This is a genomic window from Tateyamaria omphalii (genome assembly GCF_014651375.1).
In the GTDB taxonomy this organism is placed as follows: domain Bacteria; phylum Pseudomonadota; class Alphaproteobacteria; order Rhodobacterales; family Rhodobacteraceae; genus Tateyamaria; species Tateyamaria omphalii.
The window spans coordinates 1-56,127 of the sequence record NZ_BMWT01000005.1; the positions used below are offsets into that span (position 1 = coordinate 1).

Below are 56,127 nucleotides of genomic sequence, written 5' to 3' on the forward strand. Positions count from 1 at the left end.
ACCGAGTTGCATTTGCCTGATCTGCCGATGCCCGAGTTGCCGGAGATCAAGGGCCCGTGGAACGTGGTGATTACGGGTGTTGGTGGCACCGGTGTTGTGACCATTGGTGCAGTTATGGCGCAGGCGGCGCATATCGACGGCAAGGGTGCCGGGATGATGGAGATGGCGGGGCTGGCCCAAAAGGGTGGTGCGGTGCATATCCACTGCCGTTTGGCGAATGATCCGGCCGATATCAGTGCCATTCGTGTGGCGACTGGTGAGTGTGATGCGCTGATTGGCGGTGATCTGGTGGTGAGTGCGGGGGCCAAGACACTTGGCCTGACAAGCGCTGGGCGCACGGGGGCTGTGGTGAACAGTCACGAGATCATCACGGGCGATTTTACGCGGGACACAGAGTTTGCCTTGCCCTCGGACCGGTTGAGCCTTGCCCTTGAGGCGCGGCTGCGGGATCGGGTGGATATGTTTGATGCCTCGGACCTGGCCAAGGCCACGATGGGCGACAGCATCTTTTCCAACATGATGATCTTTGGCGCTGCTTGGCAGCGGGGCCTGGTGCCGTTGACGCATGACGCCATCGTGGCGGCCATTGATCTGAACGGTGCGGCGGTGGAGCGCAACAAACGCGCCTTTGATATCGGGCGCTGGGCGGTGCTGCATGCCGAAGAAGCGGCGCGCATTGCCGAGCCGAAGGTGATCCAGTTGCCGAAGTCGCTGGAGGAGAAGATCGCCTTCCGTGCGGAGCATTTGGTGAAGTATCAGTCCAAGCGCTTGGCCAAGCGCTATCGCAAGTTGGTCGACGGTATTGAGGAGGTCGCTGTGAAAGAGGCGGTGGCCAAGGGCTATCACAAGCTGCTGGCCTACAAGGACGAATACGAGGTGGCCCGCCTGCATCTGGAAACAGAAGCCAAGGCACGGGAGCAGTTTGAGGGCGACTTCACCATGAAATTCCACCTGGCCCCACCGATGCTTTCGAAGGATGGCCCGGATGGGCGGCCTGTGAAGAAGGAATACGGGCCGGGCATGATGCGCAACTTCCGTCTGCTGGCCAAGTTGAAAGGTCTGCGGGGGACACCGCTTGACATCTTTGGGCGGACCGAGGAGCGGCGGATGGAGCGCGCGCTGGTCAAGCAGTATGAGGCCGATATAAAGGCCGTGCTGCCCAAGCTGGATGATGGCACCCGCGATGCAATTGTAGCGCTGGCTGCGCTTCCGCTCGACATTCGGGGCTTTGGTCCGGTCAAGCAGACGAACGAAGCAAAAGCAGCTAAGCGGCGCGAGGAGTTGTTGTCTGTCATCCGGACAGGGGGACCCAGTCAGGCCAAAGCCGCTGAGTGATCGCGTCACACCTGCGTCATATGGGCTAGGCAGGATTGCGCTCAGCCCGTAAAACGGGTTGCTAGAACCGTCATCAGGCAAAGCACTATGCCCAACCGTCAGCAACGCGAGATCACGCGCGAGATCAGCTATTCCCACTCGGCCGAGACCAAGGGTGGGCGCGCCTTGATCCGTATCCTTGAGAACACGACCGGGCGTCTGCGGTTGATCAAGCGGGCGCAGGGCTACGAACACGAGGTCGCGGCGGGCCGTGATTTCTGGGCCGTCATGGTCGAGCGTTATGGGCTGACGCTGAATGTGGTTGCGGGCAGTTTGAACAACATCCCACGGGACAAGCCGCTGATCCTGATTGCGAACCACCCCTATGGCATTCTGGATGGGCTAATGATGGGCCATATCCTGTCGACCATCCGGGGTGATTTTCGCATCATGGCAAACTCGGTCTTCAAGAAGGCCGAGGAGCTGAACAAGGTTCTGCTGCCCATCAGCTTTGATGACACGCGGGAGGCGATGGCGCTGAACGTGGCGACCCGCAAGGAAGCGTTGCGCTATCTTGGCGATGGCGGTGCCATTGGCATCTTTCCCGGCGGGACTGTCAGCACGGCGGCCAAGCCGTTCTCAAGACCTATGGACCCCGGTTGGCGCAGTTTCACCGCCCGCATGGTGGCGAAATCTGATGCGACTGTTGTACCGCTGTACTTCGATGGTCACACAAGTCGGTTGTTCCAGATCGCAAGCCACCTGCACAACACGCTGCGCCTTGGCCTGCTGATCAAAGAGTTCAAGAAGCGGGTGGATACGCCCGTGGATGTGGTGATTGGGGACCCCATCGGCAGGGATGTGCTCAACCCCATGGCGGGGGAGCCGAAACAGATGATGGAATTCCTGCGCAAAGCCACGTATGAGCTGAACCCGAACCCGGTGAAGGTGTTTGACCTGGGATATGAGTTCGAAGAGCGGCACCGCACGTAAGGCCGCAAGAGGCGTAAGATGGCAGTTGGTATTTTCGATTCCGGTTTGGGCGGTTTGACCGTGCTGGACGCTGCGCAAAAGCGGCTTCCGGATGTTGATTTCATCTATCTGGCCGACAGCGCCAACGCGCCTTATGGCGTGCGGACTGCCGATGACATCTTTGGCCTGACTTGTGCCGCTGTGCAGCGCCTGTTTGATGCGGGATGCAATCTTGTCATTCTGGCGTGCAACACGGCCTCTGCAGCGGCCCTGCGGCGGATGCAGGAGGGGTGGGTGCCCGAGGACAAGCGCGTCCTTGGCGTGTTCGTCCCCATGATCGAGGCGCTGACGGAGCGGCAATGGGGCGACAACTCGCCCCCGCGCGAGGTCGGTGTGCAGCATGTGGCGCTCTTTGCGACGCCTGCGACCGTGGCGAGCCGTGCGTTTCAAAGGGAGCTGGCGTTTCGCGCCATTGGCGTTGATGTCGAAGCGCAAGCATGTGGCGGTGTTGTCGATGCGATTGAAGACGGTGATATGATCCTTGCCGATGCGCTGGTGCGATCCCACGTCGATGCGCTGAAGCGCAAAATGCCCCACCCGCAGGCGGCCATTCTGGGATGCACACACTATCCGCTGATGCAGGATGAGTTTCAGGATGCGCTGGGCGCGGATGTGGCCGTGTATTCGCAAGCCGGTCTGGTGGGCGAAAGCCTCGCCGACTATCTGCAGCGCCACCCTGACAAGATGGGCAGCGGGACGCCGGGATATCTGACCACGGGCAATCCCAAGACTGTCAGCCAGCGTGCCACGCAGTTCTTGCGACGACAGATCACGTTTGAAGCCGCTTGATCTGACCCTTTATCCAAGAAGACCGACATGACCTATAACATCGCTATTCTGGGCGCTTCCGGCTATACGGGCGCTGAATTGATCCGGCTGATTGCCGGGCACTCCTCTATTGAAATCAAGGCTTTGGGCGCGTTCTCTAAAGCGGGGCAAACCGTTGCGCAGGTGTATCCGCATCTGCGCCATCTGGACCTGCCCACCATGGTGGCCTTTGACCAGATTGACTGGATGGGCATTGATCTGTGTTTTTGCGCGTTGCCGCACAAGACCAGCCAGGAGGTGATCTCGGGCCTGCCACGGGACTTGCGGATTGTGGACCTGAGTGCTGATTTCCGGCTGCGGGATCCCGAGGAATACCAGAAATGGTATGGAAATCCGCACAGCGCAGTCGAGATGCAGGGTGAGGCAGTCTATGGCCTGACCGAGTTTTATCGGGATGAGATTGCGGGTGCGCGTCTGGTGGCTGGCACCGGCTGCAACGCGGCCACAGGGCAGTTTGCGTTGCGGCCATTGATCGCGGCTGGCGTGATCGATCTGGATGACATCATTCTCGATTTGAAAGCAGCCGTGTCTGGCGCCGGGCGGGCGCTGAAGGAAAACCTGCTGCATGCTGAGCTGAGCGAAGGGTATCATGCCTATGCCACGGGCGGGTCACACCGGCATCTTGGGGAGTTTGATCAGGAGTTTTCCAAGGTCGCGGGGCGGGACGTTCACATCCAGTTCCAGCCGCATTTGATCCCTGCAAACCGGGGCATTCTGGGCACGGCCTATGTCAAAGGCGAGGCGCAGGCCGTTTATGACACGCTGGCAGCGGCTTATGAGGCGGAACCGTTCATCGAAGTGTTGCCTATGGGCGAGGTGCCCAGCACCCGGCATGTGCGCGGATCGAACTTTTGTCATATAGGCGTCGCGGCGGATCGGTTGCCCGGGCGGACCGTGGTTGTGGCTGCCCTCGATAATTTGACCAAGGGATCGTCAGGGCAGGCGTTGCAAAATGCCAATCTGATGTTAGGTATTTCGGAGGTCGAGGGGCTGTTGATGGCCCCGCTGTTTCCGTAGCGGGCTGAGATTTTTCGTACGAAAAATCTGGGCTGGAGTCGCAAAGATGAAGAGCCTGAAAAAGCAGCGCCGAATCCAGATCATCGCCCTTGCGGCGGTGGCTCTGACAGTGTCGACGGTACTGATCGGCTACGCCATGCGCGATGGGATCAACTTCTTCCGCGCACCCAGCCAGATCATTGCGGAGCCTCCCGGTCCGACCGAGGTGTTCCGCATTGGTGGACTGGTGGCCGAGGGGTCACTGGTGCGCGGTCAGGGCGAGTCGATTCGCTTTGAGGTGACGGATGGCGGCGCAACAGTGCCCGTCGTGTTCACCGGCGTGCTACCCGATCTTTTCGAAGAGAACCAGGGCATGGTTGGCACCGGCTCATACATCAACGGTGTTTTTGAAGCCTCTGAAATTCTTGCCAAACATGACGAGACATATATGCCTGCTGAGGTGGTGGACGCGCTTAAGGAGCAGGGCGTCTACAAGGAGCCCGACACCTAGCGTGCGCTCAGGTTAAAGCCCATTAACCAGCATCACAGCAGTCTTCCCATCACATCTTGTGGGAAAGGCTGACTGATGCAGAATGTCCGAGACATTGCAGAAGAGATCGTGGGTCGCGAGGGCGGCTTTGTGAATGATCCGGATGATCCGGGTGGTGCGACGAAGTTTGGCGTGACGATCCACACGATGGAGCGGTTGGGTTTGGACCTCGACCGCGATGGCGATGTGGACGTGCGCGACGTGCGCCGTCTCAGCCGTGCGCAAGCGGTGGATATTTTCATCACGCACTACTTCGAGCGGCCAAGAATTGCGGCTTTGCCGGAACCGTTGCACGCCTCCGTCTTTGACATGTATGTCAACGCGGGTGCCAATGCGATCAAGATCCTGCAGCGTTTGCTGAACACCATGGGGCATACCGTTGTAGTCGATGGGGCGTTGGGACCACAAAGCATCGCGGCCACGCGCGCTGCATACGACGCGGCACCTGATCATCTGGTTGATGCCTACGGGATTGCGCGGCGCAACTATTACTTCCGCATCGCTGACAATCGGCCGGCCAGCCGCAAATACGCGCGCAGCCGTGCCGGTGGGAAGGGCGGCTGGATCAAGCGGGCCGAGGAGTTCATCACGCCGCGCTTTCATCTGACGGACACACAGTTTCGGGAAAGGGTCGCGGCATGGGGTTGATGCAAGGGCTGTTTGCACTGCTGTTCGGCGGTGATCGCAATGTGGTGAAGGACACGGTCGAGGTGTTCCGCGAGAATGCCGAGGCCGGATCGGCGCGGGCCCATGAGGTTCAAATTCAGGCGATGCGCGAGCTCGGGGCTGAGTTTGCCGTGCCGCGCGTGGCGTGGTTTGACCGCGTGATGGACGGGATCAATCGTTTGCCGCGTCCGGCGCTGGCTTTGGGGACCCTGGGCTTGTTCGTCTCGGCCATGGTGGCGCCTTTGTGGTTTGCGGAACGTATGCAGGGAATTGCGTTGGTGCCTGAACCGCTGTGGTGGCTGTTGGGTGTGATCGTGTCCTTTTACTTTGGCGCGCGCCATCAGGTGAAAGCGCAGCAGTTTCAGCGCGAGATCGTGCATACGATGGCACATGTGCCGCAGGTGATGGAGAATGTCGCTGCCCTGCGAAAGATGCGCCATTACGGAATTGGGGCGGCGGCCACGGATGGGGATGCGCGGTTGACTGTTGTGTCACTGGCCCAGGGAGAGAATGCGGCACTGGACGAGTGGCGTGCTGCGGCGTGATCCAAAGGCCGCTGCGCGACAACATTTTTCAGGGGCTCTGCCCCCGCCTTCGGCGTCCCCGTGGTACTTTTGATCAGAAGAAACCGCGTTTCTGGCGATGTCGTGATGCGACATAAACGGCAGGGGCATTGGCGGGGTGATCCGGGCGGCATATAACAGTGCCATGATTACAGAGCTCGGTCACTTCGCCCTCGTCCTCGCCTTTTTGATAGCCATTGTTCAGGCTGTTGTCCCGCTGCTTGGCGCATGGCGCCGGGATGCGCGCTGGATGGCCGTTGCGGAACCTGCGGCGTCGGCCCAGTTCCTGCTGATCGCCTTTTCCTTTGCGGCGCTGATGTGGGCGTTCATTGTCTCGGATTTCTCTTTACGGCTGGTGGTTTTGAACAGTCATTCGGCTAAGCCGATGCTCTATAAAATCTCGGGCACATGGGGCAACCACGAAGGGTCCATGCTGCTTTGGGTGCTGATCGTGGCGCTGTTCGGGGCCATGGCTGCGTGGTTCGGGGAAAATTTGCCACCCACATTGCGCGCACGGGTTCTGGCGGTGCAGGGGGCCATTGGCGTGGCCTTTCTGGCCTTTATCCTTTTCACATCGAACCCTTTTCTGCGCTTGGCTGTGCCACCCTTTGACGGCCAGGACTTGAACCCGCTGTTGCAGGACCCCGGTTTGGCGTTCCATCCGCCGTTCCTTTACCTGGGCTATGTTGGGCTGAGCATGGCCTTTTCCTTTGCCGTCGCAGCCCTGATCGAGGGCCGCGTGGATGCGGCGTGGGGCCGCTGGGTGCGGCCCTGGACGCTGGCGGCCTGGGTCTTCCTGACCATCGGAATCGCGTTGGGGTCTTGGTGGGCCTATTATGAGCTGGGCTGGGGCGGATTCTGGTTCTGGGACCCGGTCGAGAATGCGTCGTTCATGCCGTGGCTGCTGGCGGCAGCGCTGCTGCATTCGGCCATCGTGGTTGAGAAACGCGAGAGCCTGAAATCATGGACCATCTTGCTTGCCATCCTCGCCTTTGGGTTTTCGTTGATCGGCACATTTATCGTGCGGTCTGGTTTGCTGACCTCGGTGCACGCCTTTGCCAATGATCCTGAGCGTGGCGTGTTCATCCTGATGATCATGGGCTTTTTCATGGGCGGGGCGTTGCTGTTGTTTGCCTTGCGCGCAGGTGCGATGGAGGCGCGGGGCGTGTTTGGGATGGTCAGTCGCGAAAGTGCACTGATCGCCAACAACCTCTTGCTGGCCGTGAGTTGCTTTGTGGTCTTCGTGGGCACGATGTGGCCGTTGGTGGCCGAGATGTTCTTTGACCGGAAGTTGAGCGTCGGTCCGCCTTTCTTCAACATGGCCTTTACGCCGTTCATGGTGATCCTTGGTTTGATCCTGCCGATCGGGGCTATGATCCCGTGGAAGCGGGGGCAGATTTCGAAAGCGGTGCGACCGCTGCGCTATGTCTTTGTGTTGGCCTTGGCCTTTGGCGGATTGGCCTGGGCGATGAACACGGGCAAGCCGTTGACCGGCCCACTGGGTGCGTTCCTTGGCGCGTGGCTGGTGATGGGCGCGATGGTCGACGTTGCGTCCCGGACCGGGAAGACGTTTGACTTTGGTCGGCTCTGGCGCTTGCCGCGGGCGGATTGGGGCAAGACGGTGGCCCATGCTGGCCTGGGTGTCACGATGATTGGTGTTGCGGGGCTGACGGCTTGGCAAACCGAAGACATCCGCGTGGCCCAGATCGGCGAGCAATTCAATGTCGGCGGATATGACCTGACCCTTGACGCGGTCGAGGATGTGGAAGGGCCGAACTACCTGTCCACGATGGCTTCGATCACCTTGGCGCGCAATGGGAGCGAAATTGCGCAACTGCACCCGGAAAAACGTATCTATCCCGTGGCGCAGATGCCCACGACCGAGGCTGGGATCGACTATGATTTGGCCCGTGATGTCTATGTTGTGATTGGCGATGCGCAACAGGGCGGTGGCTGGGCTGTGCGGACCTATATCAAACCGTTGACCAACTGGATCTGGATCGGCTGTGCACTCATGTCCCTTGGCGGGCTCTTGTCACTGAGCGACCGGCGCTTCCGTGTGGCTGTTGGCGCGCGCAAGGTGCAAGCGGTGCCTGCAGAATGAAACGGCTTGTTGTTCTGTTCTGGGTGCTTTTGACCACCGCCGCTCTCGCACTTGATCCATCAGAAATGCTTGAAGACCCCGAGCAAGAGGCGCGTGCCCGTGCTTTAGATCATGCGTTGCGTTGCGTGGTGTGTCAGTCCGAGTCCGTTGCATGGTCGAATGCGCAATGGGCCGTTGATGCGCGGCAGGTCATTCGCGAGCAGGTGGCGGCAGGGCAAAGCAACGCACAGATCGTTGATTTCTTTGTCGAACGCTATGGAGAGTTCGTTTTGATGACGCCCCGCACATCGGGGTCCAACTGGATGTTGTGGGCCGCTGGGCCGCTGATGTTCCTGTTGGCGGCCGGCATTGGCTTTGGTTACTTGCGCGGGCGCAGTCGTGTACCTGTCACGACAGACGCCGGGTTGAACGATGAGGAAACCCGTCGCTTGCGCGAGATTATGGACGAGTAACGGCGCGTCGGGGCTTTTCTAAACTGATCGGTTTGATATTGAGGATCGGAACCTGAAGGGACACCGGCCATGAACTACGAGACGCTCACCTATGAAATGGAAGATGGCGCAGCGATCATCACGCTGAACCGGCCGGACGTGATGAATGCGTTGACGACGCAGATGCGGGCAGAGATCGAGGTGGCCGTGACCCATGCGGGCAAAACAGCACGCGTTGTCGTGTTGACCGGTGCAGGGCGTGCTTTCTGCTCGGGCCAGGATTTGGGGGATCGCGCCAATGCGTCCAACCTCGATCTGGAGCGCACATTGCGCGACGAATACACGCCGATGTTGAATGCGATTGTTGATTGCCCCGTGCCGACGGTCGCCGTGGTCAATGGTGCGGCTGCCGGGGCAGGGGCAAACCTTGCGTTGGCATGCGATGTGGTGATCGCGTCGGAGAGTGCGTATTTCCTGCAAGCCTTTACCCGGATTGGCCTGATCCCGGATGCCGGTGGAACCTATGTGCTACCGCGCACGATGGGCATGGCCAAGGCCATTGGCACCGCATTGTTTGCCGAAAAGATCACGGCCCGCCAAGCGGACGCTTGGGGCATGATCTGGGAAGCCGTTGCGGATGAGGGATTCGATGATCACTGGAAAGCGCGTGTCGCGCATCTGGCGAATGGTCCGACCAAAGCCTTTGCAGCCGCCAAGCGCGTGATACGTGAAAGCTGGAGCAACGACCTTGAGGCGCAGATGGCATCTGAGGCGTCCGAGCAGGGCGATTGTGGCCAAAGCCGCGACTTCCGCGAAGGCGTGCTCGCTTTTGTCGAGAAGCGGAAACCGAGCTTCGAAGGACGCTGATCCAGGCTGGATCAGCATCTTTCTTGGTCAGACTGTCGTATTGGGGTCCAAAACCGGGATCGGGATGCCGGAGATAAAGGCGATATCGTCTGTCGACAGCAATCCCGCCGCTCCGGATACAACAGTGACGGGCTGACCATTCAGGGCGACAATGGCGTCATCTCCGGCCGTAAGCACCGAAATATTCGCCGCTACCGGCGCTTCTGGATCAGCCAGCACAAAGATGAAGTCTTCTCCAGGGACGTAGTCTGTTATGGTGCTTGGACCCTGATCCCCTGACAGCGCGTCAGCGAAAATCCCAAATTCATCCTCGCCGGCACCGCCGGTTGCGATGTCTCCGCTCCCGAGGAGCAAGGCGTCATTTCCGTCGCCGCCGCTGAGGGTATCAGCGGCGTTGTCTTCGGCATTGGGTTCTTCGAGAATATTGTCGTCGATCCCTCCAAGCCCCGCGGCCTGGACGAAACTCAACGTGCCGTCCCGCAAGCCAGCCAAATCGGAGGGGGACAGGTCGATGAGTGACAAGTCACCACCCATAATCAAGTCATTGCCGCCGCCGCCTTCGAGAGAGTCCGCGCCTGCGCCCCCGACAAGGGTATCCTCTCCGAACCCGGCCAAGGCCGTGTCGGAGCCATCCCCACCTTCCAGCCAATCCCTGCCGAGACTACCGGTCAGCCGGTCATCGCCACCGCGTCCTTGGGCAAAGTCGTCGCCTTGACCACCGGCAATGGTGTCATCCCCTGCGCCGCCAACGATCACATCATCATCCGCCTGACCCAAGAGACGGTCGTCGCCAGCGTCGCCTTCGATCAGGTCGTTCCCAACGCCGCCTTCGATTGTGTCCGAGGAGTCTGCGCCGCTGATTGTGTCTTCGCCTTCGCCGCCGATCAGAAGGTCGGTGCCTTCTGTGCCGTCGATGGTTTCCCCATCTTCTGTACCGGCGACTTCCACGCCTTCGGGTTCTGCGACCGCGTCAGCTTCGTTTGTGTCGCCGTCATCATCATCGTCCACGATACTGACGATCAGCCCGATGCCCAGTAGAGTTAGAAGAGTTAAGCCAATTACCATAACAACACCCCCCAGTGTTTTAGGATAATTGGAACGTTCAAACGGTGTCTGTCAAGCAACCGGAGGTATTGTTGATCGCAGGGAAACGATTTCACCAAACCAGTTGAATTGAAAAGGAAAAGCCCCGCACTGGGCGGGGCTTTGGTCGGGTTAGCGGCTTTCGATATCGACGTAGTCGCGGGATGTTTCGCCCAGATACAACTGACGCGGGCGCCCGATCTTGTTTTGCGGATCGGCGATCATTTCCTTCCACTGCGAAATCCATCCCACGGTGCGGGACATCGCGAAAATCGGTGTGAACATGGAGGTCGGGAAGCCCATCGCTTCGAGGATGATTCCCGAATAGAAATCAACGTTCGGGAACAGTTTCTTCTCGGCGAAATACGGATCTTCCAGCGCCTGTTTTTCCAGTTCCTTGGCGACCTGAAGGATCGGGTTGTTGTCCACACCAAGCAGTTCCAGCACTTCGTCTGCGGATTGCTTCATCACCGTCGCGCGCGGATCGAAGTTCTTGTAGACGCGGTGGCCAAAGCCCATCAGGCGGAACGGATCATCCTTGTCCTTGGCACGGGCGATAAATTCGGGGATGTGGTCGACGCTGCCGATTTCCTTGAGCATTTCCAGACATGCCTGGTTTGCGCCACCGTGGGCAGGACCCCAGAGGCAGGCAATGCCCGCGGCGATACATGCGAACGGGTTCGCGCCCGAGGACGACGCCAGACGCACGGTCGAGGTCGACGCGTTCTGTTCGTGATCGGCATGCAGGGTAAAGATGCGATCCATCGCGCGGCTCAGGATCGGGTTCACCTCGTAATCCTCCGCCGGGACGGCAAAGCACATGCGCAGGAAGTTCGACGCATAGTCCAGATCGTTGCGCGGATAGATGAAGGGCTGCCCGATCGAGAATTTGTAAGCCCAAGCCGCAATCGTTGGCATCTTGGCGATCAGGCGGATCGAGGCGACCTCGCGCTGGTGTTCGTCGTGGATGTCTGTCGAGTCGTGGTAGAAGGCGGACATCGCGCCGACCACGCCGGTCATGATTGCCATCGGGTGCGCGTCACGACGGAAGCCACGATAGAAATACTGCATCTGTTCGTGCAGCATGGTGTGGTTTGTCACTAGGCTTTCGAATTCTTCCAATTGGGCGGCGGACGGCAGTTCACCGTAAAGCAGCAGGTAGCACACTTCGAGATAGTGGGATTTGCCTGCGAGTTGGTCGATTGGGTATCCGCGGTGCAGCAGAACGCCTTTGCCACCATCGATAAAGGTGATGGTGCTGTCGCAGCTGGCGGTCGAGGTAAAGCCAGGGTCGTATGTAAACACACCCGCCTGACCGTAGAGTTTGCGGATGTCCAACACATCGGGGCCGGCGGTGGGCGAGTGGATGGGCAGGTCGAAGCTGTCTTCACCAATTGTCAGGGTTGCGGATTTTTGGGTATCGGCCATCAGGGTCGTTCCTTTCGTCGCGTGGCGGGCACGCCCGCCTGGGGCCGCGGTCGACCCGCGTGCCCATCGTTAGACTGCGCACCATGAACGATTGATGAACCTCGTCAGGCGGCAGCATCCTCAAGCCTGGCAAGGGTTTCGTCACGCCCCAGCACCAGCATCATGTCAAAGACCGAAGGCGTTACGGCCCGACCCGCAAGGGCGGCCCGCAAGGGGCCTGCCAGCTTGCCGAATTTCGTGTCCTGCGACGCAGCAAAATCGTTCAGGACCGCCTCCAAACTGTCACGGGACCAAGTAACGGTTTGCAGCTGCGGCGTCAATTGCGACAGTATACTACGGGATACCGTATCAAGCGCTTTTGATGCCTTTTCATCCGGTGCGATTGGGCGATCTGTTAGAACAAAGTGCGCTTTTTCAAGCAGTTCTGGCAAGGTCTTGGCTCGTTCCTTGACGTAGGGCAATGCATTCAGAAGCCCATCTTTCTGTGATTGTTTCAGAGGTTTCTTGTCTGCGGCCTGCAAATAACTCTCAATTTCTTGCTGCAATGCAGCGTCTTGGGACTGCGCAATGTGCTGTCCGCTGAGGTTTTCCAGCTTCTTTACGTCAAAACGGGCAGGGCTTTTCCCGATGCCGCCAAGATCAAACCAGTCTTTTGCCTGCGCATCTGTAAAGAACTCGTCATCGCCGTGGCTCCACCCCAGACGCGCGAGGTAATTGCGCATACCGGCGGCAGGATAGCCCATAACCTGGTATTCCTGAGCCCCCAGCGCACCGTGCCGTTTCGACAGTTTTTTGCCGTCCGGTCCGTGGATGAGGGGGATGTGTGCCCACACCGGGACATCCCAACCCATGGCATTATAGATCATCATTTGTCGCGCAGCGTTGTTCAGATGATCGTCGCCGCGGATCACGTGTGTAACGCCCATGTCGTGGTCGTCCACCACAACGGCAAGCATGTAGACAGGTGTGCCGTCCCCGCGCAGCAGAACCATGTCGTCCAACTGGTCGTTCCGAATGGTCACATCGCCTTGCACTTCGTCATGGATCACGGTGGTGCCTTCCTGCGGCGCTTTGATCCGAACAACGAACGGTGCATCAGGGTGTGTGACAGGATCAGCGTCGCGCCAGGGTGAGCGGAAGAGGGTCGATTTGCCCTCGGCCCGCGCGGCATCGCGGAAGGCTGCAATCTCTTCCTGGGTCGAGAAGCATTTGTACGCTTTGCCTTCTGCCAGCAGCTGATGTGCGACCTCTGCATGGCGGTCAGCGCGTGCGAACTGGCTGATCACCTCGCCATCATGGTCCAAGCCCAGCCAAGCCATCCCATCGAGGATCGCCTGTGTCGCTTCGGGGGTCGAACGCGCGCGGTCGGTGTCTTCGATCCGGAGCAGGAAGGTGCCGCCACGCCCACGTGCGAACAGCCAGTTGAACAGCGCCGTGCGTGCCCCGCCGATGTGAAGGAACCCCGTGGGTGAAGGGGCAAAGCGGGTGACGACGGGTTGGGACATGGTGTGCGTTTACCTTTGTTTAACCACGGTGGGTCTACGGTTTGCGCTCCTGATACTCACCATGGGCGAGAGGGGCAAGCATGGGGCATGGCCTGGGATTTCGCCACGTGATGCTGATCCAGCGCGGCCACCTGTTTGGATGGTGCCCGGTTGGACTGGCCTGTGGGATCGCGCTGTTTTTCGGGCTGCGGTTTGAGCCATCGGTGGTGTTGATCCAGAGTGTCGGGGTGGCGGGGGCCGGTGCTGCGTTTCTGTCCCGGCGCATTGGCGAGGTGATGTCGCCTGCGTTCGTGTTCCTGACAATGATTGCTTTTGGCTTTGTCCTGGCCGGATGGCGGGCGCATTCGGTGGCGGGGCCGGTGCTGGACTGGCGCTATTACGGACCGGTGGAGGGGCGCATTGTCGGTATGGATCGCAGCGCATCCGATGCCGTGCGCCTGACCCTTGATCACGTCAAACTGGACCGCGTCGCGCCGTTCGAAACGCCAACGCGGGTGCGCATTTCATTGCATGACAAATCTGATCTGGGCGTGACTCCGGAACCGGGTTTGCGGATCATGACAACGGCGCATCTTGGGCTGCCGGGTGGCCCGGTGGAGCCGGGAGGTTTTGATTTCCAACGACATGCCTGGTTTGCCGAGTTGGGCGCTGTGGGCTACACCCGTGTGCCCATACTTGCCGTCAGCATGGCCGAGTTCGACCTGCGCCAGACCGTCTTCCGTCTCCGCATGAACGTTTCGACCCATGTTCGTGCGGTCCTGCCCGGGGATGTGGGTGGGTTTGCCGCGGCTGTGACCACGGGCGATCGCAGTGGGATCAGCCAGGATGCCTTGCAGGACCTGCGCGCGTCGAACACGGCTCATTTGCTGGCAATCTCGGGTCTGCATATGGGCCTGCTGTCGGGTTTTGTGTTCGGTCTGCTGCGCCTGCTGTTTGCCCTGATCCCCCGCATCGCACTGTATTGGCCGGCTCGAAAAATGGCGGCTGTGGGCGCCCTGATCGCGGCCTCTGTCTATCTTGCGTTGTCAGGAGGCAACGTCGCGACAGAGCGGGCCTTTGTCATGGTGGCCGTTGCTCTGTGCGCGGTCCTTGTCAACCGGCGTGCCCTGAGCCTGCGGGCGGTGGCCATGGCCGCCCTGATTGTTCTGACATTGCGGCCGGAGGCATTGATGGGCCCCGGATTCCAGATGTCATTTGCCGCCACCACCGCGCTTGTCGCCGTCTTTGGCTGGATCCGTGATCTTGATTGGTCGTTGGGGCCGAAATGGCTGCAGCCAGTTTTGGGGGTCGTGATCTCTTCAGCCGTTGCAGGGCTTGCAACCGCACCGATTGGTGCCGCGCATTTCAACACGATGGCGCATTATGGGCTGATCGCGAACCTCGCAAGTGTGCCGCTGATGGGGACACTTGTGATCCCGGCGGCGGTTCTGGCGCTGGTACTGGCACCTGTTGGCCTTGACGGCATTGGTTTGTGGCTGATGGGGCTGGGGTTGCGTTGGATTCTATGGGTTGCCGATGCCGTGTCCGGGTTGGACGGGGCGCAAGGCTATGTGGCCGGACCGGGTCCTGTCGTGTTGCCGCTGATGGCCTTGGGCATGCTCTTTGTGATCCTGTGGCAGGGGCGTGTGCGCTTTGCTGGGGTGGCTGCCGTCGCTGTGGCCTTTCTGCTGTGGCAAACGGGATCGCGCCCGCATGTGCTTGTGGCCGATACAGGCGGCATCGTGGGCCTCATGACCGATGAAGGGCGCGCCTTGAGCAAAGCCAAGGGGGCGGGCTTTATCGCGCGCAACTGGTTGGAAAACGATGGCGAAGGGATTGATCAGGCGGACGCTGCCGCACGCTGGACACAGGGGAGCGGCCCTCGGATCGTCCACCTGAGTGGCAAACGTGCAGCGGCGGGATTTTCAGGCTGCGTGAAAGGGGACATTGTCGTTAGCAACACGAAGCTGGCTGACGCTGCTAACCTTCCCTGTCTTGTGCTGTCCCCGCCTATTTTGCGGCGCACGGGCGCGATTGCCTTTGTGGAAACTGGGAACGGCCTGCGAATTAGGACAGCGCGTGACGTTGCTGGGGATCGGATGTGGTCGGGCTGGACGAAAACGCCACCACCTGAACTGACAAGGCGTGTCGACAACAATTGGGCGGTTGCGGAAAACAAGTAAGGCGGACCACTGGTCCGCCCTGTGACATACATTCTGTGCGATGATCGCAATGAGTAAGGCGCACGTGTCGTGCGCCCATGTTCAATAGGTGCGGATCAAACCAACGAGACGCCCTTGCACCTTAACCTGTCCGACAGGGAGAACACGTGTCTCGTAGGCTGGATTTGCTGCTTCAAGCGCAATCGTATCACCCTTGCGCATATAGCGCTTCAGCGTCGCCTCGTGGTCTTCGACAAGCGCCACGACAATGTCGCCGTTATCGGCTGACGATGTTTCGCGGATGACCACGACATCGCCGTCATTGATGCCGGCATCGATCATCGAGTCGCCCTTGACCTCAAGCGCATAATGATCGCCTTGTCCCGACAGCATCTGTCCGGGCACAGCCACAGAGTGCGAGACCTCGGAAATGGCAGAGATTGGAACCCCGGCGGCAATCCGACCCATAACAGGCAAGCTTATAGCGTCGGCGGTCTCAACGGGGCGGGCAGCCGCCGGGGGAGGCGCGTCAGGTTTGTCGCCATCAATCACGCGCGGCTGGAAGCCACTTGGGGCGCCACCCAGGCTTTCGGGCAGGCGCACGACTTCGATGGCACGGGCGCGATGCGCGAGCCGACGGATAAAGCCACGCTCCTCAAGCGCTGTAATCAGCCGGTGGATGCCCGATTTCGAGCGCAAATCCAGCGCCTCTTTCATCTCGTCAAAGCTGGGGGGAACCCCGTCACGCTGCACCCGTTTGTGAATGAATTCGAGCAGATCCAGCTGCTTTTTCGTCAACACTGTTCGTCCTCCAAGCCCATTTTGTTTGGGTTTGTTCTACGGACGTTCCCCTTTTGTGTCAACGGGTCAGGTCAAATCGACTACATCCACCAGTTCACCAGAGCCACGGGGTGGGTCATTGGGGGCGCGCACGATCAGGGCATTTGCATTGGCCAGCACACTCAACAATGAACTGTCCTGCAGCCCTGCATCCTCGACCGCGCCATTTCGGACCCGCCCACGCATGTAGTGTTCACGTGGGCCATTCGCGGTAAGGGGTGCTCCGAGCGGCATTTGGTGGCGGGGGGCGGGGGCCCGGCCCAATCCTTGCATTGCGCGGATCATTGGGGTCAAGAAAACTGTGCCACAGACCATGGCGGAGACGGGGTTTCCCGGAAGACCAATCATGGGCGTGCCGTGCAACCGTCCCGCCATCAGAGGTTTGCCCGGGCGCATCGCGACCTTGTAGAAACTGCGCTCCATACCCAACTCGCCTGCAACATGGCCGACAAGGTCATGATCGCCGACCGATGCGCCACCGATCGTGACGATCAGATCGGCGCCTTGCGCCAAGCTGAACACAGTTGTCAGGGACGCAGCACTGTCACGCGCAATGGGCAAGAGGCGGGGCACAGCCCCAAGTCGCCGAAGCATTGCAGACAGGCCAAACGTGTTCGATGCGATAATCTGATCCGGGCCGGGGTCTTCGCCCGGCATGACCAGCTCGTCCCCTGTTGCGATCAACGCCACGACTGGTGCGCGTCGCACAGGAACCTGTGGCACATTCATCGACGCCAAAAGGGCAATGTCAGCCGGGGTAAGGATGCGGGGCGCGTCGAGCGTATCCCCTTCGGCAAAGTCGATGCCAGCGGGACGGATGTTGTCTTTTGTACCAGGATCGTCCGTGATCGTGATCAGATTACCGCTGCGTGTGACGTCTTCCTGGATGACAACCTTGTCTGCCCCCTCGGGCACTGGCGCGCCGGTAAAGATGCGCACGGCTTGACCCGCGCCGACTGTCCCGGCCCATCCATGCCCTGCGGCGGCTTCACCCACCACTTTGAACTGCGCGTGTAGATCGGCCTCGACCGCTTTGAGCGCGTAGCCATCCATCGACGATGCGGCAAAGGGCGGCTGGGTGCGCCGCGAGGCGACAGGTTCAGTCAGAACCCGACCATCCGCTTCAAGAAGGGGCACATGTTCGACCGGCATTTCGTCCGCAAGTCCGAACAGGTTTTCAAGCGCTTGGCTGACGGTGATCATGGCGCCTCGTAACGCCCGGACTTTCCGCCATCTTTCAGAACGACGCGCAGACCGCCGATTTCCATGCCTTTGTCGACCGCTTTGGCCATGTCGTAGACGGTAAGGGCGGTGGTGGAGGCTGCGGTCAGCGCTTCCATCTCGACCCCGGTTTGGCCGGTTGTCTTGACGGTTGCCGTGATACGTAGCCCCGGCAGGTCAGCGTCAGGGGTCAGATCGACGGACACCTTGGTTATGGGCAGGGGGTGGCACAGGGGGATCAGATCCGCGGTGCGCTTGGCCCCCATGATCCCAGCAAGGCGTGCAACACCAATGACATCACCTTTTTTGGCCCGACCTTCGGTAATGATATCAAAGGTTTCCGACCTCATCTTCACCCATGTCTCGGCCACGGCGATGCGGTCAGTGACATCCTTGTCCGACACATCGACCATATGTGCCGCACCTTGATCGTCGAAATGCGTCAGTGCCATTACATGCCCCCTCCGGCAGTGAGTGGGTTGGCAAGCAATGTCCGCGTGGCTGTGGCCACATCGTCTTGCCGCATCAGGCTTTCGCCGATCAGGAAGGTGCGTGCGCCATACATGGCAAGGTCAGCGAGGTCGGCCGGTGTATTGAGCCCACTTTCGGCCACGATGGTCCGGTCGGCTGGCACCTGTTTGGACAGGGTGCGGGTGGTGTCGAGCGTTACCTCAAATGTCTTGAGATTGCGATTGTTGATGCCCATGAGCGGGCTTTTCAGAGCCGCAGCGCGGTCAAGCTCTTCCGCATCGTGCACTTCCAGCAGTACATCCATGCCCCATTCGAACGCTGCTTCTTCCAGCTCGTGGGCCTGTGCATCACTAACGGACGCCATGATGATCAGGATGCAATCGGCCCCAAGCGCGCGCGCCTCGGCCACCTGATAAGTGTCGTACATGAAATCCTTGCGCAAAGCGGGCAGGGTGCAGGCGTCGCGGGCTTGTGTCAGGAACTCTTTGGCGCCCTGAAAACTTGGGCTGTCCGTCAGCACCGACAGGCATGTGGCGCCGCCGTCTTCGTAGGCCCTGGCGAGCGCCGCCGGATCGAAATCCGCCCTGATCAGCCCTTTGGATGGGCTGGCTTTCTTGATCTCCGCAATAAGGCCGTAAGCTTCACGGTTCGCAACCTGCAAGGCATTTGCAAACGGGCGCACAGGTGACGCTTCGCGTGCCTCGGCTTCTACGGCTTCAAGTGGTTTGGATGCCTTGTCGGCCGCCACTTCTTCCAGCTTGTAGGCTTTGATTTTATCGAGGATCGTATCTGTCATCTGTTGCGCTTTTTTCTGGCGGAGGGACCGAGGGGCCAGCCCCTCGTGCTCCCCGGAGTTTATCTGGCAAGATGAAAGAGCTTCAACCCGCTTGCGTGATCTGTGCGACCTTCCGGATTTTGTCGCGTGCCGCGCCGCTGTCGATGCTTTCGGTGGCGCAGGCGACACCTTCCTTCAGGTCTGTGACGGTGCCAGCAACCTTGAGCGCGGCGGCGGAGTTCAGAAGGACAGCGTCGCGATAAGCGCCGGGCGCCCCGTCCAGCAGGGCCGCGAACGATTTGGCATTCTCTTCTGGCGTGCCGCCGACAATGGCCTCAAATGGATGGGTGGGCAGCCCTGCTTCTTCCGGGTGCACTTCAAAATCGGTGACTGTGCCGTCGGCTAGGGCAGAGACCCAGGACACGCCTGTGATCGTCAGTTCATCCGTGCCATCAGAGCCATGAACCAGCCAAGCGGAGGTGGAGCCGAGCTGGCCAAGTGTCTCGGCCATGGGCCGGATCAGGTCCCGCGAAAACGCCCCTGTCAGCTGCTTCTTGACGCCAGCAGGATTGGTTAGGGGCCCAAGGATATTGAAGATTGTGCGTGTTCCAAGTTCAGCCCGTGTTGGCATCACGTGAGCGGTGGCAGGGTGGTGCATCGGGGCCATCATGAAACCGATACCTGCGCCCTTGATTGCCTTTTCGACCACGTCAGAGCCAACCATAACGTTGATACCCATCTGGGTCAGGGCGTCCGCTGCCCCGGACTTGGAGCTGAGGTTCCGATTGCCGTGTTTGGCGACCGTCACGCCTGCGCCTGCCACGACGAATGCCGTGGCCGTCGAGATGTTCAAGGTGCCCTTGCCATCCCCACCTGTGCCCACGATGTCCATGGCGCCAGCAGGCGCGTTAACCGCATTGCACTTGGCGCGCATGACGGCTGCAGCCGCGGCATACTCATCAACGGTTTCGCCGCGCGTCCGCAAGGCCATGAGCAAGCCGCCGATCTGGCTGGGCGTTGCTTCGCCATCAAAGAGGATCTGGAAAGCTGTTTCGGCCTGATCGCGTGTCAGGGGACCGTTTGCCGCCGCATCAATGAGCGGTTTCAGTGCGTCACTCATGCGGCCACCGGCATAAGGTCAAGGAAGTTTTGCAGCATGGCATGCCCGTGTTCCGAGCGGATCGATTCCGGGTGGAATTGCACGCCGTGGATCGGCAATTCCTTGTGGGCAAGGCCCATGATCGTGCCGTCTTCGAGTGCGCCGGTGATTTCCAGCTCATCCGGCAGGCTGTCCCGGTCGACGATCAGCGAATGATAGCGGGTTGCTTCGAACGGGCTTGGCAACCCTTTGAACACCGAATGATTGTCGTGGTGCATGGTGCCCATCTTGCCGTGTACGATCTCGTTCGCGCGCACGACTTTACCACCAAAGGCTTGCCCGATGGTCTGATGACCAAGGCATACGCCCATAAGAGGGGTGCGGGTTTCGGCGGCTGCGGCAGTGAGTGCAAGACAGATACCCGCCTGATCCGGCGTCGCGGGGCCGGGCGAAAGAAGGATACCTTCGGGTTTGAGTGCCATCGCTTCTTGCACATTCAGTGCGTCGTTGCGGTAGACGTGCACATCCGCGCCCAACGATCCCAAATAGTGGACGAGGTTGTAGGTAAAACTGTCGTAGTTGTCGATCAGCAGAAGCATGGGCGTATTCGATGTTCCAAGGGCGGACGTTGGCCGGTATAGTCGCGCCATACATGTTCAGGGTTGCCGGCCAGCGTCAAGAGGCGGGGGGCCTTCGAACAGGCACGAAGAGCAGGCTGTGGCACATCGCAAAGCGGGGTCACGGCGGGACAGGCAAAGAGGTCAGATATGGCACGGGGTTTTCTGAGCGGCATTTTCTGGGGTGGCGTGGTGAGCGTTGCGGGCGCGGCGGCTCTGTCCATTGCCAGCGACAGCCCGACAGCGCCAGATGCCGTCGTGCGCGCGCCGCAGGGTGTTGATGCACCGCAGGAAGGCACCGGCGGGACGCCACAGACGCGGGGCGATGCCGATCTGGTCATGGATGGCGACGCGCCACAAATCAACAGTCCGGAAGCCGATGACCTGACTGCCGCAGAAGCGGCGGGCGCGGATACTCCATCCGTGCCACAGACCGGGCAGGCGGAAGGTTTGGCTGATCCGGCCGAAGTTGGTGAAGGCGCAACTGTCGCAATAGACACGGATGCGCCGGTGCAGCCCAGCCCGCAAGGTGAAGCGCCGCAAGCGCCTGTGGGTGAGACGGAGTTGTCCATCTCAACAGATCCCGCGCAGCCACCTGCGCCACAGGTTCCCGATGCGCCAACCGCATTCGCCGAAGATGCTCCGGCAACCCCCGAAGGCACAGACACACCGACGACCGAAGCCGCGGCACCGGATGCGCCAGATGCTGCCCCAGCTCCGGACGTTCCTGAGCGGGTCGAGACTCCAGCTGATCCGGAAACACCGCCCGAACGGTCCGCCGCGCTTCCCTCGGCGCTGGATCCAGCGACTGATAATGGACGGCCCACGATTGGGCGCCCAGCCACGTCTCTTGTCGACCGCGCTCCGAGTGCGGACGAGCCTCCCGCGGAAACAGACAATGAGGCGAATGACGCGGCGGCGGATGGCCCTCCGATCCAGATTTATGCAGCGCCTTTCGAGAACCCTGAAAACAAGCCATTGATGTCAATTGTCTTGATTGACGAAGGCGCAGATTTGACTGGTGGCAGCGTTGGCCTCGCCGCATTGCGGAGCTTTCCCTATCCGCTGACATTTGCTGTGAATGCGTCACTTGGCGATGCAGCGGAACGTGTAGCTGAGTATCGCGGCGAAGGGTTTGAGGTTGCGGTCCTTCTGGACCTGCCAGCAGGCGCAACGGCTTCAGATACCGAAGTTACGCTGTCAGCGGCGATAGACGCGGTGCCAGAGGCTGTCGCGGTGATGGAGGGGACGGGCATCGGTTTGCAGGAAACACGCGACGCGTCTGACCAGGTCTCTGCCGCTGTTTTGGCCTCTGGCCATGGGCTGATCCTGCAATCCAAGGGCTTGAACACCGCTCAAAAACTGGCCGTGCGTGAAGGCGTACCAGCAGGGCTGGTGTTCCGTGACTTCGACAGCGCGGGTCAGACACCAACGGTCATCCGCCGGTTTCTGGATCAGGCAGCGTTTCGTGCGGGTCAGGAAGGCGGTGTGATCATGGTTGGCCGCCTGCGTCCCGACACGATCTCGGCTTTGCTATTGTGGGGGTTGCAGGACCGGGCAGAACGTGTGGCGCTTGCCCCAGTGTCATCTGTCCTTCAGTTGCTCGCCGAAGAAGTGCAATAGGGCTCAGATAATCTCATCTTCGTCAAAGAGCGGGTCGGCTTCCAGTTGGGCTGTCATCGCTTCAACCGTGTCTTCATCTGCCGTGGGACTTATCTCGGCCAGATGAAATACCGCGTCCCCCTCGTTCACGACGGGCAGAACGGCGCGTCCGATGAGTATTCCAGACGACGGGGCGATAAGTTCGGTTTCCGTGGACCCAGCCGGGTCGGAAATGGCCGCCAAAACCTCGTTTTCCTCGACAACGTCGCCCTCGGCGCGAAAGGTACGCAGCAGGCCGCCGGAGGGCGCGCGCAACCACGTAGAGCTATTGCAGGTCAGAGATGGGGTGCGTGGGTGCGCAATACCCTTTGCGGCCAACATGTCCTGATCCCGCATCACGCGGAGGATGCCCGCGACGCCAGCGCGCACTGAAAACTCATCAAACCGCAGACCTTCACCTGCTTCATAAAGCAAAACGGGTGTCCCGCGCTCTGCCGCTTCGCCACGCAATGATCCCTCGCGCAGGGAGGACGTCAGAATGACTGGTGCACCAAAGCTGCGCGCCATGGTCGCGGTGATCTGGTCGCCAGGCGTAATGCGGATTTGAGGCAGGTTGGTACGATGAACGGCAGCGGAATGCAGGTCGATGCCGAAATCGCACCGTAGAACCACATCATTCAGAAAGATATGCGCCAGCCGCGACCCAAGGGACCCGCTTGCGCTGCCGGGAAAGCAACGGTTCAGATCGCGGCGGTCTGGCAGATAGCGGGATCGCGCCAGAAAGCCGAAGGCGTTCACGATCGGGACAACCAGCAATGTGCCACGCAGCTTGTCGAGCTGTGGTGTGCGCAGAAGGCGGCGCGCAATTTCCACACCGATCACCTCGTCCCCATGGACAGCAGCGCTGACAAACATGGTGGGACCGGGGCGTTTCCCGTGCAAAACCTCGACCCGTAGCGAAACAGGTGTGTGGTCGGGCAAGTCTGACACGGGCAGGGCCACGGATGCCCGACTGCCGGGGGCGACATTGATGTCACCCAGTTGGAACGCTCCGCGTGGCATCAACTTTGGCCCACTAACACGTCTGTCTGTGTGTCACTGGTTGCCGCCGCCAAAGCGCGCGGCGTCTGCAGCCGCCCGCCGAATGGCACCAGATTTGTGCACTGTTTCCATGAACTCCGCCTCGGGGTCGCTGTCATAGACAACGCCGCCTCCAGCTTGGATGTACAGCTTTTGGTCCTGAACAACGGCTGTCCGCAGGGCGATGCACATGTCCATGTCGCCACCCGCACTGAAGTATCCTACGCCGCCGCCATACACACCGCGCTTTTCCGGCTCCAACTCGTCGATGATTTCCATCGCCCTGACCTTTGGCGCGCCAGATACGGTGCCAGCGGGCATCCCGGCAAAGAAGGCGTCAAGCGCGTCTTTTCCCTCGGCCAGTTCACCCACGACGTTCGAGACGATGTGCATCACGTGGCTGTAGCGTTCGACGATGAACTCCTCAGTCGGTCGGACGGTGCCAATCTTGGCCACACGGCCCACATCGTTGCGGCCGAGATCCAATAGCATCAGATGCTCTGCCAGCTCTTTCTTGTCGGCCAGCAGATCGGCTTCCAGTTCCTTGTCCTTTTCGGGTGTGTCCCCGCGGGGACGGGTGCCTGCAATCGGGCGGATCGTAACCTCGTTGCCGAACACACGAACCAGGATTTCGGGGCTTGCACCCACGACCTGAAACCCACCGAAGTTGAAGTAGAACATGAAAGGTGACGGGTTCGTGCGCCGGAGCGACCGGTAGAGTGCGAAGGGTGGCTCCCGGAACTCCTGCGTCCAACGTTGTGCCGGTACGACCTGAAAGATGTCGCCCGCTTTGATGTAGTCGCGCGCCTTTTCGACAGCGGCCTTGTAGGCATCCTTGGTGAAGTTCGACACCGGTTCGGCTTGCGGGCTTGCGTCCCCCAGATCACGGGTTTCAACCGGCATTGCGCGTTCAAGGTCGCGGACGGCGTCCATCACCCGTTCTGCGGCCTGAGCATAGGCGGCGCGCGCCGATTGGCCATCGCTGACCCATGCAGGCGAGACGACAGTGACCTCACCCTTTACACCATCAAGAACGGCAACGACCGACGGGCGCAGCATCAGCGCATCTGGCAAGCCAAGCGGGTCGGGGTTGATGTCTGGAAGGCGTTCAACCAGCCGGATCATGTCATAACCCAAGTAGCCGAACAGGCCCGCGGCAGCTTGTGGCAGATTATCGGGCAGGTCGATGCGGCTTTCTTCGATCAGGGCGCGCAGTGCATCAAGCGGGTTGCCCTCCAGCGGCTCGAACGCATCTGCATCATAGCGGGCCATGCGGTTGATCGAGGAGGCTTCGCCGTCACATCGCCATATCAGATCAGGTTTCATCCCAATGATCGAGTATCGACCACGCACCTCACCGCCGGTGACGGACTCAAGTACAAACGCATCTTTCTGAGCACCCGTCAGCTTCAGCATCAGGGACACGGGCGTGTCCAGGTCTGCCGCAAGCCGGGTGTAAACCACTTGGTTCTGGCCTTCCGCATAGGCTGCGGCAAAGCTGTCAAAATCGGGAACGAGTGCCATCAGGGGAAGTTCACGTGCACGGCGTCCAACGCCTGCTGGTTGATTTGCGTCCCTGCACGCAGCACAACGTCTTCGCCGAAGATGTTGAAGATTTCACTGGCGAGAAGTTGGCCCATCTCGGCGCTGAGCGCTTCTGTTTCGGCCTGCACTTCCGGCGTGTCAGTGGTCTCGTTGACCGCATCAAGTCGGACAACCAGCACTGCGCCATAGCCCGAGATAATGCGCACGTCGCCGGGTTCCATTTCAAACACGGCAGGCATGAATGCGGGGGGCGTGCCCTGTACGAACGCGCTGCGGTCCAGATCGGTTTCGACGATAGAATCCAAGGATTGGCTGGCAAAGCTTTCGCCTGCTTCCAATGCAGGCAGCAGGGCTTCGGCCTTTTCGGTTAACCTGTTTTCCGTTTGCTCCGCTTCCCAGTTGCCTTGAACGTTCAGCTTCGCTTCCTCAAACGGGGCAGGGCGCGGCGGCAGGAGGTCGTCCATCCGCATGGCGACGATACCGCCATCGTCCAGCTGGACGATTTCCGGGAAGTCGTCTTGGGTCAGTTCCACAGCGGCATCGCGGAAGCCATCATAGGCTGCAATTCCGTCGCCCATGACCGGGAACCAGTCAATGGTACCCAGCTGCATGTCGGTTTCGGAATCCAATTCTTCGAGCGTTGCGCCGCCTGCCAGCAGGTTGTCGAACTCTTCGGCCAGAACTGCGACCTGCCGCCGTGCGGCGTCCAGGGCCAGTTCCTGCCGCAGTTGTGGCTCGGCATCCTCAAAGCTGATGATCTGAGCAGGCAGGACGCCGTTCACGCGAAACAGCGCCGGGCCAAGCGATGAGGGAAGGGGACCAACGACATCGCCAACCTCGGCGTTGAAAACAGCCTCGCCTGCGGCATCCAGTTCAAGACGGTTTACGTCACCCATGTCGACATCGGCCAGTTCCAACCCGCGCTCTGTCACCAGCGCTTCGAATGTTGTGCCGTCCACCTCAAGCTGCGCGGCGGCGCGTTCAGCGGCATCCGCATCAAGATAGACCAGACGCTCAACAAGGCGCCGTTCGGGACGGTTGTATTGATCTGCCCGCGCGTCGTATTCGGCGCGCAGGGTGCTTTCCTCGACCTCCATTGAGTCCAGGATCATGTCGGGCAGCAGAGCGGCATAGGTGATGCGCTTGGTTTCGGGCAGTTCGTAGTCGTCAAGGTTGTCTTCGTAATACGCGCGCAAAACCTCGTCCGAGGGTGTGGGCAGTGCCGTTTCAAGATCAGCCTGACCCAAACGCACCCATGTGAAGTCGCGTGTTTCGCCAAGAAAGGAGACCAGCGTGCGGGCGTATGTTTCGGGCATGCTGACACCTGAAACGATGGCACCCTGCAGGATCGAACGAGATACTTCCTCGCGCAGTTGATTTTCGAATTCGGATTCGCTGGTGCCTTGGTTGTCCAAGGTGAACCGGTAGGCATCGCGGTCAAACGAACCATCAAGGCCGCGGAACGCCGGAATGTTCAGGATTTCGTCGCGGATTGTTTCGTCACCAACGCTCAGGCCCATTTCGCCTGCTTCATGGTCCAGCGCGCGGGCGCGGACCAGACGGGCCAGAACAGCCTGATCCAGACCAATGGCTTGGGCACGGGCAAAGGTCAGGGGCGCGCCTGTTTGCTGGCCAACTGCCTGCATCTCGCGTTGCAGCGTGTTTGCATAGGTTTGGACGTCGATATGCTTGTCGCCGACCTTGCCCACGGTGCGGATTGTGCCCCCCAGACCATCAAGGCCAAAGCCAAGGCTGAGGCCCACAAACAAGAGGCCCAGAAGGATCCAAACGGCGATTTTCGAGATGGATGTGTTGCTCTTGGCCATGTGCGCCTTCTAACGGGTGTCGTTGCGGTTGAGGATGTCTAGCGGCACTGCCTGAGACGGGCAAGAGCCGTTGGATTCAAAGGCTCAGCGCTGACAGCCTTGTGTAGAGGTCACTAATGCCGCTGGCGTCAAGGTTAGCAAAGGCAATGCGCAATTGCTGGCGTCCTTCAGAGGCACCTTCGGGCCAAAACATTGTGCCCGGCAGGCACAGGATACCGGGATCTTGCACCAGTTTCGGGGCAAGGTCGGCTGACGACATGTCAAACGGGTGCTTCATGTAGGCGAAATAGGCACCCAGCCCCATGAGCTCCCACCCTTTGTCTGCCAGCACGGGAAGTCCATCGGTAATGGCCTTGCGCCGCGCGAGGATTTCGTCGCGTTCCCCCGCGACCCAGTCACCAAGGTTTTCCAGCCCCCAAAGAGCGGCGTACTGTCCGATCTGCCCCGGACAGATCGCAACGGTGTCGAGGAACTTTTCAGCCTCAGCCAACCGCGCCGAGGATGTCACCAATGCACCGACCCGGTGGCCGGTCAGGCGGTATGTCTTGGAAAACGAATAGAGATGGATGAACGTATTCTCCCATCCATCCTGTTGGAACAGGGCATGCGGCGCACCGCTGCGACTGTCGAAGTCGCGATAGGTTTCATCAACGATTAGGGCGATCCCGCGCGCCTTTGCCAGTTCGAAGAAGGCGAGCACGAGGTTATCGGGGTACTCAACGCCTGCCGGGTTGTTTGGCGTGACCAATGCAATGGCGCGCGTCCGGTCGGTGATCAGGGCGTCGGCGGCCGCGACATCCGGCAGCATACCGTCGCCCACGGGCAGCGGTGCAGAGGTGACGCCAGTCATATCCAGCCACATTTTATGGTTGAAATACCATGGGGTTGGCAGGATAACTTCATCCCCTTCCTCGCACAGCGTTGCGATTGCTGATGCAAAGGCTTGATTGCAGCCGGATGTGATCGCGACATTGGCTGCGCTCGTGTTCGCTCCGTAGTGGCGATTGATCTGCTCTGACAATCCTGCACGCAGGGCCGCCATGCCCAGAACCGGACCGTAGAGATGCGCATCATCTTTGGTGAGCGCCGCATCTGCCATCGCTTGGCGCAGCGCGTCGGGAGGAGGATCAACCGGCGCCGCTTGGCTGACGTTGATCAGCGGACGGTCTTCGGGGAAGGTGACGCCCTCGATCCAGCGCCGCGCCTCCATCACCGGAGGGGCGAATGTGGAAGCGGTGCGTGTCGTGGTCATGTGAGTGCTCGTTTTGAAAGCGCCGGAACCTCCGGCGGTCGTTTGGCGGGCCCGGTGCGTGCGTTCTCAGTCGGTGCCGCGGTAAGGCTCGACATATTGCAGGGCCATATCCCAGGGGAAGAAGATCCACGTGTCCTGGCTGACGCCTGTGATGAACGTATCGACCATCGGTTCGCCCTTGGGCTTGGCATAGACGGTGGCAAAATGCGCTTTGGGGTATAGTTCGCGTACCACCTCAAGCGTGCGGCCAGAATCGACCAGATCGTCGATCACCAAGATACCCGTGCCGTCGCCCATCAGTTCGGCGTCAGGTGCCTTGAGCACTTCAACCTCGCCCTGGCTTTGGTGGTGGTAGGATTTGACGCTGATCGTATCCACGGTGCGAATGTCCAACTCGCGGCTGACGATCATGGCCGGTGCCATGCCGCCCCGCGTAATCGCCACGACGGCCCGCCACGCGCCTTCATCCGGTCCTTGCCCATCAAGGCGCCACGCCAGCGCCCGGCTGTCGCGGTGGATTTGATCCCAGCTGATGTGGAACCCTTTTTCATGGGGGAGGCGGTCTGCCATTGTTTACTTCTCCAGGATCAGGCGCACGCCAAGCGCGCCTAGCAGTGTGGCCGCGATGCGGTCGAAAACAGGTTTGAGGCTGACATAACCGCGTCGAATGTGCGGTGTGCTGAGCGCAAGGGCGAGAAGCGTGTAGAACGCCAGTTCAAGCAGCCAGTGATTCAACACGATCGCAGCAATATCTGCTGGTGCGAGCCCTTTAGGAAAAACAACGACAATCACGGCGGCCGCAAACAGCATCGACTTCGGATTGCCCAGGTTCAAGAGCATTCCTGACAATACTGCCTGTCCGCGTGGCCTCGGTGCATCGCCAAGCTCGTCACGTGCATGTCGCCATGTTTGGATCGCAATCCATATCAGGTAGAGCGCCCCACCGATCTTGAGCGCGGTATAGGTCCAAGGAAAGAGTGTAAAGACAGCCTCAAGACCCAATAGCGCTGCCATCGTCCACATCGCGGCAGCGGTGCCGAGACCAACACCGGTCGCAATGCCAGCCGCGCGACCGCCTGTTACGGTCGCCTTGGTGATAAACAACATGGCCGCACCGGGAGAAAGCAGCGCAGCCAAAAGGACCGTATTGAAAGCTATTAGTTCTGCCAGCGTCAGGCTCATCCGTTACCCTTTTTCAATGTCTGGGGCGTCGACGGCCTTCATGCCGACCACATGGTATCCAGCATCAACGTGCAGGTTTTCGCCCGTCGTGCCAGACCCCAGATCGCTGAGCAGGAACAGTGCGGATTTGCCAACATCGTCGATGGTTACGTTGCGGCGCAGCGGCGAGTTGTATTCGTTCCACTTCATGATGTAGCGGAAATCACCGATGCCGGAGGCGGCCAGGGTCTTGATTGGGCCGGCGCTGATTGCGTTGACGCGAATGTTGTCCTTGCCCAGATCCTCGGCCAGATATTTGACCGATGCCTCGAGTGCGGCCTTGGCGACACCCATGACATTGTAGTGCGGCATGACCTGTTCGGCGCCGTAATAGGTGAGGGTCAGCGCGCTACCACCATCGGTCATCATCTTTTCAGCCCGCTGCATCACGGCAGTGAACGAATAGACCGAGATATCCATGGTCAGCGCGAAATTGCCGCGGCTGGTATCAACGTAGCGCCCACGCAACTCATTCTTGTCCGAGAAGCCAATGGCGTGGACGATGAAGTCCAACGTGCCCCAGCGATCCTTGAGTGCCTCGAAAAGAGCATCAATCGAGGTTTCGTCGCCGACATCGCACGGAAGGACGATATCGCTGCCCAACTGCGCCGCCAGAGGATCGACGCGTTTCTTGAGCGCATCCCCTTGATACGAGAACGCAAGTTCCGCGCCAGCATCGGCCAGGGTCCGTGCAATTCCCCATGCGATGGATTTGTCATTGGCGAGACCCATGATCAGACCCCGCTTGCCCGTCATCAAATTGCTCGCCATGTCACTGCCCATACCGTCCCTCATTGTCGGCTTTGTGTCTGGCGGTCAGCTTTAGGCCATTGCCCCAGACGCATCAAGAGAGGGGCGGCAGTTGAACCTGCCAGCGTCGAAGGTTAGCTGTTTGAAAACTGGACAGGAGGCTGACATGACAGATCGAGCGGGCAAATTCGCTGGCGAAAATCCCTTTGATATTGTCCGCGCGTGGATGAGCGATGCCGAAGGCACAGAGATGAACGACCCAAACGCCATTGCACTGAGCACTGTCGATGCCGACGGCCTGCCCAATGTCCGCATGGTCTTGCTGAAAGAAGTCGAAGATGATGCCTTTGTCTTCTACACGAATTACACCAGCGCGAAGGCTGCGGAACTGGACCACGCGGGCAAGGCTGCCTTTGTGATGCATTGGAAGTCGCTGCGGCGGCAAGTACGGGTGCGCGGTATTGTCGAGAAAGAAGAGGGAGCGAAGGCTGACGCCTATTATGCATCCCGTTCACTTAAATCGCGCCTTGGGGCATGGGCGTCAGACCAAAGCGCGCCGCTGGACAGCCGTGCCGCGCTGATGGCTACGGTGGCCAAGGTCACGGCGCAGCACGGCACCAGTCCTTCCCGCCCACCGTTTTGGGGCGGCTACAGGATCGTGCCGGTCGAGATAGAATTCTGGGCAGACGGCGCCTTCCGGTTACATGATCGTTTCTGCTGGCGACGTGAAAAACCCGGCTCTGCATGGCAAGTGACGCGCCTAAGTCCGTGAATTTCACGTAGCGTGAAATGTAAACATCTGAATTTATAGCGGTAATTCATGCTTGAATTCAGAGGTCAAAATGGCGCAAGTCTTGGTATGCGGCATAATGCACTCATAGAAAGACAAGTCTTGTCAGAACACAGTCAAGATACGGATGTGGTCACCGGGACCGTGAAGTGGTTCGACCCTGTGAAAGGGTTCGGTTTCATTGTGGCCAATTCCGACGGTCCCGACATTTTGCTGCACGTAAATGTGTTGCGAAATTTTGGTCAGTCGTCCGTCGCGGACGGGGCCAAGGTCAATGTGCGCGTACAGCGTACGGAACGCGGCGTTCAAGCCGTTGAAGTCAAGTCTATAACGCCTCCAGACCATACGGATTCGTCCTCCCTTAATGATCTGGCTGAAATGGACCAGCATGACGTGTCAGAGGCGCCCTTGCAGCCGGGACGCGTGAAATGGTTCGATAAGGGTAAGGGATTCGGTTTTGCCAATGTGTTTGGCAGTTCCGAAGATGTGTTCTTGCATGTGGAAGTCTTGCGCCGCTCCGGCCTGTCGGACCTTCAGCCTGGCGAAGCTCTTGCGTTGCGTGTGATTGACGGAAAACGGGGTCACATGGCGGCGGAAGTGCTGGCATGGGAAGCTGCGCTGGCAAAAAAGGACCGTTGACGATGCACCGCTCGTGCCATCGGGCGTTCTTTGCACTGGTTTTCTGTTTTTTTGCGCAAGCAGTTGCAGCAAAGTGCAATGACGCGACGGTTTGGCTTCGGGGTGAGTTCGGTTCGGCCCGGTTTAACGTTGAGATCGCCGATACCAATCGAGAGCGGGCCATTGGGCTGATGAACCGACCGTCCATGGCTGCGAGCGAAGGGATGCTTTTCGTCTACCCCCGGCCTCAACCATTGTCGTTCTGGATGAGAAACACCCTGATCTCGCTTGATATGCTGTTCCTTGATCCGACCGGAACCGTAACCAAGATTCATCACGAGGCCGTCCCACTGGATGAAACACCGATTCCCGGTGGGGACGGACTCACTCACGTTCTCGAAATCAATGGCGGGCTGGCCCGTATGATGGGGATTCAAGAGGGGACGCAGATGCGACACCCCAGCTTTGATCAAGATATCGCTGTTTGGCCCTGTTGATTGCACGCTTTGGGCTTTTCAATTGCGTCGGCCCCGTCTAAGACAGCGCCACGGTCGGAGCGTGGCGCAGCCTGGTAGCGCACCTGTTTTGGGTACAGGGGGTCGGAGGTTCGAATCCTCTCGCTCCGACCATTTCCACCTAGTTTGATGCAATGCCGCCTGTTGCGACGAGCAGTTGGTCCATCAATTGATCGAGCGCTGGTTGCTTGATGTAGATGCGCCGTGGATTGCCTGATTTTTGCACAACTTCGGCAAAGTAGGACAATTCCACAACAATATCGCCATCAGTCTTGTCCGTTTCCTTTTGAACGACAAGTGTTGGCGCTTCGAGAGCACCATCATATTGCAGGACAAGAAATGCTGCCACGTCTGGTGGCGGCAGAATTCGGCATTGGATGACAGAACGCGATACAACCCGCAAATTGTCACCCGGAGCGTCACAGGACGAACGGAACGCTTCATCGAGCTGCGCGGGATTCGCGGCAAATGTCGCGCGACGAACAGGCAGGTCTTGTTCGTCAGTCACTACTCTTTCTACATATTGTGGTGCGCAGGCGCTGAGTGCGACCGCGAAACAAGCTATGATTGGTCGCATTTTGTGGGCCTCTGCTCCGGGATGTGTCGACCTGACCACATTTTCCGCAGCGCGGCAAAACCTTTCTTTGGTCGCGCGCCTTTACTGTGGATAACTTCACGTGAAGCATCCACAGGTTGGACTAAGTAAGCCGATTGGTTCGAGTTTTTCAGATGAGTGCCGTGGACGAAATTTGGCCGATACAACCTCTCGTTAACGAAGTGAATCGCAAGCCGTGCCGACGCGCAAAACCGGCCTCTCCGGTCAAGAAAAAAGATGTCAAAAAACTTTTAAAATGTCGTTGACGTGAACCCTCTGAATACGTCAGTTTGTGTGGGCCGGGTGGTTCACCACAATATTTAGTGGTCAACACTATGGGCGAAGCGCCGGGCACGAGGGACAGGGGAACACCGTATCATCAGCGGATTTTGCAGCCACACATCAGTGTCTGCGGGGTGGTTCAGTGACTTTGTGCCGGCATAAACACGGGGCCCTGCAACGTCAGGCGCACCTTTCGGAACACCAGCTGGGAATGAGGCAGCGCGATGAAGATTGAAAGACAGTTCACTAAAGCCGGTCAGGATGCGTATGCGGCGCTTAATTTCGTGACGACAACGTCCGAGATCCGCAATCCGGATGGGACTGTGGTGTTCCGGTTGGACGAGGTCGAGGTTCCGAATTCGTGGAGCCAAGTGGCCAGCGACGTCATCGCACAAAAATACTTCCGCAAGGCCGGCGTGCCGTCCAAGCTGCAGAAGGTTGAAGAAAAGGACGTTCCTGAGTTTCTGTGGCGGTCTGAAGCAGCCGATGGCGCCATAATGGGCGGCGAAACGTCGTCCAAGCAAGTCTTTGACCGCTTGGCCGGTGCATGGGCGTATTGGGGCTGGAAGGGTGGTTACTTCACGACCGAGGAAGATGCGCGCGCTTATTATGACGAAATGCGCCACATGCTGGCAACACAACGCGCCGCACCGAACAGCCCACAATGGTTTAACACGGGCCTGCACTGGGCCTACGGCATCGACGGACCGGCCCAGGGTCACCATTATGTCGACTACAAGACTGGCAAACTGACCAAATCCAAGTCTTCCTACGAACACCCGCAGCCGCATGCTTGCTTTATCCAATCGGTCGAAGATGACCTGGTGAACGATGGCGGCATCATGGACCTGTGGGTCCGCGAGGCGCGCCTGTTTAAATACGGTTCGGGCACCGGCACCAACTTCTCCAGTCTGCGCGCAGCGGGCGAGAGCCTTTCTGGCGGCGGCAAGTCTTCAGGCCTGATGGGTTTCCTCAAGATCGGTGACCGTGCAGCGGGGGCAATCAAGTCGGGTGGAACCACCCGTCGTGCCGCCAAGATGGTGATTGTCGATGCCGACCACCCGGATATCGAAGACTTCATCAACTGGAAGGTAATCGAAGAGCAAAAAGTGGCGTCGATTGTCGCCGGGTCCAAGATGCACGAAGAGAAGCTGAACGGCATCTTTGAAGCCATCGGCACATGGGATGGCGCCGAAGCAGACGCTTATGATCCCAAGAAAAACAACGCGTTGAAGGATGCAGTGAAAGCAGCCAAAAAGGTTGCGATCCCCGAGACTTACATCAAGCGGGTGCTGGACTACGCCAAGCAGGGTCACACCAGCATTGAATTCCCCACATACGACACGGACTGGGACAGCGAGGCCTACAGCTCGGTTTCGGGCCAGAACTCGAACAACTCGATCCGAGTGACCAACGCGTTCCTGACAGCGGTCGAGAAGGACGCTGATTGGGAACTGATCAATCGCGTTGATGGGTCGATCACCAAGACCGTCAGAGCGCGCGACTTGTGGGAGCAGGTGGGCCATGCGGCATGGGCCTGTGCCGACCCGGGCATTCAGTACCACGACACGGTCAACGACTGGCATACATGCCCTGAGGACGGGCAAATCCGGGGCTCGAACCCATGTTCAGAGTACATGTTCCTGGACGATACGGCCTGCAACCTGGCTTCGATGAACCTGTTGACCTTCCTGAAAGATGGTAAATTCCAAGTCGAAGAGTACATGCACGCGTCCCGCCTGTGGACTGTAACGCTGGAAATCTCGGTCATGATGGCGCAGTTTCCTTCGAAGGAAATCGCGCAGCGCTCCTATGACTTCCGCACGCTGGGTTTGGGCTATGCCAACATTGGCGGCCTGCTGATGAACATGGGCCACGGTTACGACAGTGACGAGGGCCGTGCGCTCTGCGGTGCGCTGACTGCGATCATGACCGGCGTATCCTATGCCACTTCAGCCGAGATGGCAGGCGAACTTGGCCCATTCCCTGGTTACCAAAAGAACGCTGACCACATGCTGCGTGTCATGCGCAACCACCGCAATGCCGCCTATGGCGCGACCGAAGGCTACGAGAAGCTGGCGGTGAAACCTGTCGCTCTCGACCACGCCAACTGCCCAGATCCACGCCTGATCGACGTAGCCATGGGCACATGGGATGAAGCGCTGAAACTGGGCGAGGCACATGGCTACCGGAACGCGCAATCCACAGTTATCGCGCCCACCGGTACCATCGGTCTGGTCATGGACTGCGACACTACGGGGATCGAGCCGGACTTTGCCCTGGTAAAGTTCAAAAAGCTGGCTGGTGGCGGTTACTTCAAAATCATCAACCGCTCAGTGCCTGCGGCGCTGGAGAACCTCGGCTATGGCTCGGCCCAGATCGAAGAGATCATCAGCTATGCCGTGGGTCATGGGTCAATTGGCAACGCTCCGGCAATTAACCACACGACGCTGACCGGTCACGGCTTTGGTGCCAATGAGCTGGCTAAGGTGGACGCCGCGCTGGAAAGCGCCTTCGACATCCGCTTTGTCTTCAACCAGTGGACGCTGGGCGAAGAGTTCTGCACCGGTGTGTTGGGCATCCCAGCTGAAAAGCTGAACGATCCAACCTTTGATCTGCTCAAGTCGTTGGGCTTCTCCAAGGCTGATATCGACGCTGCAAACGACCATGTTTGCGGAACGATGACGCTGGAAGGGGCGCCACACCTGAAGGAAGAACACTACCACATCTTCGACTGCGCCAATCCGTGCGGCAAGAAAGGCAAGCGTTTCCTGAGTGTTGACAGCCACATCACTATGATGGCCGCAGCGCAGTCGTTCATCTCTGGTGCGATCTCCAAAACGATCAACATGCCCAACGATGCGACCATCGAGGACTGCCAACGCGCTTACGAGTTGTCTTGGTCGCTTGGGGTAAAGGCAAACGCGCTTTACCGCGACGGCTCGAAACTCTCGCAACCTCTGGCCGCAGCGCTGGTCGAGGATGACGAGGACGCGCAGGAGGTTCTGGAAAGCGGAGCACCCGCAGAGAAAGCCGCCGTTCTCGCCGAGAAGATTGTTGAGAAGATCGTTGTGAAGGAGATTGTGAAGTCTCACCGCGAAAAGATGCCTCAGCGCCGCAAGGGTTACACTCAGAAAGCCATCGTTGGCGGCCACAAGGTCTATTTGCGGACGGGCGAGTATGAAGACGGCAATCTGGGTGAGATCTTCATCGATATGCACAAGGAAGGTGCTGGCTTCCGGGCAATGATGAACAACTTTGCCATCGCCGTGTCCGTCGGTTTGCAATACGGTGTTCCGCTGGAAGAGTTCGTGGATGCATTCACCTTCACCAAGTTCGAACCTGCGGGCATGGTTCAAGGCAATGACAGTATCAAGAACGCGACGTCGATCCTTGACTACGTGTTCCGCGAACTGGCCGTGTCCTACCTTGACCGTACGGACCTGGCGCACGTGAAACCCGAGGGTGCGACCTTTGACGACATCGGTCGCGGCGAAGAAGAGGGCGTGTCCAACGTCTCTGAGCTGTCCGAGACTGCCGCGTCAAAGTCCCTGGAAGTGCTGAAGCAAATCAGCTCCACCGGTTATCTGCGCAAGCGTCTGCCCCAGGATCTGGTGGTGCTGCAGGGCGGCATGGCGGAAGAGGTCACAATGGACGCAGAGGTCGCCTTGCAGACGCTTGTGCCCGAAGTGGCAGTGAACGGTGCGGCATCTGTGTCGACCACGACCGTCACGGCGGCCACCACCACCATGGATGCGCGCACCAAGGCCAAGATGCAGGGTTACGAAGGCGAAGCCTGCGGCGAATGCGGCAACTACACGCTGGTGCGCAACGGCACCTGCATGAAGTGCAACACCTGCGGCGCAACGTCTGGGTGTAGCTAAGAGTTACGCACCCCGGGGAAGGGGCGCGAGGGGGCCGGGCTGGCTGGACCGGTCTGGCTCCCGACGAGACGGGTGGGGCGGTACTTGAAGTCCTTCCCACCTTCACACGGGGCGGGTGCGCTCGCCCCCGACGACGTTCAGGCCGCAGGCAGAAAAGTACCGGGCGGTTAACATATTGAGCCTGAACGGCGAAACTCACAGGGGGGCCTTTTGGTCCCCCTTTTTCTGTTGAGGCGGTGGTGTTCTCTTTGCTGCGCAAATTCGCCCAGCCACCGCCCGCGAAGGGAGCGGCCAGTCTTGTGGTTATTCTGCTAGGAGAAGCCGCAGTTTTGCACGTGCACGAGAGAGGCGGGACATAACAGTCCCCAAGGGCAGATCCGTTGCTTTTGCCAGGGCAAGGGGTGAAGTCTCCCCTGCAATAAGGAGTTCCATCAACTCGCGCTGTGGTTTGGGCAACTTCGCAATTGCGGCAAGGGTGTCCGCACAATCCAGACGTAACAAGGCTTCTGGTTCGGTCAGGGCGTGTTCTTCCTCCAGTTTTTCAGTGGCAAGCAGCCGAAAACCGTTGCGCGCCCGGTTTGACAAGGTGCGCATTGCATAAGAAGGCATGTTCTCGATCCGATGACCGTCGTTCAGGCGCTGACACAGGCTGAGCAACGTGTCCTGCACAAGGTCTTCTGCCTCGGCGCTTTCATCTGTCAGCCTCTGTGCACGCTGCTCTAACACAGGGATGAGTGGCACAAGACGGAGAAGTTTTTTGGCCTGTTTCATGGCCGCGAAGCTGATCTTTCTGTCTCCGCTTGAATAGCCCGGGGGTTTTCGCCGATTGGGTTTGCCCCCTCTTTTTGGGCAGCACGCCGCGCATGGCAATCGCCGGGATCGGCAGGCGCTTGCGCGGTTGGAAGGGGTGAAGCCGGGAAGGGGGTGCAGTCCCGAAATTTGTGCTCATGTACATCAAGGGCGCCGGAAACAGGCCCCTGAAACAACCAAACTCGATAGGAGTTCACTAATGACCAAGATTGCTTCTCTGACTTTCGTAGCAGCGCTCACCATCCCGGCCTTTGCAGTGGCCGAAGGTGCAGCGGAGCTCGATACGAATGGGGATGGCGTGCTGACCATCGACGAAGTGCAAGCAAGCTTTCCCGACGTAACCTCGGATGTTTTCACCGCGATGGATCTGAACGCCGATGGCGCTCTGGATGCAGATGAAGTGGCCGCCGCGCAAGAAGCGGGCCTGATGCCACCCACAGACGGTTAACCCGAACACCCGACTTTTGCCGCGTGTCATTGTCCGCGTGGTAAAGGGTGGGGGTGTGAGGTCCGGTCTCCCCCCAGGGGCCGGGCCTCATTTTTTTGTGTGAAGAGTGGCTGGGTTGGATTCGGCTGCGGATTCACCTTGTTTTCATGAAGATGAAGGCCAGCAGCAGGGTGTCACCCCCCGTGCAGCATCCGTGCACCCCCTGTACACCCCCAACGGACGGTCGGCGTGAGGTTAACGCAACGTGCGGTGATGTAGGATGTTTCGCCTCCGGATTTTCGGAAACACCTGAAGTTCGCCTGACAGCGGCGCGATTATTGGGTTTGTCGAGATCTGAGCCCGCAATGGCCATGTCACGGCTGTTTGCGGACCGACCCTTCGGGGAGGACTTTTTGAAACAGGGAAGAGGGACCGCTTTTGTAAGGCGGTGCCCGCTCTCTATTTTTGGGTCAACTGCTTGGCAGATGGATGTTGAACGTGTCGCGAATGTCCGCATCAAGGGCAAAGTCGAGGGCTGCAGCTGGACGGCTGGCGAGAATTTCCAGCTTGCGCGCCGCCGCTTTTTCCAAAAGGTCCGGCTTGCCCAGTTCGACCCATTCCTTGGGCGAGGTGCGGTCGCCGAAGGTCGGATAGACGCAGTCCGATTGCATACGCGATAGTGTCTGTTCGGTTCCAAGGTAGTGACCGGGACCTTCCATGCATACCTTTGCCATCTGGTCGAGAGCCAGTGTTTCGTCCGTCACTTCGATCCCGCGGGTGCAACGCAGGGCCTGTCCGATGATATCGTCGCCGAGGATCAGGCTTTCGTGGCAGAAGCCCAGAAGCGATGCGTGCATGCCCGCAGCTTCGTAGACCATGTTCAATCCCGAGATGCCCGCCATGACATTCGAACACATCTGTTCCCACCCGGCCTGCATGTCGGGCAGCTTGCTGTCTGTCGCCCCGGCCGCAGCACCGCCGGGAAGGTCATAGAACCGGTGCATCTGGGCGCATCCGGCGGACAGCAATGCTTGTTCACCTGATCCGATGGACATCGCGCCTGTGCGCAGATCAAGACCGAATGGCCATGTGCCGAAGATGGCTGGGGCGCCGGGTTTGACCGCGTTGACATAGACGAGGCCCGCGAGGCACTCGGCCACAGCCTGCACGATGGCGCCTGCGATGGTTGAGGGGGCAGTGGCGCCGCTCATCCCCGCAGAGAGAAGCAGAACGGGCAGCCCGGCCTTGATGCATTCCTCCATCACCTGGCAGCTTTCGGAGGCGAACTTCATCGGTGGCACGACGAAGCAGTTCGTATTTGAGACGAAGGGGCGTGCGCGCCAGGCGTCTTCCCCGCCCGCAATCATGTGCAGCATTTCGACCGCAGGCGCCACGCAATGCGGTTCGGAAAAGCTGGTGCCGATATGTTTGGTTGTGCCGGAGACGCAGGCGTAGACCGAGTTGTACTCCATCTCGACCGTGTCGGGGATGTCACGACAGATCATAGGCCGTTGGCAGAAATGAATATTGTCGAGCACGTCGCATATGCGCGCTGCGTCGTGCAGGTCCTGGACTGTGCTGTCGCGGTAGTTCTGGCCATCGATATCCACCATGTGCACAGCCGCACCAGCCGTGCCGTAGTGAACGCGGGAGCCGCTAAGATCGAGGTCATGCTTGCCGTCGCGGCTGCACAGGGTGATCGACCTGTTTGCCTTTGCAATGGTGTCTTCGACAAGTGCGCGCGGGAAGCGGATGCGCCCGTCGTCGCCCAGGATTGCGCCCGCACTGGTCAGGTATTCTACGCCGGACGGCGGCGCATCGGCGAGGCCGATGGTTTCGAGAGCGTCCAGTGCAGCCGTGTGGATGCGCTGAACCTCTGAGTCGGTCAGTGGATTGTAGCGGCCACCCTCAAGGCCGGGGCGCACGGGGCGCAGATGGTCGGGGAGGGCGGTGGCGCGCGCAGCACGGCGTGCGGCCCGGCCGCCAGAGCGAGAGGGGGTTTGGTCGTTCATTTTCATAGTCCATGGGCAAGTGTGCGATGTATCGAGTGCGGTCAGATCACACCAATACTGGTCGCCCGCGCGCGGCCCTGCCGCGTTCGGCCCCGATGGTCCGTGCCACCAGTGAAATCTTGCTAAAGGTGCCCTGCACGACGTGCGACTCCCCTGTCACCTTTGTTTCAACATGTCACGCTTCGTCACGCTGACGTGCGAAACGTCGCTTGTCTTGTCTGTTTGCGACATGTTGCGCGCGGCTTGTTGCTGCAACTTGGCATGGATTTGGGCGGTCTGATGCGCAGTCACAGCACTATAAGCGCTGGGGGCTGGAACTGTGCCGCGTCATCCACAGTTGTGTACGGGGCGGCGCGTGATCGCGTTGTGCCACGAAAAAAGGAGCAGACTTATGAAGATGCGCATTTTTGCGATTGGGTTGGCAACGGCCCTGGCAAGCCCGGCTCTGGCTGGCAGCCTTGAGCCCCCGGCACCCGAACCTGTGGCGCCTGTACCCCCGCCTCCCGCGCCGGTGCAATCGTTTGGCGGCGACTGGACGGGTGGTTATGCCGGTTTGCAGTTGGGTTATGGCGACGTCGATGGATCTGGCGCTGCGGATGGTGACGACATTCTATACGGTGCGCATGTCGGGTACCGCTACGATTTCGGGACGTTCGTCCTGGGTGGTGAGCTTGACTATGATTTCGCCGACATCGACCTGAATGGGGCTGCGGATGTCGACAGTGTCGCCCGCCTGAAACTGCAGGCAGGGTACGATTTTGGTCGGACGCTGGGCTATTTCACCGCGGGTGTTGCTGATTTGGATACGTCGATCGGTTCAGAGACCGGTGAGTTCTATGGTATCGGCGTGGCCTACCAGATCAACGATCGCTACACTGTCGGGGCCGAGCTCTTGGAGCACAGCTTTGACGATATTGGAGGCACGGGCGTCGAGGCAGATGCCACGACCTTGACCGTGCGCGGTTCGATCCGCTTCTGATCTCAGGCTGCGCGCGCTTCGGCAAATGTCGTGAGCGTGCGCAGTGCCTGTTCAAAGTCGGCGTCGTCAATTGTCATGGCGACCCGAACGTGGCCGGCGGCGGCTTGTCCAAAGCTTTCGCCGGGCATCACCGCGATATGGTGCTCGTCCAGAAGGGCGTTGGCAAAGTCGTCGCCTGTCATCCCAGTCGCACGGATATCAAGCATCAGGTACATAGCCCCTTGGGCCGGGATCAGGCCAATGGTGTTCTGGCCGGACAAGACGTGCTGCGCGATGGCGCGGCGGCGTTTGAACGGTGCGGCGATCTCTGTTTCGAAGTCAGGGCCCTGATCCAGTGCGAAGACCGAGGCGTCCTGGATGAACCCGGGCACGCCATAGGTCGTGTGCGTGGCGAAGGTGATCAGGTGCGCAATCACATTTTCCGGCCCGATCACCCAGCCGCAGCGTGAGCCAGTCATGGCGTGGCTTTTGGACATGGAACCAACAACCAGAGTGCGCTCTGCCATGTCGAGCAGGGAGCGGGGTGAGAAATGTTCGCCCTCCCAAACTTGCGTGTCATAGACTTCGTCCGAGATCAGCCAGAGGTCGTTGTCGATGCACACCTGTGCGATCCCGTCGAGCGTGGAGCGGGAATAGACCGTGCCCGTCGGGTTGTTGGGGGAGTTGATCAGCAGACTTTTGGCGTTTGTGGCATGCGCGGCGATGTCTGAAGCGCGGGGCTGGAAGGCGTCTTCGGCCCGGGTCTGGATCGCGTGGGGGATTGCGGAAACCCCGCGGATCGTGCCGGGATAGGTGGCGTAGTACGGGTCAAGGTAAAGCGCCGTGTCGCCGGGATCGCAGGCCGCGGCGTGGGCGGCAAAGAGGGCCGATTGCCCTCCCGGGGTAATCAGGACGTTGTCGCGGGTTGTGGCAACGCCTGTCCGTTCCGTGGTTCGTTTTGCCACGGTGTCGCGCAATGTGTCCGTGCCCGGGACCATCGCGTAGCCGGTGTGCCCGCCAAGCGCGCTTTTGTGCATGTCCTGCAGGATCGGGGCGGCTGTGCGAATGTCGTGTTCGCCGATTGTCAGTTCGGTCACGGGGGTGCCGTTCGCGATCATCTTGCGGGCCTTGATGAACACGTCCCAACCATCTGATCCGCCGCCTGTCAGCGTTTGCATACGTTGGGAGAGGTTCATGTTTGGCTCCTTGGCATGTGTTGGCGCCAAGGGGTCAGAGGGGGCGGGGGATGTCAACACATGGACTGGGGGCCAGCCCCCACGCCCCCGTGGTATTTTCGGTCAGAAGAAGATCAGGTGTTGTCCTGCCATGCGGCAAGTTCGGCTTGGGCCTTCTTGGGCAGGCTGTTGCGGATGATACCGTAGGAAGTGTAGATGCGATCTTGCAGGGCGTCTACGCCGGGGTGATCGAAGGGGATGCGGACCCAAGAGCGGTGGAAGTATTTCGCTTTTTCGGCGGCTCCGATCTCGATCAGGAACTGAGCGTTTTCCGGGTCGGCGGTTTTGACCGAAATCTCATCAAGCGCGTGGCCGTAGCAGGCAAACATCTTGTCGCCGACTTTCCACGCCTCAAGCCCGCCGTCGGCGCTGGAGTGATACCAAGCGCCGGGCAGGGCGGCGCAGATGCGGTTTGCGTCATCAAGTGTCATGGTCCGACTGTGCCGGGGCCAGTGCGCTGAAACAAGGGTTGACCGGTGTCACCCCTGCGCGCTACTGACAGTTTATGACCCGGACCATCTGCATCATTTGCTGCATTATCTGCTGATTTCTTCGGCGGGCCGGTTCTTTGTTTCCATGACAGATCAGAATTGCTAGGCCCGCGCCAACCCTGCGCCCGAATTCATGCCTTGCGAGACCCTGCCATGACGATCCAGCTTCATAACACTGCGACCCGCCGGAAAGAGGTGTTCAAGCCTCTCGATCCCGACAATGTGCGCATGTATGTCTGCGGCCCCACGGTCTATGACCGCGCGCATCTGGGCAATGCGCGACCCGTGCTTGTGTTTGATGTTTTGTTCCGGCTGCTGCGCCATGTTTATGGCGAAGATGCAGTGACTTACGTGCGGAACTTCACGGACGTGGATGACAAGATCAACGCAACCGCACTTGCGCGGAAAGAGGCGGGTGCCGAGGGGACGCTGGAAGAGCTGATCCGTGAACGGACCGAGGAGACAATTCGTTGGTATCACGCCGATATGGACGAGCTCGACGCGTTGCGTCCGGCTCTAAAGGGGCAAGTGACCGACGAAGCCGCGCCCCGTGCCACGCGATACATCGAAGAGATGAAGGAAATGATTTCGGAGCTAATAGCAAAGGATTTTGCATATGTTGTAGCGGCGACCATAGGGCACAATTCCAGAGCGCAGTATGTCTATCTGGATAGTAATCGGGTTCCATCTCACGCCTTTCTTTCTGTTGACGCTCTCGAAAACCGCGATGATGGCCTGGCATATGGAGATCTGTCTGGCAGAACACTGGAAGACATGGTCGCAGGGTCACGAGCTGAAATAGGTGAGGGTAAACGAAACCCGATGGACTCGGTTTTGTGGAAACCTTCGACTATTGAGCAGCCCGGCTGGGAAAGCGACTGGGGGTTTGGCAGACCGGGTTGGCATATCGAATGCTCGGCCATGTCTAGGAAGCTGTTGGGGCGGCAATTCGATATCCACGGTGGAGGGTTGGATTTGCTCTTCCCTCATCACGAAAACGAGCGCGCGCAGTGCAGAGCCTGTGATGGTGAAGATGCGTCCGCGCAAGTTTGGATGCACAACGAGATGCTGCAGGTCGAGGGCAAGAAGATGTCCAAGTCTCTGGGCAACTTCTTTACCGTACGGGACCTTTTGGATCAGCATGTGCCGGGGGACGTGATACGCTTCGTGATGTTGTCGACGCATTATCGGAAGCCGATGGATTGGACCCAGAAGAAGCGGGCCGAGGCGGAAGACACGCTGCACAGATGGTACCATTCGTTAGATCGTATTGGCTCTCAAGACTTGCCCGTTGAAGTGATTGAAGCATTGAAAGATGATTTGAACACACCGGGCGCTATTGCGGTGCTGCATAAATACTATCGCGAGGGAAACCTGACCGCATTGCTCGGAGGAATGAAGCTATTGGGCATTCCGGGGCCACTAGAAAGCAAATGGTGGCAAGAAGTTTGGGCTGGCGACCCGCACACCGACGAATTGCATATCTGGACGGCGAGGCTGTTGGCTGCTCGCAAGGAGGCGATGGAAACGAAAGACTTTTCCGCCGTTGATGCCATGAAAGCCAGCCTTACCAGGGCCGGTGTGGAGGTTCGAATGTCAAAGGCTGGCGTCGAGCTGGTTCCTGCTGCGGGCTTCGATCCCTCAAAACTGGAGGGGCTGGAATGATCTGCTCCGAACACAGGCCAGACCTCGACCGCGGGTGGGGGGGTAGCCCCCGCGTCGTGCGTCAGCACGCCTTTGGCGTGACGGGGCAGTCGGGGGCTGGCCGTGACGCTCGCGCCACGGCTGGAGCAGAGAAGATTGGGGACGTGTTGTGACCAAAGATCGCCTCTATCTTTTCGACACCACGTTGCGCGATGGGCAGCAGACCCAAGGCGTGCAATTCTCGACCCCTGAAAAGCACCAGATTGCGCAAGCGCTGGATACTCTTGGCATTGACTACATCGAAGGCGGCTGGCCGGGCGCCAACCCGACCGACAGCGCGTTTTTCGAGGACGCGCCCAAGACCAGCGCCACTTTCACCGCCTTTGGTATGACCAAGCGGGCTGGGATCAGTGCCGAGAATGATGATGTCCTGGCGGCCGTCCTGAATGCCGGGACGCCAGCCGTCTGTCTGGTGGGCAAGACCCACGATTTCCATGTGGAAAAGGCCCTTAGCATCTCTTTGGCCGAGAATACGGACAACATCGCGCACACCTTTGCCCATTTGGTCGCCAACGGGCGCGAGGCGATCTTTGACGCCGAGCACTTCTTTGATGGCTACAAGAGCAACCCGGACTATGCGCTTGAGGCGATCCACGCTGCCTATGACGCAGGTGCGCGGTGGATTGCGCTCTGTGACACCAATGGCGGGACGCTGCCGCATGACATCCATGCCATCACCAAGGCGGTGATTGCCTCGGGCATCGATGGAAACCGTCTGGGCATTCACACCCACAATGACACCGAAAACGCTGTGGCCGGGTCGCTGGCCGCCGTCGATGCGGGTGCGCGGCAAATCCAAGGCACGCTCAATGGGCTGGGCGAGCGGTGTGGGAATGCGAACCTGACGTCGATCATCCCGATCCTGCTGTTGAAAGAGCCCTATGCCAGCCAATTCGAGACAGGTGTGTCGATGGACGCACTGGCGGGACTGACGCGGACAAGCCGGATGCTAGATGATATTCTGAACCGGGTGCCGCAGAAGCAGGCGGCCTTTGTCGGGGCCTCTGCCTTTGCGCACAAGGCCGGGCTGCACGCATCGGCCATTCTGAAGGACCCGACCACCTATGAGCATGTGGCACCGGACACGGTGGGCAATGCGCGTATCATTCCGATGTCGAACCAGGCGGGGCAGTCGAACCTGCGCAAGCGCTTGGCCGAGATGGGGCTGGATGTGCCTGCGAAAGACCCGGCCTTGCCGCGCATTCTGGATCGGATCAAGGCGCGCGAGGATGCCGGATATTCCTATGACACCGCGCAGGCGTCGTTCGAGCTGCTGGCGCGGGATGAGTTGGGCTTGTTGCCGGAATTCTTCGAGGTGAAGCGCTACCGCGTGACCATTGAGCGCCGCAAGAACAAGCGGGACCGGATGGTGTCCTTGTCCGAAGCAGTTGTCGTGGTGAAGGTCGATGGGAAGAAGATGTTGTCCGTGTCGGAATCCATGGATGAGCTTGGGACTGACCGAGGCCCCGTGAATGCGCTTGCCAAGGCGCTGGCGAAGGATTTGGGCCGGTATCAGAAGAATGTCGAGGATATACGTCTGGTCGATTTCAAGGTGCGGATCACGCAAGGCGGGACCGAGGCCGTGACCCGGGTCATCATCGACAGTGAGGACGGACAGGGGCGGCGATGGTCGACCGTGGGTGTGTCAGCGAACATAGTTGATGCGTCGTTTGAGGCGCTGTTGGATGCGATCCGGTGGAAGCTGGTACGGGACGGTGCGGAATGACGCCTGAACAATGGTCCGCTTTTCTGGAGGTCCACAAGGACCTGCCGCGCGAAGGGCCGGGTGCGCCGGAGGACGTGCATTGGGCCTTGGGTCGGATCGGTATGTCCGGCGCGGTTGACGTGTTTGACGCGGGCTGCGCGACAGGGGGCGACACTGTCACCTTGGCGCAAGCTTTGCCCGAGGCGCGGATCAGGGCGGTTGATACGACAGAACCGTTCGTGGCCCATGCACAAGCGCGTCTTGCGCCGTTCGGGGACCGTGTGCGTGTTGAGCTTGGCAGTATGGCCGAGCCGGGTGGGACCTATGACCTGATCTGGTGTGCCGGGGCGCTGTATTTTCTGGGCGTGACCGAGGGGCTGACCCTGTGGCGTGATGCGTTGAAACCTGGGGGGCATGTCGCTTTTTCCGAACCGGTTGCTTTGGGGCCCTTGTCGACCGACGCAACGGCGTTTTGGGAAGAGTACCCGCAGATCACCGATCTTGCCGGGATAGAGGCGCGTGTGTCTGCCGCTGGTTACCGGGTGCTGGACCATCGCATGATCGTGGGTGCGCCCTGGCTGGCCTATTATGATCCGATGCAGGCCCGGATTGACCATTTGCACACGATCAACACCGATCCAGCGGTCACTGAAGCCATGGGCGCATGCCAGCGCGAGATTGATCTGTGGCATGCGGCGAAGGACGAGATCGCCTATGCCCTGTTGATCGTGGCCCCGGAATGAGCCTGCCCACGGAGGTCATCCCCTGCGCGCGGATTGTCGAACAGGGGGATCCTGATCGATTTCGGACGGTGATGGCGGCGCCGGTGTCGGCGCGCGCAGTGCTGTTCCCGCTCTATGCTCTGAATGTCGAGGTGTCGCGCGCGCCTTGGGTCACGCAAGAGGCAATGATTGCCGAGATGCGTCTGCAATGGTGGCGGGATGCGCTGGAGGAAATCGCAGAGGGTCGACAGGTGCGCAAGCATGAGGTCACGAAACCCTTGGCGGACGTACTGACGGCGGGCATGGCGCGGCGGCTGGACGAAAGTGTCGCGGCGCGGCGCTGGGATATGTACCGCGACACGTTCGAAGATGAGGCGCATTTTGATCGTTACCTGGATCAGACGGCTGGTCACCTGATGTGGACCGCGGCCGAGTGTCTTGGAGCACCGCCTGATCAGGAAGCTGCGGTGCGGTCTGTTGCTTTGGCCGCTGGGCTTGTCGCGTTTTTGCGGGCGGTTCCCAAGCTGGAAGAGGCGGGGCGTATTCCATTGCTTGATGGCACACATGATGGTGTTGCCGCGTTGGCGCGGCGCATCAGGATGCGCCTTACGGCTCCGCGATTGCCCACGTCAGCGCGTGCTGCGCTTTGGCCTGCAATTGGCGCCCGGTCGCTCTTGGATCAGATCGTGCGTGATCCCGCGCTCGTCGGGGAGGGCCGCGTGCCGACCGCGGCACCTTGGCGGTTGAGTTTCAGTGCTGTGACGGGCCGTGCGATGTTGTAGCCCGCGGGTCGGCGCATCAGGATGCGCCTTACACGGCGATGGCACGTTTCCGCATCACGAGCCAGATGAGCGATCCGCCTGCCAGGACAAGGAAAGGCACCATTGCGATATTTACGGCTGCCCAACCTTCGACCGGGTCACCGCCTGCACAGTTCATCAACCCGCCCGAGGCCAGCGATGCGAGGGTAACGCCGCCAAAGACGATCAGGTCGTTCACGCCCTGCATACGCCCCCGTTCCTGTGTGGAGTGAGCGCCGGCCAACATAGTGGTGGCCCCAATAAAGCCAAAGTTCCAACCCAGCCCAAGGAAGAACAGTGCCCAATAGAAATTGGCAAGGTCGACGCCCTGAAGCGCGATGACACCCGCCACGCCGAGGATCGCAAGGCCAAGACCCATGATCCACTCGACCCCGAAGCGTGAGATCAGGTGACCCGTGAAGAAGGATGGAGCGAACATGGCAAGGACGTGCACTGTGACGACGTTTGCAGCGTCCGGTTCGGTGAATCCACAACCCACAACGGCCAGCGGCGTGGAGGTCATCACGAGGTTCATCAGCGCATAGGATACAGCGGCGCAGATGACAGCGACGGCGATGCGGGGGTCGCGCAACAATTCGCTGCGCGAGCGTCCCGCGCCTTCGGTTGCCGAGGGTGGTGCCGGTTTGGGAATGTCGAGGAACAGGAACAGCACCATGCCCATAAGGTTGAAGCCCATGGCGACCCAGTAGATCGGAATATAGCGCGCGACCGTGGCATCCGCCGTGCCTGCAGTGACATAGCCCACAACCTGCGGTCCAATGATCGCAGACAGCAGACCGCCCGCCATAACATAGGAGATTGCTTTGGGGCGGAACGCGTCCGAGGCTGTGTCGGCGGCAGCGAAACGATAGAAGCCCTGCGCCGACATATAGATGCCCGTCATGTAGCTGCCCGCGAGAAACAGCCAGAAGCTGTCGATGCTCAGTGCCCAGACCCCGATGGCTGCACCGGCCAAGCCGCCAAGTGCACCGAGGATGAACCCTGTCCTACGTCCAAAGCGTTGCATGACGTTCGATAGCCATGGGGCCGTGGTCATCGATCCAAATACGATCAGCGAAATCGGCAGCGTCGCCAGACAGGCGTAAGGGGTCAGCTGTTGTCCAGCCAGACCAGCCACCACGAACATCATGGTGATCTGGCTGCCAAGAAACGCCTGTGCCGCGACCAGGACGGCCACGTTGCGCTTGGCGCGGGTGTCATCAACGTAGGTCATGTTTGCTGGCTATCCCCGGGCGCGCCCAGCGGCAAGTGCGCGATTAAGCACAGGTGGTTGCGCACCGGTGACATGGGGCTAGGGTGGCGGCATGAAACGGGTCCTAGTTCTGGGTGGGTCGGCCGTTACCGAACCTGCAGTGCGCGCCTTGCAAGCAGCGGGGCATGAGGTGCAGGTCTACTGGTCGCGGGCGCCCATGGTGGCTGATCTGCCTTGTTCGGCGACATTGCGGGCAGGCGTGCAGTCTGCCGAGGCAATTGTCGATGCTACACATCCCTTTGACGAAACACTTCGGGCGATCTCCGCGCGCTTGTCGCCAGATGTGCCACGGGTGCGCGTTGGCCGTGGCGCGTGGGTACCGGACGCAGAGGATCAATGGCAGCAGGTCGACACTCTGGCGCAGGCGGTGGCAGCCTTGCCGTCGGGTGCGCGTGTCTTTGCGGCTTCGGGTCGGGACAGTGCCGAGGTGCTGGTCCACCATGACGGCCCGGTGTTCTTGCGCCAATTGCACCGTCATGATGACCCTGCGCCGGAGGGCTGTACCTATGTTTTTGGCGATGGCCCGTTTGATGCCGCGCAAGAGGCGGCATTGTTCAAGGAGCTGAAAATTGACGTTGTGCTGGCGCGAAACACGGGCGGAAAGCGTGCGTTTCCGAAGATTGCAGCCGCGCGGTTGCTTGGATTGCCAGTGGTCCTGATTGCACAGCCCGGTACTGGGGCCGTGACCTTGATGAGCGACACGGGCGCGCTGCTGGCTTGGGTGGATCACCTGTGACGGGACGCCTTATAGAAAGCGATGCAGATGTGGCCGAAGGCGCTGCATGGTTGGCCACGCAGCATCCCGCTCTGGCGCAGGCGCTTGAGGTGGCAGGCCCTTTGCCTTTGCGGCGACGGCCAGACGGATTTGCCGCGCTTCTTAATGCGATCATAGGCCAACAGGTGAGTACCGCATCGGCCAATGCGATCTGGGCGCGGATGCAGGAGGGCGGGCTGGTCGCACCCGCGCCGGTGATTGCGGCGGGCGAGGGCGGATTGCGAGCTGCCGGGTTGAGCCGTCAGAAGATTGCCTATGCCCTTGCCCTGGCTGAAGCCGGGATCGATTACGACGCGTTGCGCCACGCACCGGATTCAGACGTCATTGCAACCCTCACTGCGGTGAAGGGCATTGGGGTCTGGACGGCCGAGATCTATGCCATGTTTGCGCTTGGCCGGGCGGATGTCTTTGCCCCGGGTGATCTGGCCTTGCAGGAGGCGGCGCGCCTCATCTTTGACCTGCCCGACCGACCCAAGGAAAAGGCGCTGCGTCAAATGGCTGAAGAGTGGTCACCATGGCGGGCGGTTGCTGCCCGACTGTTCTTCACCTACTACCGGGTCGCAAAGGGCCGAGAGGGGATCACATGACACGGGTGTTGCAGGCAGGGCGGGTTGAGCCCGCATCAGGAGAGTTGCGGTCGATCGTTGTGTTCCTGCATGGCTACGGAGCAAACGGTGCGGACCTGTTGGGATTGGCCGATCCGCTAAGTGAACATTTGCCGGATACGCTGTTTGTGGCACCTGATGCGCCTGAGGCCATTCCGGGCTATCCCGGTGGCTACCAGTGGTTTCCGATCCCATGGATTGACGGATCGTCGGAAGAAGAGGCCGAGCGAGGGCTGAATGCCGCCGCCGAGGACCTGAACGCATTTCTTGATGCCCTGATGGTGGATGAGGATGTGCTGCCGGAACAGGTTGTCCTGTTTGGCTTTTCCCAAGGTACGATGATGTCCCTGCACGTGGCCCCGCGGCGAGAAGACCCGGTGGCTGGTATCGTTGCCTTCTCCGGTCGCTTGCTGAACCCCGAGGTGCTGGCGGACGAGGTTGTCAGCCGCCCACCTGTCTTGCTGATCCACGGGGATCAGGATGATGTGGTGCCACCGCAATCCTTGCCGCAGGCTGCTGAGGCGCTGCAAGAGGCTGGGTGGAAGGACGTTTATGCGCACGTCATGAAAGGCACCGCGCATGGAATTGCACCGGATGGGCTGAGCGTTGCGTTGGCCTTTATGCGGGACAAGCTGGGCTTGTGAGCCGCCTCGCTTTTTGCGCCGCTTTGGTCTGTGCCATGGCATTGCCGTCAACGCCGGCTGCGGCCCAATCTTCCGATGCAGATTCCGTGTCTGCCGCTCCGCTGACAATTGTGGTGGATGGCGATGCACTGCCGACGTTGGAGCGTGATCTGTATGCGCTGGATGCCGGGGTGGGGGCCTTTGATGCCGAGGCTGAACCGCTCTCTATGCTCGATGTGGATGCCTATATCTGGGTGATTGACCGGCGCGATACGTTTGTGCCGGACAGAGATCACATTTTCTCCGACTCGTTGCGCCGGATGTTTGCAGACCAACCGGGCGACGCGGAAACAGCGCTGGAATGGAGTGTGTTGCGTTTGGTGGATGATCGGGATGGCCGCATTCATTCTGTGCGCCTTGTTTTGGCCTATGCTCATGGGCTGAGACGCTATCCGGACCTTTGCGTTGCAGTTGGGGTGCGGGATGTCGTTCAATCTATAGATGTAGAAGATGATGACGATGGGGCCAATGATCCGTTCCAAGGTATGGAGCGGTGCCGGGCTGAAGGATGGACCACGCCGCGGGACGCTGTTGGGAAGTAAGTGCTGCCTACTGCTTTGGCGCACAAAAATCGTCACATCTCTGTCACCAATCCGTTCTATTGCGGCTGCGACATCTCGTGGTGCGCATGGCACTTGCAACGTGCTTTCCACAAGATATAGTCACCACATAAAGCCGGGGCGGGATCCCCGCTCTGGTGCCACAACGGGCAGACAGGGCGAGGACGGAGTCACGCATGGACGGCGATTTCAGAACGGAATTCACACGCAGCCCGTCTGCGTTGAAACAGCACCCGGCGTTGGTGCTGAATGCGGACTACAGGCCGCTTAGTTACTATCCTTTGTCCCTGTGGCCCTGGCAGGAGGCGATCAAGGCGGCCTGGCTGGATCGGGTGGACATCGTGGCCGAGTATGATGAGGTCGTTCGGTCCCCAAGTACCGAGATCCGAATACCCTCTGTCGTGGTTCTGAAAGACTATGTGAAACCTCAAAAGCGCGTGGCCTTCACGCGCTTTAATTTATTTTTGAGGGATGAATTTAGGTGCCAGTATTGCGGAGCCAAGGGCGATCTGACCTTTGACCATGTGGTGCCACGTGCGAGCGGAGGCGTGACAAGCTGGCAGAACGTTGTGGCGGCCTGCAGCCCCTGCAACCTGCGCAAGGGCTCCAAGCCGTTGCACCGCACCGGTATGGCCCTGCGCAAGCCACCCCGCCAGCCGGGCGCGGAGGAGCTGCGCAACATGGGGCGGAAGTTTCCACCAAACCACCTGCATGAAAGCTGGATGGATTTTCTGTACTGGGATGCGGAACTGGAGGCATAGGAAAGCAACCGCACTGCGGAGCCTTCACGTGCTCGTGAACTGTGACCCCATGCGTCGGCGTACGAACTGGGGCATGGTTCGGCTATGCGTCCGATCATTGTCTGTCTTTTAGCTATGTTTTCCACCCAACCTGCGGGCGCTCAAATCTTGCAGGGGAAGATCATTCAGCAAATCGGCTCTGGTCAGTTCGTGCTGTTGGACACGGATGTGCCGTTCGCCGTCGGTGCAGACACGTTCGACGATGACAACCTCTATGGTTTTGACGAAGACCAGAACATCACGTTGGTCGAACCCATTCGGGTCGACATCGGCAACGAACAGGGGTGGATACCTGCAGGCACAATCGTTGCAAGCCACTATGTGTTCTTTGACAGCCTGTCCGGCATTCATACAGGCTACGTCGATTTTGATGCGCCGATCCTTGGGGTCGCGGCGTTTCAGGGTACGATGGCGGCAACGGATTTTCTGGCAAATACCGGCGTAACTTATCTGAGCACCGAGTTACGGGGTTTAGAGCAGGGCGACTATGTCTGGATAGATGAGAACCTGCCCAGTCGATTATGGGTTTACTGGGCGGGATCATCACCGGGCGACTATGTCCGCGTCTTCACCGAGGAATCAAAAGGCGCGCTGCTGATGTAGGGTGCTGATGGTGCCCCGTCGTCAGGCGACCAGATCGACCCATACCGGCACATGGTCCGACGGTTTTTCTTCGCCCCGCACGGCCTTGTCGATCTGGCAGTCCGTCATCAGGTCGGCACAGTTCGGGCTGAGCAGGAAGTGATCGATGCGAATGCCGTCATCCTTGTTCCATGCACCTGCCTGGTAATCCCAGAATGAATAATGTCCCGGCACAAGGCTGCGTACGCGGAAGGCTTCGGTCAGCCCCAGATTCTGTAAGCGCCGGAAGGCTGTGCGGCTTTCAAGTCGGAACAACGCGTCGTCGCGCCAAGCATCTGGTCGCTTTGCATCTTCGGCCTGCGGAATGATGTTGTAGTCACCGGCCATGAGAAAGGGCGTTTCTTCGGCCAGAAGCGCGATCGCCCTTTGGCGCAGCCGTTCCATCCACGCCAGCTTGTAGTCATATTTCGGTCCGGGCACAGGATTGCCATTGGGCAGGTACAGGCCACACAGACGCACCGCCTGAGTGTCACCCATGACCGTCGCCTCAATATAACGGGCCTGTTCGTCCTCATCGTCGCCGGGCAGGCCACGTGTTACGTCCTCAAGTGGCAGCTTCGACAGGATGGCCACCCCGTTGAATGACTTCTGGCCGTGTGTTTCGACGTTGTAGCCCCGATCCTCAAACAGCTCGCGGGGGAAGTTTTCATCAATCGACTTGATTTCTTGCAACAGCACAACATCCGGATTTGCCGCATCCAACCAGCGCGGCAGAGCTTCGATACGGGCTTTGATGCCGTTGATGTTGAAGGTGGCGATTTTCATAATAGTCCCCGTTTTGACCGCTTCGTTTGTCTCGCGCATCCGAGGGCTTTGGGCAAGACCCCAAGGCCGGGCGCGGCAAGTGTCGCAAATTAACTATTTCTTAACTAATCGATTCGGGCTAGTGTCGGGGAATTGCAAGCTGCAATACAGGAAAATCACAGCAAAAACAGGGCTGTGGATAAGAAAATTTGTTCCAAAAATGTTCTGGGTTGAAGCCGGGGGCGTGCAAGCGCTTCTATGCTTTTCCTTATGTGGATAACCTTCGGGCAACTCTCCTTTAGCAAGAATTTTCCTTTTGAAAATCGCCTTTAACGGGCAACGCTTTGGTCACCACAACCAAAAGATGAAAGGGGAAGCTGCTATGACGGCTCAACGCAAAACACAATTCGTTCTGGACACCGCTTCGATCAGTGGTCTGCATTCCGGGGAAGGGGTCGAAATGTTCTCGACCAGCAGTGCGCCGATGGCGCGGGACACTCTGATGGGCGACGGCGTTCATATGTTCTCGACCAGCAGCGCACCGTCTGCGGGGAATGTGATTGCCGGTGACGGGGTCGAGATGTTTTCAACAAGCAGCGCACCGGTTGCGCGCGAAACGGTGGCTGGCGACGGTGTCGAGCTGTTTTCGACCAGCAGTACGCCGGCGCAGACAGGTGCAGTCATGCAGGGTGAGCTGACAAATCTGTTCTCGTCAGGGTCCTGACCGCGGGCGGCGGGACGACACGACAACAGACAAAGGGGTACAAAAACATGTCAAATGTCATTGAACTGAACGTCCCGCCGCGCCGACAGCGCCTGACCGAACGGGCAGGTGGATTGATCGATCTTTTTGCAACGCACCGCAGGCACCCGGATGATGTGTTCTGGCTGAAAGAAAATGCCGAGCTTCTAGGCATTCTGGAATGTACCGGCACGGAAATCGATGCGGACGCGTTGTTACCCCATGGGGACTTTTACAAAGGGCTGTCCGAACGGCTGCAGTTCTTTCCACAATACTATCGCTTCCTGTTGTCCATCGGCATGGACCTGGAAGACCTGGGACTGCCGGGAACGCAGATGGAAAGCCTGTGTCAGTGGGTTGCGCGCCAACGCTTGCCGGAGGCAGAGCTGAGTGATTTGCAACGGGCGGAGGCGCGGCGCCTGTTGGCGCGTCGCGGTGTCAATTGTAGCGCCGCTGATCCCGGGTTGGATGACCGCCTGCGCGGGTTCATTGCCCGGCCCGAAACATTTGCGCTGCCCAACAAGAAGGCCGCCTACGAGCTGACGCATATCGTTTTTTATTTGTCCGAGTACGGGCGCCGCGATCCATGTCTGGATGCGGCAACCCTGCAAAGCCTCGAATATTTAGGGATTCTGGCCTATCTGGATCAGAACATCGACTTGCTGGCCGAGGTCTGTGTCGCATTGCGGCAGGCTGGAAAGGCACCGAGTGCCATCTGGGTGGAAGCGGTGCGCCGGTCCATGTCCGGCTTCCGGATTGTAGAAGACCTATCCGGGACAGCATCAGACGATTATCACGAATACCTTGTGGCGTCCTGGGCGGTGCAGGTTCTTGGCTTGGAGGGCACGGGATGCCCGCTGCCCGAAGGGCGGGCTGTCTTTCAGCCAAGCGCCCAACATCCCAGCGCATTGCGTCCGGTCTCTGCGGCTTTGCTTGCCGCATCCGAGATGCGCAGCTGCGATTGGGGGCACATGTGTGACTATGTTTTTGATCTGCTGGATGACGATGCCGGACTGGTCTTGGAAACGACCATTGCGTCGACCACTCAGTTTCAGCCTTTTTTCGAACTGTTCGCGCGCGCCTGAGGGCTACATCGAGAAAGACGTGCCACAGCCGCAAGAACTGGTGGCATTGGGATTCTCGATCACGAAACGTGCGCCGATCAACTCTTCGGAAAAGTCGATGACCGCGTTTGCAAGGAAGGGCAGGCTAATGCTGTCTACGACAACCTTTTGTCCCGCGCCTTCCAAAACAAGGTCGTCATCCTTGGGGTCGTCCAGCGCAATCTCGTATTGGAAGCCGGAACACCCTCCACCTTCGACGGCGACACGCAGGGCTTGTCCCTGATCGGCTGCGCCGATCTCGGCCAAGCGCTCAAAAGCGCGTTCGGTGACTTTGGGTGGCAATTGCATCGCATCTGCTCCGGACGGTTTTCATCGTTCTGCGTCTGCAATATATGCCCGACAGGAACAGGCGACAAGGATCACCGGACATGCCAGCCGCGTACGCTTCTGATCCTGACCGCGCCCGCGGACGGCGTTGGCCGGAAGAAGAGATGTCATTCCGCTCGCCGTTCCAGCGCGATCGGGACAGGATCATTCATGCCTCGGCCTTTCGGAGGCTCAAACACAAGACGCAGGTTTTTGTGGAGCACGAGGGGGACTATTACCGCACACGGCTGACCCATTCGATAGAAGTGGCGCAGGTTGCACGCACCATCGCGGGGGCGCTGGGTTTGAACGATTGCCTGACCGAGGCTGTGGCGCTGGCCCACGATTTGGGGCATCCGCCCTTTGGCCATACGGGTGAGGATGCACTGCAGTCACTCATGGCCCCCTATGGCGGTTTCGATCACAACGCGCAGGCCATCAAGATTGTGACGCGGCTGGAATGTCACTATGCCGATTTCGATGGGTTGAACCTCACCTGGGAAGCCCTTGAAGGCATT

At 59.6% G+C, this 56,127-nt stretch carries 56 protein-coding genes and 1 tRNA gene (1 of these 57 only partly in view); 33 read left to right on the forward strand and 24 right to left on the reverse strand.

The window, feature by feature from the left end:
* The 10 genes from IE087_RS16390 to IE087_RS16435 all read left to right on the forward strand — a co-directional run.
* The coding region (locus IE087_RS16390; protein ID WP_189370459.1) for a DUF6537 domain-containing protein at nt 1-1,335 on the forward strand (1,335 nt) is incomplete at its 5' end.
* A gap of 87 nt (nt 1,336-1,422) precedes the next feature.
* Nucleotides 1,423-2,307, forward strand: a complete 885-nt coding sequence (locus tag IE087_RS16395; protein WP_189370460.1) for a lysophospholipid acyltransferase family protein — start codon at nt 1,423-1,425, stop codon at nt 2,305-2,307.
* Between the two features lie 18 nt (nt 2,308-2,325).
* Nucleotides 2,326-3,135, forward strand: coding sequence for a glutamate racemase (locus IE087_RS16400; protein ID WP_189370461.1), 810 nt, complete (start codon nt 2,326-2,328; stop codon nt 3,133-3,135).
* Nucleotides 3,136-3,162: 27 nt separating this feature from the next.
* Nucleotides 3,163-4,191: an N-acetyl-gamma-glutamyl-phosphate reductase gene (gene argC / locus IE087_RS16405; protein WP_189370462.1), complete on the forward strand. Its 1,029-nt coding sequence runs from the start codon at nt 3,163-3,165 to the stop codon at nt 4,189-4,191.
* Between the two features lie 46 nt (nt 4,192-4,237).
* Nucleotides 4,238-4,681 carry a cytochrome c maturation protein CcmE gene (gene ccmE, locus IE087_RS16410; RefSeq protein ID WP_189370463.1) on the forward strand — a complete coding sequence of 148 codons (444 nt, stop codon included), beginning with the start codon at nt 4,238-4,240 and terminating at the stop codon, nt 4,679-4,681.
* 75 nt (nt 4,682-4,756) lie between these two features.
* Nucleotides 4,757-5,368 (forward strand): holin-associated N-acetylmuramidase, encoded by a 612-nt coding sequence (locus IE087_RS16415; RefSeq protein WP_189370464.1) that lies wholly within the window; start codon nt 4,757-4,759, stop codon nt 5,366-5,368.
* Nucleotides 5,359-5,931, forward strand: a complete 573-nt coding sequence (locus IE087_RS16420; protein WP_189370465.1) for a holin family protein — start codon at nt 5,359-5,361, stop codon at nt 5,929-5,931. Before IE087_RS16415 ends, IE087_RS16420 begins: the two co-directional genes overlap by 10 nt.
* 163 nt (nt 5,932-6,094) lie before the next feature.
* A complete protein-coding gene (locus IE087_RS16425; RefSeq protein WP_189370466.1) occupies nt 6,095-8,053 on the forward strand; it encodes a heme lyase CcmF/NrfE family subunit in 1,959 nt (652 codons plus the stop codon).
* Nucleotides 8,050-8,505 (forward strand): cytochrome c-type biogenesis protein, encoded by a 456-nt coding sequence (locus tag IE087_RS16430; RefSeq protein ID WP_189370467.1) that lies wholly within the window; start codon nt 8,050-8,052, stop codon nt 8,503-8,505. The genes IE087_RS16425 and IE087_RS16430 overlap by 4 nt, the downstream gene beginning before the upstream one ends.
* A 69-nt stretch (nt 8,506-8,574) precedes the next feature.
* A complete protein-coding gene (locus tag IE087_RS16435; protein WP_189370468.1) occupies nt 8,575-9,351 on the forward strand; it encodes an enoyl-CoA hydratase-related protein in 777 nt (258 codons plus the stop codon).
* Between the two features lie 27 nt (nt 9,352-9,378).
* On the opposite strand, the gene IE087_RS16440 is transcribed toward IE087_RS16435, so the two are convergent.
* The 3 genes from IE087_RS16440 to gltX all read right to left on the reverse strand — a co-directional run bounded on the left by IE087_RS16440 (nt 9,379) and on the right by gltX (nt 13,367).
* A complete protein-coding gene (locus tag IE087_RS16440) occupies nt 9,379-10,416 on the reverse strand; it encodes a calcium-binding protein (RefSeq protein ID WP_189370469.1) in 1,038 nt (345 codons plus the stop codon).
* A 150-nt stretch (nt 10,417-10,566) separates the two neighbouring features.
* A complete protein-coding gene (gene gltA / locus IE087_RS16445; RefSeq protein WP_189370470.1) occupies nt 10,567-11,862 on the reverse strand; it encodes a citrate synthase in 1,296 nt (431 codons plus the stop codon).
* Between the two features lie 104 nt (nt 11,863-11,966).
* The gene (gene gltX, locus IE087_RS16450) at nt 11,967-13,367 is read right to left on the reverse strand and encodes a glutamate--tRNA ligase (RefSeq protein ID WP_189370471.1); all 1,401 of its coding nucleotides are present in this window, start codon (nt 13,365-13,367) and stop codon (nt 11,967-11,969) included.
* A gap of 80 nt (nt 13,368-13,447) precedes the next feature.
* Here gltX and IE087_RS16455 point away from each other — a divergent pair, with 80 nt between their 5' ends.
* On the forward strand, nt 13,448-15,529 hold the full coding sequence (locus IE087_RS16455) for a ComEC/Rec2 family competence protein (protein WP_189370472.1): 2,082 nt from the start codon (nt 13,448-13,450) through the stop codon (nt 15,527-15,529).
* 81 nt (nt 15,530-15,610) lie between these two features.
* Here the strand turns inward: IE087_RS16455 and lexA are convergent, their stop codons facing one another.
* The 6 genes from lexA to IE087_RS16485 all read right to left on the reverse strand — a co-directional run bounded on the left by lexA (nt 15,611) and on the right by IE087_RS16485 (nt 20,513).
* Nucleotides 15,611-16,309, reverse strand: coding sequence for a transcriptional repressor LexA (gene lexA, locus IE087_RS16460; RefSeq protein ID WP_189370473.1), 699 nt, complete (start codon nt 16,307-16,309; stop codon nt 15,611-15,613).
* A 66-nt stretch (nt 16,310-16,375) separates the two neighbouring features.
* Nucleotides 16,376-17,551, reverse strand: a complete 1,176-nt coding sequence (locus IE087_RS16465) for a molybdopterin molybdotransferase MoeA (RefSeq protein WP_189370474.1) — start codon at nt 17,549-17,551, stop codon at nt 16,376-16,378.
* Nucleotides 17,548-18,021 (reverse strand): cyclic pyranopterin monophosphate synthase MoaC, encoded by a 474-nt coding sequence (gene moaC, locus IE087_RS16470; RefSeq protein ID WP_189370475.1) that lies wholly within the window; start codon nt 18,019-18,021, stop codon nt 17,548-17,550. Before moaC ends, IE087_RS16465 begins: the two co-directional genes overlap by 4 nt.
* Nucleotides 18,021-18,836 carry an indole-3-glycerol phosphate synthase TrpC gene (gene trpC / locus IE087_RS16475; protein WP_189370476.1) on the reverse strand — a complete coding sequence of 272 codons (816 nt, stop codon included), beginning with the start codon at nt 18,834-18,836 and terminating at the stop codon, nt 18,021-18,023. Before trpC ends, moaC begins: the two co-directional genes overlap by 1 nt.
* A gap of 82 nt (nt 18,837-18,918) precedes the next feature.
* Nucleotides 18,919-19,935: an anthranilate phosphoribosyltransferase gene (gene trpD, locus IE087_RS16480; protein ID WP_189370477.1), complete on the reverse strand. Its 1,017-nt coding sequence runs from the start codon at nt 19,933-19,935 to the stop codon at nt 18,919-18,921.
* Nucleotides 19,932-20,513, reverse strand: coding sequence for an anthranilate synthase component II (locus IE087_RS16485; protein WP_189370829.1), 582 nt, complete (start codon nt 20,511-20,513; stop codon nt 19,932-19,934). The genes trpD and IE087_RS16485 overlap by 4 nt, the downstream gene beginning before the upstream one ends.
* Nucleotides 20,514-20,681: 168 nt before the next feature.
* Here IE087_RS16485 and IE087_RS16490 point away from each other — a divergent pair, with 168 nt between their 5' ends.
* Nucleotides 20,682-22,154 (forward strand): divergent polysaccharide deacetylase family protein, encoded by a 1,473-nt coding sequence (locus tag IE087_RS16490; protein WP_189370478.1) that lies wholly within the window; start codon nt 20,682-20,684, stop codon nt 22,152-22,154.
* Between the two features lie 3 nt (nt 22,155-22,157).
* Here IE087_RS16490 and IE087_RS16495 read toward each other — a convergent pair whose 3' ends face one another.
* The 7 genes from IE087_RS16495 to fabI all read right to left on the reverse strand — a co-directional run bounded on the left by IE087_RS16495 (nt 22,158) and on the right by fabI (nt 29,828).
* Entirely contained in the window at nt 22,158-23,195 is a 1,038-nt protein-coding gene (locus IE087_RS16495) for a succinylglutamate desuccinylase/aspartoacylase family protein (RefSeq protein ID WP_189370479.1), read from the reverse strand.
* A gap of 33 nt (nt 23,196-23,228) precedes the next feature.
* A complete protein-coding gene (gene trpE / locus IE087_RS16500; RefSeq protein WP_189370480.1) occupies nt 23,229-24,737 on the reverse strand; it encodes an anthranilate synthase component I in 1,509 nt (502 codons plus the stop codon).
* Complete coding sequence (locus tag IE087_RS16505; protein ID WP_189370481.1) at nt 24,737-26,584, reverse strand: peptidylprolyl isomerase; 1,848 nt, start codon at nt 26,582-26,584, stop codon at nt 24,737-24,739. The genes trpE and IE087_RS16505 overlap by 1 nt, the downstream gene beginning before the upstream one ends.
* A gap of 76 nt (nt 26,585-26,660) precedes the next feature.
* Complete coding sequence (locus IE087_RS16510) at nt 26,661-27,836, reverse strand: aminotransferase (RefSeq protein ID WP_189370482.1); 1,176 nt, start codon at nt 27,834-27,836, stop codon at nt 26,661-26,663.
* Between the two features lie 66 nt (nt 27,837-27,902).
* Nucleotides 27,903-28,406 (reverse strand): xanthine phosphoribosyltransferase, encoded by a 504-nt coding sequence (gene gpt / locus IE087_RS16515; protein WP_189370483.1) that lies wholly within the window; start codon nt 28,404-28,406, stop codon nt 27,903-27,905.
* Between the two features lie 3 nt (nt 28,407-28,409).
* Complete coding sequence (locus IE087_RS16520; RefSeq protein WP_229801429.1) at nt 28,410-29,018, reverse strand: LysE family translocator; 609 nt, start codon at nt 29,016-29,018, stop codon at nt 28,410-28,412.
* A gap of 3 nt (nt 29,019-29,021) precedes the next feature.
* Nucleotides 29,022-29,828 (reverse strand): enoyl-ACP reductase FabI, encoded by an 807-nt coding sequence (gene fabI, locus IE087_RS16525; protein WP_189370831.1) that lies wholly within the window; start codon nt 29,826-29,828, stop codon nt 29,022-29,024.
* Nucleotides 29,829-29,973: 145 nt separating this feature from the next.
* On the opposite strand from fabI, the gene pdxH reads away from it, so the two are divergent.
* From pdxH to IE087_RS16545, 4 genes are all read left to right on the forward strand, one after another.
* Nucleotides 29,974-30,579: a pyridoxamine 5'-phosphate oxidase gene (gene pdxH / locus IE087_RS16530; protein ID WP_189370484.1), complete on the forward strand. Its 606-nt coding sequence runs from the start codon at nt 29,974-29,976 to the stop codon at nt 30,577-30,579.
* A gap of 87 nt (nt 30,580-30,666) precedes the next feature.
* Nucleotides 30,667-31,236 carry a cold-shock protein gene (locus IE087_RS16535; RefSeq protein ID WP_189370485.1) on the forward strand — a complete coding sequence of 190 codons (570 nt, stop codon included), beginning with the start codon at nt 30,667-30,669 and terminating at the stop codon, nt 31,234-31,236.
* 2 nt (nt 31,237-31,238) lie between these two features.
* Nucleotides 31,239-31,712, forward strand: a complete 474-nt coding sequence (locus tag IE087_RS16540; RefSeq protein ID WP_189370486.1) for a DUF192 domain-containing protein — start codon at nt 31,239-31,241, stop codon at nt 31,710-31,712.
* A 55-nt stretch (nt 31,713-31,767) separates the two neighbouring features.
* A tRNA-Pro gene (locus IE087_RS16545) sits at nt 31,768-31,844 on the forward strand.
* Between the two features lie 7 nt (nt 31,845-31,851).
* On the opposite strand, the gene IE087_RS16550 is transcribed toward IE087_RS16545, so the two are convergent.
* Nucleotides 31,852-32,238, reverse strand: coding sequence for a hypothetical protein (locus IE087_RS16550; protein WP_189370487.1), 387 nt, complete (start codon nt 32,236-32,238; stop codon nt 31,852-31,854).
* Between the two features lie 593 nt (nt 32,239-32,831).
* On the opposite strand from IE087_RS16550, the gene IE087_RS16555 reads away from it, so the two are divergent.
* Nucleotides 32,832-36,491, forward strand: a complete 3,660-nt coding sequence (locus IE087_RS16555) for a vitamin B12-dependent ribonucleotide reductase (RefSeq protein WP_189370488.1) — start codon at nt 32,832-32,834, stop codon at nt 36,489-36,491.
* Between the two features lie 303 nt (nt 36,492-36,794).
* On the opposite strand, the gene IE087_RS16560 is transcribed toward IE087_RS16555, so the two are convergent.
* Entirely contained in the window at nt 36,795-37,262 is a 468-nt protein-coding gene (locus IE087_RS16560) for an RNA polymerase sigma factor (protein ID WP_189370489.1), read from the reverse strand.
* 238 nt (nt 37,263-37,500) lie between these two features.
* On the opposite strand from IE087_RS16560, the gene IE087_RS16565 reads away from it, so the two are divergent.
* Nucleotides 37,501-37,749: a penta-EF hand family protein gene (locus IE087_RS16565; protein WP_189370490.1), complete on the forward strand. Its 249-nt coding sequence runs from the start codon at nt 37,501-37,503 to the stop codon at nt 37,747-37,749.
* Between the two features lie 449 nt (nt 37,750-38,198).
* On the opposite strand, the gene IE087_RS16570 is transcribed toward IE087_RS16565, so the two are convergent.
* Nucleotides 38,199-39,740: a trimethylamine methyltransferase family protein gene (locus IE087_RS16570; RefSeq protein ID WP_189370491.1), complete on the reverse strand. Its 1,542-nt coding sequence runs from the start codon at nt 39,738-39,740 to the stop codon at nt 38,199-38,201.
* Nucleotides 39,741-40,131: 391 nt separating this feature from the next.
* Between IE087_RS16570 and IE087_RS16575 the strand changes: the two genes are divergently transcribed.
* The gene (locus IE087_RS16575; protein ID WP_189370492.1) at nt 40,132-40,719 is read left to right on the forward strand and encodes an outer membrane protein; all 588 of its coding nucleotides are present in this window, start codon (nt 40,132-40,134) and stop codon (nt 40,717-40,719) included.
* A gap of 2 nt (nt 40,720-40,721) precedes the next feature.
* Here IE087_RS16575 and IE087_RS16580 read toward each other — a convergent pair whose 3' ends face one another.
* On the reverse strand, nt 40,722-41,894 hold the full coding sequence (locus IE087_RS16580; RefSeq protein ID WP_189370493.1) for a pyridoxal phosphate-dependent aminotransferase: 1,173 nt from the start codon (nt 41,892-41,894) through the stop codon (nt 40,722-40,724).
* 113 nt (nt 41,895-42,007) lie between these two features.
* Entirely contained in the window at nt 42,008-42,364 is a 357-nt protein-coding gene (locus IE087_RS16585; protein ID WP_189370494.1) for an MmcQ/YjbR family DNA-binding protein, read from the reverse strand.
* A 213-nt stretch (nt 42,365-42,577) separates the two neighbouring features.
* Here IE087_RS16585 and cysS point away from each other — a divergent pair, with 213 nt between their 5' ends.
* The 5 genes from cysS to IE087_RS16610 are packed head-to-tail and all read left to right on the forward strand — an operon-like array spanning nt 42,578 to nt 47,337.
* Nucleotides 42,578-44,089 (forward strand): cysteine--tRNA ligase, encoded by a 1,512-nt coding sequence (gene cysS, locus IE087_RS16590; RefSeq protein ID WP_189370495.1) that lies wholly within the window; start codon nt 42,578-42,580, stop codon nt 44,087-44,089.
* The gene (locus tag IE087_RS16595) at nt 44,086-44,241 is read left to right on the forward strand and encodes a hypothetical protein (protein WP_189370496.1); all 156 of its coding nucleotides are present in this window, start codon (nt 44,086-44,088) and stop codon (nt 44,239-44,241) included. Before cysS ends, IE087_RS16595 begins: the two co-directional genes overlap by 4 nt.
* The gene (gene cimA / locus IE087_RS16600; RefSeq protein WP_189370497.1) at nt 44,238-45,854 is read left to right on the forward strand and encodes a citramalate synthase; all 1,617 of its coding nucleotides are present in this window, start codon (nt 44,238-44,240) and stop codon (nt 45,852-45,854) included. Before IE087_RS16595 ends, cimA begins: the two co-directional genes overlap by 4 nt.
* Complete coding sequence (locus IE087_RS16605; RefSeq protein ID WP_189370498.1) at nt 45,851-46,576, forward strand: class I SAM-dependent methyltransferase; 726 nt, start codon at nt 45,851-45,853, stop codon at nt 46,574-46,576. The genes cimA and IE087_RS16605 overlap by 4 nt, the downstream gene beginning before the upstream one ends.
* Nucleotides 46,573-47,337, forward strand: coding sequence for a squalene/phytoene synthase family protein (locus IE087_RS16610; RefSeq protein WP_189370499.1), 765 nt, complete (start codon nt 46,573-46,575; stop codon nt 47,335-47,337). Before IE087_RS16605 ends, IE087_RS16610 begins: the two co-directional genes overlap by 4 nt.
* Before the next feature lie 28 nt (nt 47,338-47,365).
* Here IE087_RS16610 and IE087_RS16615 read toward each other — a convergent pair whose 3' ends face one another.
* Nucleotides 47,366-48,589 carry an MFS transporter gene (locus tag IE087_RS16615; RefSeq protein ID WP_189370500.1) on the reverse strand — a complete coding sequence of 408 codons (1,224 nt, stop codon included), beginning with the start codon at nt 48,587-48,589 and terminating at the stop codon, nt 47,366-47,368.
* 91 nt (nt 48,590-48,680) lie between these two features.
* Between IE087_RS16615 and IE087_RS16620 the strand changes: the two genes are divergently transcribed.
* From IE087_RS16620 to IE087_RS16645, 6 genes are all read left to right on the forward strand, one after another.
* Nucleotides 48,681-49,364 carry a precorrin-6A/cobalt-precorrin-6A reductase gene (locus IE087_RS16620; protein ID WP_189370501.1) on the forward strand — a complete coding sequence of 228 codons (684 nt, stop codon included), beginning with the start codon at nt 48,681-48,683 and terminating at the stop codon, nt 49,362-49,364.
* Nucleotides 49,361-49,990, forward strand: a complete 630-nt coding sequence (locus IE087_RS16625) for a DNA-3-methyladenine glycosylase family protein (RefSeq protein ID WP_189370502.1) — start codon at nt 49,361-49,363, stop codon at nt 49,988-49,990. Before IE087_RS16620 ends, IE087_RS16625 begins: the two co-directional genes overlap by 4 nt.
* Nucleotides 49,987-50,652 carry an alpha/beta hydrolase gene (locus IE087_RS16630; protein ID WP_189370503.1) on the forward strand — a complete coding sequence of 222 codons (666 nt, stop codon included), beginning with the start codon at nt 49,987-49,989 and terminating at the stop codon, nt 50,650-50,652. Before IE087_RS16625 ends, IE087_RS16630 begins: the two co-directional genes overlap by 4 nt.
* Nucleotides 50,653-50,687: 35 nt before the next feature.
* A complete protein-coding gene (locus IE087_RS16635) occupies nt 50,688-51,233 on the forward strand; it encodes a hypothetical protein (protein ID WP_189370504.1) in 546 nt (181 codons plus the stop codon).
* Between the two features lie 194 nt (nt 51,234-51,427).
* Nucleotides 51,428-52,012, forward strand: coding sequence for an HNH endonuclease (locus IE087_RS16640; RefSeq protein WP_189370505.1), 585 nt, complete (start codon nt 51,428-51,430; stop codon nt 52,010-52,012).
* 114 nt (nt 52,013-52,126) lie between these two features.
* On the forward strand, nt 52,127-52,654 hold the full coding sequence (locus IE087_RS16645; protein WP_229801430.1) for a hypothetical protein: 528 nt from the start codon (nt 52,127-52,129) through the stop codon (nt 52,652-52,654).
* Between the two features lie 21 nt (nt 52,655-52,675).
* Here the strand turns inward: IE087_RS16645 and xth are convergent, their stop codons facing one another.
* Nucleotides 52,676-53,458 (reverse strand): exodeoxyribonuclease III, encoded by a 783-nt coding sequence (xth, locus tag IE087_RS16650; protein ID WP_189370832.1) that lies wholly within the window; start codon nt 53,456-53,458, stop codon nt 52,676-52,678.
* Nucleotides 53,459-53,819: 361 nt separating this feature from the next.
* Here xth and IE087_RS16655 point away from each other — a divergent pair, with 361 nt between their 5' ends.
* Nucleotides 53,820-54,161, forward strand: a complete 342-nt coding sequence (locus IE087_RS16655; RefSeq protein WP_189370507.1) for a DUF6749 family protein — start codon at nt 53,820-53,822, stop codon at nt 54,159-54,161.
* 47 nt (nt 54,162-54,208) lie between these two features.
* Nucleotides 54,209-55,264 carry a DUF6902 family protein gene (locus tag IE087_RS16660; protein WP_189370508.1) on the forward strand — a complete coding sequence of 352 codons (1,056 nt, stop codon included), beginning with the start codon at nt 54,209-54,211 and terminating at the stop codon, nt 55,262-55,264.
* Between the two features lie 3 nt (nt 55,265-55,267).
* On the opposite strand, the gene IE087_RS16665 is transcribed toward IE087_RS16660, so the two are convergent.
* The gene (locus tag IE087_RS16665; RefSeq protein WP_189370509.1) at nt 55,268-55,591 is read right to left on the reverse strand and encodes a HesB/IscA family protein; all 324 of its coding nucleotides are present in this window, start codon (nt 55,589-55,591) and stop codon (nt 55,268-55,270) included.
* Nucleotides 55,592-55,671: 80 nt separating this feature from the next.
* Here IE087_RS16665 and IE087_RS16670 point away from each other — a divergent pair, with 80 nt between their 5' ends.
* On the forward strand, nt 55,672-56,127 hold the 5' end (the start) of the coding sequence (locus IE087_RS16670; protein ID WP_189370510.1) for a deoxyguanosinetriphosphate triphosphohydrolase. The gene runs 678 nt beyond the window's last position; the window shows 456 of its 1,134 coding nt (coding positions 1-456); its start codon is at nt 55,672-55,674; the stop codon falls past the right edge of the window.

Excerpts from the sequence above, each read along its gene's own strand:
- IE087_RS16620 (WP_189370501.1), top strand. The coding sequence starts at position 48,681 with ATGAAACGGGTCCTAGTTCTGGGTGGGTCGGCCGTTACCGAACCTGCA.
- pdxH (WP_189370484.1), top strand. The coding sequence starts at position 29,974 with ATGACAGATCGAGCGGGCAAATTCGCTGGCGAAAATCCCTTTGATATT.
- IE087_RS16580 (WP_189370493.1), bottom strand. The coding sequence starts at position 41,894 with ATGAACCTCTCCCAACGTATGCAAACGCTGACAGGCGGCGGATCAGAT.
- IE087_RS16395 (WP_189370460.1), top strand. The coding sequence starts at position 1,423 with ATGCCCAACCGTCAGCAACGCGAGATCACGCGCGAGATCAGCTATTCC.
- IE087_RS16610 (WP_189370499.1), top strand. The coding sequence starts at position 46,573 with ATGAGCCTGCCCACGGAGGTCATCCCCTGCGCGCGGATTGTCGAACAG.
- IE087_RS16640 (WP_189370505.1), top strand. The coding sequence starts at position 51,428 with ATGGACGGCGATTTCAGAACGGAATTCACACGCAGCCCGTCTGCGTTG.
- IE087_RS16540 (WP_189370486.1), top strand. The coding sequence starts at position 31,239 with ATGCACCGCTCGTGCCATCGGGCGTTCTTTGCACTGGTTTTCTGTTTT.
- IE087_RS16535 (WP_189370485.1), top strand. The coding sequence starts at position 30,667 with ATGCGGCATAATGCACTCATAGAAAGACAAGTCTTGTCAGAACACAGT.
- IE087_RS16440 (WP_189370469.1), bottom strand. The coding sequence starts at position 10,416 with ATGGTAATTGGCTTAACTCTTCTAACTCTACTGGGCATCGGGCTGATC.
- gpt (WP_189370483.1), bottom strand. The coding sequence starts at position 28,406 with ATGGCAGACCGCCTCCCCCATGAAAAAGGGTTCCACATCAGCTGGGAT.
- IE087_RS16510 (WP_189370482.1), bottom strand. The coding sequence starts at position 27,836 with ATGACCACGACACGCACCGCTTCCACATTCGCCCCTCCGGTGATGGAG.
- IE087_RS16420 (WP_189370465.1), top strand. The coding sequence starts at position 5,359 with ATGGGGTTGATGCAAGGGCTGTTTGCACTGCTGTTCGGCGGTGATCGC.
- trpC (WP_189370476.1), bottom strand. The coding sequence starts at position 18,836 with ATGACAGATACGATCCTCGATAAAATCAAAGCCTACAAGCTGGAAGAA.
- IE087_RS16435 (WP_189370468.1), top strand. The coding sequence starts at position 8,575 with ATGAACTACGAGACGCTCACCTATGAAATGGAAGATGGCGCAGCGATC.
- IE087_RS16455 (WP_189370472.1), top strand. The coding sequence starts at position 13,448 with ATGGGGCATGGCCTGGGATTTCGCCACGTGATGCTGATCCAGCGCGGC.
- trpE (WP_189370480.1), bottom strand. The coding sequence starts at position 24,737 with ATGGCACTCGTTCCCGATTTTGACAGCTTTGCCGCAGCCTATGCGGAA.
- IE087_RS16415 (WP_189370464.1), top strand. The coding sequence starts at position 4,757 with ATGCAGAATGTCCGAGACATTGCAGAAGAGATCGTGGGTCGCGAGGGC.
- cysS (WP_189370495.1), top strand. The coding sequence starts at position 42,578 with ATGACGATCCAGCTTCATAACACTGCGACCCGCCGGAAAGAGGTGTTC.
- IE087_RS16665 (WP_189370509.1), bottom strand. The coding sequence starts at position 55,591 with ATGCAATTGCCACCCAAAGTCACCGAACGCGCTTTTGAGCGCTTGGCC.
- gltX (WP_189370471.1), bottom strand. The coding sequence starts at position 13,367 with ATGTCCCAACCCGTCGTCACCCGCTTTGCCCCTTCACCCACGGGGTTC.
- IE087_RS16430 (WP_189370467.1), top strand. The coding sequence starts at position 8,050 with ATGAAACGGCTTGTTGTTCTGTTCTGGGTGCTTTTGACCACCGCCGCT.
- IE087_RS16655 (WP_189370507.1), top strand. The coding sequence starts at position 53,820 with ATGACGGCTCAACGCAAAACACAATTCGTTCTGGACACCGCTTCGATC.
- IE087_RS16565 (WP_189370490.1), top strand. The coding sequence starts at position 37,501 with ATGACCAAGATTGCTTCTCTGACTTTCGTAGCAGCGCTCACCATCCCG.
- ccmE (WP_189370463.1), top strand. The coding sequence starts at position 4,238 with ATGAAGAGCCTGAAAAAGCAGCGCCGAATCCAGATCATCGCCCTTGCG.
- argC (WP_189370462.1), top strand. The coding sequence starts at position 3,163 with ATGACCTATAACATCGCTATTCTGGGCGCTTCCGGCTATACGGGCGCT.
- IE087_RS16575 (WP_189370492.1), top strand. The coding sequence starts at position 40,132 with ATGAAGATGCGCATTTTTGCGATTGGGTTGGCAACGGCCCTGGCAAGC.
- fabI (WP_189370831.1), bottom strand. The coding sequence starts at position 29,828 with ATGGCGAGCAATTTGATGACGGGCAAGCGGGGTCTGATCATGGGTCTC.
- gltA (WP_189370470.1), bottom strand. The coding sequence starts at position 11,862 with ATGGCCGATACCCAAAAATCCGCAACCCTGACAATTGGTGAAGACAGC.
- trpD (WP_189370477.1), bottom strand. The coding sequence starts at position 19,935 with ATGAGTGACGCACTGAAACCGCTCATTGATGCGGCGGCAAACGGTCCC.
- IE087_RS16585 (WP_189370494.1), bottom strand. The coding sequence starts at position 42,364 with ATGACACTTGATGACGCAAACCGCATCTGCGCCGCCCTGCCCGGCGCT.
- IE087_RS16400 (WP_189370461.1), top strand. The coding sequence starts at position 2,326 with ATGGCAGTTGGTATTTTCGATTCCGGTTTGGGCGGTTTGACCGTGCTG.
- IE087_RS16495 (WP_189370479.1), bottom strand. The coding sequence starts at position 23,195 with ATGCCACGCGGAGCGTTCCAACTGGGTGACATCAATGTCGCCCCCGGC.
- IE087_RS16425 (WP_189370466.1), top strand. The coding sequence starts at position 6,095 with ATGATTACAGAGCTCGGTCACTTCGCCCTCGTCCTCGCCTTTTTGATA.
- IE087_RS16555 (WP_189370488.1), top strand. The coding sequence starts at position 32,832 with ATGAAGATTGAAAGACAGTTCACTAAAGCCGGTCAGGATGCGTATGCG.
- IE087_RS16520 (WP_229801429.1), bottom strand. The coding sequence starts at position 29,018 with ATGAGCCTGACGCTGGCAGAACTAATAGCTTTCAATACGGTCCTTTTG.
- IE087_RS16595 (WP_189370496.1), top strand. The coding sequence starts at position 44,086 with ATGATCTGCTCCGAACACAGGCCAGACCTCGACCGCGGGTGGGGGGGT.
- IE087_RS16630 (WP_189370503.1), top strand. The coding sequence starts at position 49,987 with ATGACACGGGTGTTGCAGGCAGGGCGGGTTGAGCCCGCATCAGGAGAG.
- IE087_RS16560 (WP_189370489.1), bottom strand. The coding sequence starts at position 37,262 with ATGAAACAGGCCAAAAAACTTCTCCGTCTTGTGCCACTCATCCCTGTG.
- IE087_RS16635 (WP_189370504.1), top strand. The coding sequence starts at position 50,688 with ATGGCATTGCCGTCAACGCCGGCTGCGGCCCAATCTTCCGATGCAGAT.
- IE087_RS16570 (WP_189370491.1), bottom strand. The coding sequence starts at position 39,740 with ATGAACGACCAAACCCCCTCTCGCTCTGGCGGCCGGGCCGCACGCCGT.
- IE087_RS16660 (WP_189370508.1), top strand. The coding sequence starts at position 54,209 with ATGTCAAATGTCATTGAACTGAACGTCCCGCCGCGCCGACAGCGCCTG.
- xth (WP_189370832.1), bottom strand. The coding sequence starts at position 53,458 with ATGAAAATCGCCACCTTCAACATCAACGGCATCAAAGCCCGTATCGAA.
- IE087_RS16615 (WP_189370500.1), bottom strand. The coding sequence starts at position 48,589 with ATGACCTACGTTGATGACACCCGCGCCAAGCGCAACGTGGCCGTCCTG.
- IE087_RS16505 (WP_189370481.1), bottom strand. The coding sequence starts at position 26,584 with ATGGCCAAGAGCAACACATCCATCTCGAAAATCGCCGTTTGGATCCTT.
- moaC (WP_189370475.1), bottom strand. The coding sequence starts at position 18,021 with ATGGCACTGACGCATTTCGACGATCAAGGTGCGGCACATATGGTCGAT.
- IE087_RS16485 (WP_189370829.1), bottom strand. The coding sequence starts at position 20,513 with ATGCTTCTGCTGATCGACAACTACGACAGTTTTACCTACAACCTCGTC.
- IE087_RS16605 (WP_189370498.1), top strand. The coding sequence starts at position 45,851 with ATGACGCCTGAACAATGGTCCGCTTTTCTGGAGGTCCACAAGGACCTG.
- IE087_RS16490 (WP_189370478.1), top strand. The coding sequence starts at position 20,682 with ATGGCACGGGGTTTTCTGAGCGGCATTTTCTGGGGTGGCGTGGTGAGC.
- IE087_RS16645 (WP_229801430.1), top strand. The coding sequence starts at position 52,127 with ATGTTTTCCACCCAACCTGCGGGCGCTCAAATCTTGCAGGGGAAGATC.
- IE087_RS16465 (WP_189370474.1), bottom strand. The coding sequence starts at position 17,551 with ATGATCACCGTCAGCCAAGCGCTTGAAAACCTGTTCGGACTTGCGGAC.